Source organism: Ornithinimicrobium carbonis, assembly GCF_977012275.1.
This window is the reverse complement of sequence record NZ_OZ348993.1, coordinates 3119497-3175572: the sequence shown is the minus strand read 5'-3', so window position 1 is coordinate 3175572 and position 56076 is coordinate 3119497. Positions and strand designations below refer to the sequence as shown.

Here is a 56076-nt window from a genome sequence, read left to right as displayed (position 1 = left end):
CCGTCGGCAGACGCAGGACGCCCACGTCGAGCCGGTCGTCCAGCAGGGCCTGCTCCTGCTCGGGGGTGAGCATCTCGGTGCGCACCTGCAGGCTCACGTCGGGCATCGCCGTCGCGGCGGCGCGGGCCAGTGCCGGCAGGAACCCGTAGGTGGCCGAGCCGGTGACCCCCAGCCGCAGGGTGCCCGATCGTCCGTCGGCGGTGGCCCGCGCGGCCACGGCGGCCTCCACGAGCCGGTCGGTCACGGCCCGGGCGCGCTGCGCGTAGACCTCGCCCGCCGGGGTGAGCGAGACGGAGCGGGTCGTGCGCCGCAGCAGGTCGACGCCGAGCTCGCGCTCCAGCTGCCGGACGGACCTGGACACCGCCGGCTGGGCCAGGTGCAGCTGCTCGGCGGCCCGGCCGAAGTGGAGGGTGTCGGCGACCGCGAGGAAGCAGCGCAGGTGCCGGGTCTCGACCTCCACGTCGCACCACCTTCCCTCTCGCGGCCCCGGGGGGATTGCGCTCCCGACGCTACGGCCCTCCGGGGTCGATGGCAAGAACAAGTAAGCCCTGAATCATGCCTGAGACGAATCAATCGATCAGGGCACGCGGGCGCTGCCGGGAGGGCAGGCGGGGTGCTGCCGGATGCGCGGAGGGGGCTGCCGGCGTGGGGAGAGGGGGTGCTGCCGGGTGGGCACCGTGCCAGACTCCCCGCATGACCGTGGACGGGGAGGGGCAGCGGCTGTCCGGCAGGGTCGCCTGGACGGTCGTGCCTGCCGGGCCCGGGACACGGGTCGGACGGTGGGCCGGTCACCTGGCCGCCGTGCTGCTGCAGACCCTGGGCGCGGCCGGGCAGACGGGGTCCGGGGGCACGGGCATCACCGCGGTGGGCGACCTGGACCGGCTGGATCCCAGGGTCGGCACCGATCCCCTGGGTCGGGTCCTGCTGCGGGGGACCGGGCCGGGCCTTCCGGACGGTCGCGGACCGTGGCGGGCCAGCGTACGGACCGGTGGCCTCACCCTCGACGCCCATCCGAGCGACACGGACCCGGTCGACCTGGACCTGCCGCTGCGCCGGTGGAGGCTCGTCGAGGCCCGTCCGCTGGGGCGCGCGGGGAGGTGGCCCAAGGACCCCCACGCGCGGTGGCGGCTCCACCTGGCCGGTGCGGGTTATGACGTGACCGTCGAGGGGACGTGGGTGCTGCTCGCCCACCTCGGCACGGTGGCCAGCTGGCCGCAGCCCTGAGCGCCACGGTCGGCTCCGCTCAGGCCTGCGGAGAGGCGGGGGACGCGGGCGAGGAGGTCGGCTCCGCTCAGGCCTCCGGAGAGGCGGGGGACGCGGCAGAGGCGGGGGACCCGGGAGAGGAGGTCGGCTCCGGGGATGCCGCCGGCCCGGCGAACCTGAAGCGGGTGCAGTCCGTGGGGAAGTCGAACCAGGCCAGCACGAGGTGCGGGGTGATCACCCGCAGACCTCCGCCGTCGTCTCCGGACCAGGAGTCCGCGTCGGGGGAGTAGCCGGCACCGGCATACTTCCCGAACGCCTCCGCCAGCCGCGGCCCGAGCCCGTCCGGGTCGGCCCGGGTCGCCTGCGACTCCCCTTCGACGATGACGACCTCGGTGCCGCTCTCCAGGGTCAGGGTGACGGCTGGGTTGCGCTCCACGTTGCGCGTGTGCCGGGTGGTGGGTGCACCGTCGTACCAGAACCGGCCCTCCAGCCACACCCCCCAGCGCGGCACGGAGTGCGGGCGACCGTCCGGCCGGACGCTGCTGAGCCAGTAGTGCCTCGCCGCCCGCAGCCGCTCCTCGACCGTGGCCCAGTCCAGCAGCCCCTCGGTGGAGGCGGGGAGGCCGTACCCCTCGGGCAGTGCCGGTCGGTCGGCGGCGGGCGCGACGTCCATCCGTCGACCGTAGCCCCGTGCCGCCGACGGGGGAAGGGCCCGGCTCCGCGCCGTCCGCGTGCGAGGTCCGCGCCAGCGGTCCGCGACGTGCTTCCCGTCGCCGGGGGACACAGCGGGTCACGGCCCTCAACCAGCAGGATGCTCCTGCAGCTGCTCCTGCAGGGTGCGGGCGAGCACGTCCGCCCCCAGGACGTCGCCGTCGACGTGGACCGTGCAGCCCAGACGCCCGGCGTAGGACAGCGCGCTGACGCCCAGCCGCACGTTCCCCTGGAGGGGGGTGACCGGCCAGGCCCGCACCAGGGGGGCGCCGCCGAGGGACAGTTCCTCCTGGGGACCGCGGACGTTGGTCACGAAGAGCGCGACGAAGTGCTGGCGGCGGGCCAGCCGGGCGAACAGCCGGGCGCCCCACCGCGTCCGCGTGAGCTCGAAGGTCCCCTGCGCGCGGGCGTCGGCCTTGGCCGCGGACGTCCTGGCGGCGACGGCGGCCAGGCGACGGCCGGGGTCCTGCTCGCCCGTCGGCAGGTCGACGAGCATGACGCCGACCGCGTTGCCCGATCCGCGGTGGTCCGGCAGCACGACCGGCACGCTCGCGGGCAGCACCGGAGGCACCGGCTGACCAGCGACGGCGAGGGCGTGCTCGGTGGCGACGCAGACCGCCGCGAGCAGCGCGTCGTTGACCGTGGCCCCGGCCCCGCGGGCGGCGCGGGCCAGAGGGGCGAGGTCCACCTCCGCGAACGCGACCCCGCGGTGCGGGCCGATCGGCCCGAGCAGGACCGTCGCAGGAACGGTCGCGCGCAGGACGGCGGTGACCCGTCTCAGACCGGTGAGCCAGACGTCCGGCCGGAGCCGGATCCGGCGGCGGGTGGGCACGGCGGGGACCGGCGGTGCCTGCGACGCGTGCACCGGCGGTGCCTGCGCCGCGTGCACTGGCGGTGCCTGCGCCGCGTGCACCGGCCGCCCCGGGTCGAGGAGCGCCCCGAGCATCTGCACGCCGACGGCCCCGTCGGCGACCGCGTGGTGGACCCGCAGGACCAGGCCCGGGGCGTCGGTGGCGGCACCCGGCACGACCAGCAGCTCCCACAACGGCCGGTCCGGGTCGACCTGCTGCGTCATCAGCGCGGCGCAGAGCTGCGCCATCCCGACCGACCCGTCCACCGGAGCGACCGCCCGGACGTGCCACCGCAGGTCGGGCTCGCACGGCTCCCACACGAGCTGGCGACGCCTCCGGACCACCCGCTGGGAGAATCTGCGCAACGGCCCGGTCGACCCGGTCGACCCGGGCTGCGTGGACGTGCTGGGTGGGTCGGTCGCGCCGTCCTGGCTCGGTGGGCCGGTCGGTCCGGACGGGTGGTCACCGATGCGCTCGGCGACCACGGCCCGGAGCTGGTCGAGATCCGGCACACCTCCCGGCGGCACCCAGCCACCGGGTGCCAGCAGACCCGCCAGCAGGAATGCGTTGACCTGGTCCGGGGCGTCGAGGACGACGTTGGAGGCGTCCGCGGCGCTCAGGCGCTCGAGGGTGGCGGGCCCGCGGACGCGGACCCGCCAGGGGGCCGGTCCCCGGTGTCCTCCCACAGCACCAGTGTGCTCCCGCTAGCGGGACGAGGCCTGCCGGAAGCGGGAGACCGCGAGCGGGACGAAGACGGCCAGCATCACGGCCGACCCCACGAGGACGGTCAGCACCGGGTGCTGCATCGGGAAGGTGTCGGCGACCGGCGCGGTGCCGGTGTTGCCGAAGAGCTGCCGGGCGGCCTGGACGAGGGCCGAGACCGGGTTCCAGTTGGCGAACACCTCGAGGGGGCGCGGCAGGTTGGACGCCTGGACGAACGCGTTGGAGATGAACGTCAGGGGGAAGAGGATCATGAAGGAGGCGTTGTTGATGACCTCCGGGGTGCGGACGACGATCCCGATGAGGGTCATGACCCAGCTGAAGGCGTAGCTGAACAGCAGCAGGATGCCCACGCCGGCCAGGAAGGAGGGCCACCCGTCGTGGAAGCGCCACCCCACCAGGGCGCCGGTGGCGATCATGATGACCATCGAGATGGCGTTGAGGACCAGGTCGGCGTTGGTCCGGCCGAAGAGCACCGCCGACGGGTGCATCGGCAACGTCCGGAACCGGTCGATCAGCCCCTCCTTGAGGTCCTGCGCCATCTGGTAGCCGCTGAAGGTGGAGCCGAAGAGCACGGTCTGGCCGAAGATGCCCGCCATGAGGTACTCGGTGTAGTTGCCGCCGTCGATCTGGATGGACCCGCCGTAGACCTGGCTGAAGAGCAGGACGAACATGATCGGCTGGAGCACCGCGAAGACGAGCATCTCGGGGTTGCGGCGCAGCTTGAGCAGGTTGCGCCAGGTGACCGTCCACCCGTCGGACGCCCAGGTGGCGATGAGGCCCTGCGGTGCGTCACCGGGACCGGTGGAGGTCGGGGAGGCGGGGTGCGTGGCCCGGTCGGGGCCGGCGGCCCCGTCGGCTCCGGTGGTGGTGACGGTCGTGCTCATGCGCTCTGCTCGCTCTCGGTCTCGTCGGCGTGCTCCCGGCCGGTGAGGGTGAGGAAGACGTCGTCCAGGGTGGGGCGGCGCATGCCCGCGTCGTGCAGCCGCACGTCCGCCTCGGACAGGTCGGCCAGGACCCGCTGCAGCGCGGCCGGACCGGTGTCCACCGGGACGTCCAGGGTGCGCCCGGCCGCGTCCCGCCGCACCTCGCCGGAGCCGTGCCGGGCCAAAATGCTCTCGGCGGCGTGCGCGTCGGAGGCGTCCACCAGGGTGACGACCAGACGGTGCCCGCCCAGCTCCGCCTTGAGCTCGTCGGCGGTGCCCTCGGCGATGACGCGGCCGTGGTCGACGACGCTGATGTGGTCGGCCAGGTGGCGGCCTCCTCGAGGTACTGGGTGGTCAGCAGCACGGTGGTGCCGCCACCGACGAGGTCCTTGATCACCTGCCACAGACCCAGCCGGCTGCGGGGGTCCAGGCCCGTGGTGGGCTCGTCGAGGAAGAGGACCCGGGGGGTGTTCACCAGCGCGCACGCCAGGTCGATGCGGCGCCGCATCCCTCCGGAGAACCCCTTGACCGGACGGTCGCCGGCGTCGGTGAGGTCGAACGCGTCGACCAGCTCGCGGGCCCGCGCCCGCGCCCGCCGGGTGCCCAGGTGGTAGAGCCGCCCGACCATCTCCAGGTTCTCCAGGCCGGTGAGGTTCTCGTCGACCGCGGCGTACTGCCCGCTGGCACCGATGACCTCGCGCACCCGGCCGGGGTGTGCCAGCACGTCGATCCCGTCGACCTCGGCCTGGCCGGAGTCGGGCCGGATCAGCGTGTTGAGCACCTTGACGGTCGTCGTCTTGCCCGCGCCGTTGGGTCCGAGCAGACCTTTGACCGTCCCCTCGGGGACGCTGAGCGTCAGCCCGTCCAGGGCGTGCACGTCGCCGCTGCGGGAGCGGTAGGTCTTGCGCAGGTCGCGCGCCTCGATGATGGCCACCGGCCAAGGATAGGGACCGCCACCGACAGACCCCGGTCACCAGGACCGACGGGTCCCCGGGACGGCCTCCGTCCCGGGGACCCGGCCGTGGTCGATCACCCGTCGCGCATGTCCGACACGGTGGTCATCGTGTACCCGTTGGCCCGCAGGACCCGGATAATCTCCGGCAGGGCGTCCGGGGTGCGGAAGCCGCCGAGGTGGGCCAGCACGATCGACCCGGAGGTCGGCAGCGGGCTGGTGGTGCGGGCCACGATCTGGGCCGTGGTCGTCGCCGGGTCCCAGTCGATGGTGTCGCGGGCCCACATGACGGTCTTGGGGTAGCCGACCGCCGTGGCCTGGTCCTGCACGAACTGGTTGGTCGAGCCGTAGGGCGGGCGCCAGTAGGGCTTGGTCGACATGCCGGTCTGCCTCAGCAGCACCGACTCCGCCGTGGTCAGCTCGGACCTGATGAAGGTGGACGTCATCGGCACCTGGCAGGGGGTGCTGCTGGGCGAGCCGCCCCCGCCGTTGACGAGGTCGCAGTGGTGCACGGTGTGGTTGCCGAGCTCGAACAGGTGGGGGTTGGCGGCGATCCTGGCCATGATCGCCCTGCCCTCCGTGGTCTGGGCCATGATGCTCGTCGGGAAGAAGGTGGTGCACACCTGGTTGGCCAGCAGGATGTCGACGATCTCCTGGGCGCCGTCCAGCCGGCCGCCCATGTCGAGGGTGAAGGCGATCTTGCGGGTGGTGGTCCCGCCCACGGTGCGCAGCACCTCGGCGGTGCCGCCCGTGTAGTCCGGACCGGCCCAGCAGACGCCGCGCTCGCGCTGCGCCGCCTTGGCGACCTCCATGCTCATCGCCACCGGTCCGCCGACCAGGTGCGCGGTCCGAGGAGTGGTCCGGTCCAGGTCGCCGGCGTAGGGCAGGCTCGTCGTCCGGGCCAGCATGATCGGACCACGGGTGTATGCCGTGAGCGGCCCGGCCGAGAGGGCGTCGGGGAAGTCCAGCCCGCTGGCGAGGACGACCCCCGGGCGGGCGACGCCGAAGGCCCGTCGGGAGACGGCCAGCGCGGTGGCAAAGCGGTCGGTGCCGTAGACCCGCTCGACCGGGGCCAGCTCGCGCAGCTGGGCCGCCACGGTCTCGGGCACCGCGACCGGACCCCCGGCGAGCAGGATGCGGGTCGGGGCGAGGCGCTGGATCTCGGTGCGGACGGCCGAGGGCAGGCCGTCGGTGTCCGTGAGCAGGACCGGACCGTCCATGACGATCGCCGCCGGCCCCGCGGTGAGCGCGTCCGGGAACGACCTGCCCGAGGCGACCCACACGGTGTCGGCACCGGTCGGCCGGCTGGCGCGGCTGATCGCGGCCGAGACCGCCCAGCGGTCGGTCCCGCCGATGCGGCTGACCGGCGCCGTGGTCAGGGACCGCAGCTCGGTCAGGACGGCGTCGGAGACCGCGGCGGTCCCGCCCACGACGACGATGCGGCCCGGGCGCAGCCGGGTGATCTCGCTGCGGGTGGCCGAGGGGACGCCGTCGGGGCGCACGAAGAGCACCGGTCCGCCGGTGAGGGCGGCGGCGGGGCCTGCGGACAGGGCGTCGGGGAAGTTGACGCCGCTCGCGACGTAGGCGACCGGGGTCCCGGCCGCCACGAACCGGCGGCTCGCGGCGGCGGCCGTGGCGTAGCGGTCGGTCCCGCTGTGCCGCTCCACGCGGAAGGCCAGGTCGCCGTCCTGGATCGTGGGGGCCTGGACCGTGGCCTCGGCGGACGAGGACGCGATGACGGGGGAGGACGGGGCGGACGGGGTCATGACCCCCGTCTCCGCGGCGACCCCCGGCCCCACCACCAGGGCGATCGCGGCGGTGACGGCGACGGCGAGGCGGCGGTGGCGTGCCATGGCGAGCTCCTGTGCTCCCGGCGGGGCGCGCCGGACGCGTGCCCCGTACACCAGTGTCGCGCCGCCCGGACGGAAGGTGCAGCCGGCGCCGGTGTGATCCAGGTCACTCTCTGTGCTGTGGTTGGCTGGCCACCATGCAGGTCTTCGACGCCGCCCGGGTCCGTGACCACCTCCCTCCGGACCTTCTGCTCGAAGCGCTGCGGAACGCCTTCCGGGACGTGGACGGGGTCGAGGCTCCCGCCCGCACCCACCACACCGTCGATCCCGACCTCGCTGCCACGCTCCTGCTCATGCCGGCGTGGCGACGGGGCGGCTACCTCGGGGTCAAGGTCGTGGGTCACTACCCGCAGAACGGGCGGGCGGGGCTGCCGGGCATCTACGGGTCCTACCTGCTGGCCGACGCCGGCACCGGGCGACCCCTGGCCGTCCTCGACGGCACCGAGCTGACCCGGTGGCGCACCGCCGCGGCCAGCGCCCTCGCGGCCGACCACCTCGCCCCCCGACAGGTGGACGAGCACCTGCTCGTGGGGGCCGGCAACGTGATGGCCGCGGTCCCCGCCTGCTACGCCCGGGTGAGGCAGGTCGGGCTGACCCGGGTCTGGGCGCGCCGCCGCGACCGGGCGGAGGACCTCGTCGCCCGGTTGCGCGCCGAGGGGGTGCGGACCGAGGTCGTGGACGACCTCGACGGCGCGGTGCGGACGGCGGACGTGGTCACGGTGGCGACGTCGGCGACGAGCCCGCTCGTCCACGGCCGGGACGTGCGCCCCGGCGCCCACGTCGACCTCATCGGGGCGTTCACGCCCGAGATGGTCGAGGCCGACGAGGAGCTGATCACCTCCGCGGAGCTCTACGTCGACGTCATGGAGGCCTTCGAGGAGGCGGGGGACCTCGTCGGGCCCGCCCGCCGCGGACGGCTCGCGCCGGACGACGCCGTGGCGACGCTGGCCGACCTGGTCCGCGGCCGACGTCCCGGTCGTCGGAGCGAGGAGGTGACGACGGTCTTCAAGTCGGTCGGCACGGCCCTGGAGGACCTGGCCGCCGCCACGCTGGTCTGGGAGCAGGCCGCGCCGGGGGAGGGTCGCGCCCCGGCGGGCTGACGCCGGGACGAGGCTCCCTCGCCCCTACAGTCGTCCCATGTCCACCGACCGCTCCGCCGAGCGCTACCTGGCGCTGCTCGCCGAGGACCGTCCGAGGGCGGACTTCGAGTCCGTGCTGGCCCGGGCCGCGGAGGACGGGGTGGACCCCGCGCACGCCCGGCGGGTGCACGAGCTGGCGTCGCGCGCCCGGGGGCTGCGCGACCTGGGCCGACGCCGGGAGTCCGAGCTGTCGGCGCTGTTCGAGACGGTGGCGGACCTCGCGGCGCTCAAGGACCTGGACGACGTGCTCGACGCGATCGTGCGACGGGCCCGCACCCTCCTGGCCTGCGACGTGTCCTACCTCTCCCTCAACGACGACGAGGCGGGGGAGACCTACATGCGGATCACCCAGGGGATCCACACCGAGCAGTTCCGCAACGTGCGGCTGCCCTTCGGGGAGGGCCTGGGGGGCCTGGTCGCCCAGACGGCCCGCCCGTACTCCACCGACGACTACTTCGCCGACGAGCGGTTCGCGCACACGCGCACGATCGACGGCGCCGTCGCCGCCGAGGAGATCACGGCGATCCTCGGGGTCCCGCTGATCCTGGGCAGGACGGTCATCGGCGTCCTCTACGCCGCCAACCACGACGCCCGTCCCTTCGGCCGCGAGGACGTGGACCTGCTCTCCAGCTTCGCCGGCCACGCGGCGGTCGCGATCGACAACGCCCGGCGCAACGAGGAGACCCACCAGGCGCTGGCCGACCTGCGGCGCACCTCCGACCTGCTGCGCGCCAACGTCGAGGGGGTCCAGCTCGCGACCGCGGCCCACGACCGGCTCACCGGGGTGGTCCTGCAGGGAGGTTCGCTCCAGGACGTCGCCGGCGAGCTGCAGGCGGTGCTCGGCCAGACCGTCGCGGTGGTCGACGCCCGCGGCGCGGTGCTGGCCGCCAGCGATCCGGGGACCACCCCGGACGAGGCCCTCCTGGACCTCGCCCGACGGTCGCTGCAGGACAACCGCACGGTGGTCGGGGAGGGTGCCAGCGTGGCTCCCGTGTGGGCGGGCGGGGCCCCGCTCGCCGCGGTCGTGGTGGCCGAGGAGCTCGACGACGTCGCCCGCCGCATCCTGGAGCGGGCCGCCACCACCGCAGCGCTGATCATGGTGGTCCACCGCAGCGTGGCCGAGAGCCAGAGCAGGCTGCGGGGAGACCTGCTGCTCGACCTCCTCGTCGGCCGGGCCGGCGACGGTGCGCTCACCGCCCGCGCCACCCAGCTGGGGACCGACCTCAACCGCGAGCACGCCGTCCTGGTCGTCGACGGCGCCGACCCCCAGCTCGTGCAGCTGGCCGGCGACCTCGCGGGCGCCCGCTCCGGCCTGGCCGTCGAGGTCGGCGACCGGCTGGTCGTCGCGCTGCCCGAGCTCACCCCGGTCGAGGCCGGCCGCGAGCTCCTGGACCGGGCCTCGGCGCGTGGTCCGGTCGGACGTGGGTCCGACGGCGCCCCGGGGTCACCCGCCGGGCGGGGACGCCGCGGTGCTCGACCGGGCGTGCCCCGCACCCTGGGCCGCAGCCTGCCCACCGTCGGGGCGGCCGGTCCGGCCGGGGGCCCGGCGGGCCTGCGGACCGCCTACCACGAGGCCACCCGGTGCCTGGAGGCCCTGCTCGCGCTGGGCCGCAGGGGCGAGGTGGCAGACCCGGAGGCCCTGGGCTTCGTGGGGTTGCTCCTGGGTCGCGGGGACCCGGCGCAGCACGTCCGTGCCCGCCTCGGCCCCGTCCTGGACTACGACGAGCTGCGGGGCACCGACCTGGCCGGGACGCTCGAGGCCTGGCTGGCCGAGGACCGGCACCTGGGACGGACCGCCGAGCGGCTGCACATCCACCCCAACACCGTGTCCCAGCGGCTGGACCGGGTCGGCCGCCTGCTCGGGGCCGGGTGGCAGGCTCCCGACCGGCTGCTGGAGATGGGGCTGGCGCTGCGCCTGCTGCACGTGCTCCCGGTGCTGCCGACCGGGCGCTGAGCCTGGCCGTCGAGGACCCGAGGGCTCAGCCGTCCCGTCCGTGGTCGCCGGGGGCGACGGCCCGGTGGTCGGCCGTCCCGTCGGCCGTTCCGTCCGCCGCGGTCGGCGGCTCCTCGCCGTACGGGCGCGAGCGTCGCCGGGCCAGGGCGTCGGTGACGGTGCCCCAGACGCCGCGGCGGAAGAGGAGCACCACGACGATGAACACCGACCCGGTGATGATGCCGATCCCGTCGAAGCCGGAGCTGGCGAGCCGGTCCTCCAGGATGACGATGATGAAGGCGCCGATCACGGCGCCCCAGAGGGTGCCGATGCCGCCCAGGACCGTGATGAGCACCACCTTGCCCGACGTCTGCCAGGACACCTCCTGCAGCGAGACGAAGCCGTGGCTGATGGCGAAGAGCCCGCCGGCCAGGCCGGCCAGGCCGGCGGAGATGACGAACACCATCACCCGGTAGCGCTCCACGTCATACCCCAGGGCGCGGGCACGGGCGGGGTTGTCCCGCGTGGCCACGAGGACCCGGCCGAAGGGGGAGTGCACCACGCGCCAGGCGAACCACATGCCGGCCAGGACCATCGGCAGGGCGGCGTAGTAGAACCAGAACGCGTCGCTCTCGACCGCCTCGATGCCGAAGAAGGAGGCCGGGACGCCCTGCAGGCCGTTCTCGCCCCCCGTGACCCCGCGCCACTGGTTGACGATGAAGAAGAGCATCTGCGCGAAGGCCAGGGTGACCATCGCGAAGTAGATCCCGCTGCGGCGCACCGAGAGCAGCCCGATGGGCAGCGCGAGCAGCATCGCGAACAGCGCTCCGGCCAGGACCGCGACGGGGAAGGGCGCCCCCGTCTCCACGGCGACGAGGCCCGCGACATAGGCCGAGCCTCCCCAGAACGCCGCGTGCCCGAAGGACAGCAGCCCGGCGTAGCCCAGCAGCAGGTCCAGGGCCACCGCGAACAGTGCCCAGGCGGCGATGTCCATCGCGATCGGCGGGTAGATGAACCAGGGCAGAGCCACGGCGACGACCAGGCCGGCCGCCAGCAGCGCCCAGCGGGTCGTGGAGCGCCCCAGGAGGCGTCCGGAGGCGCCGGTGGTCTGCGGCGTCTCGGGCCCCTCCGCGGTCGCGGGGCGGCCTGCCCCGGTGGTGTCGGTGGTGCTCATGCGTTCTCCTCCCGTCCGAACAGGCCGGCCGGTCGCAGCAGGATGACCAGGGCCATGAGGACGAAGATGACGATCTGGGACAGGGAGGCGGCGTAGGCCTGCCCATAGGCCTCGACCAGGCCGACGAGGAAGCCGGCCACGACGGCTCCCACGATGGAGCCCAGGCCGCCGATGACGACGACGGCGAAGAGGATGATGATGAAGCTGGAGCCCATGTCGGCCGTGATCGCCCTGAAGGGGGCGGCCAGCACCCCCGCCAGGCCGGCGAGCGCGATCCCGAACCCGAACACCGGGGTGACCCACCGGTTGACGTCGACGCCCAGGGCGCGGGTGAGCTCGGCCTTCTCGGTGGAGGCGCGCACGATCATCCCGATCCGGGTGCGGGTCATCAGCAGCCACACCGCCAGGCAGACGAGGATGGAGAAGGCGAGCACGAACACCTGGTAGGTCGGCAGCCGTACGTCGCCGAGGGTCAGCTGCCCGGTGAGGATCTCCGGCCGCGTGTAGGGCAGGCCCGAGACGCCGTACTGCCGCTTGACCAGGTCCACCAGGACCAGGGACAGGCCGAAGGTGAGCAGGAAGTTGTAGAGGGGGTCCAGCGCGATCAGCCGACTGATGAGCAGGCGCTCCAGGACGATCCCGAAGAGGAACATCAGGACCGGCACGACCAGCAGGGCCATCCAGAAGTTGAGTCCGATCAGGTCGAGCAGGACCGCCGCGACGACCGCCCCGAGCATGTAGCTGGCCCCGTGGGCGAAGTTCACCACGCCGAGCACGCCGAAGATGATGGCCAGGCCGAGGGCGGCGAGGGCGTAGAAGCTGCCGGCGGCCAGCCCCTGGATCGTGTACTGCAGGAACTCGTTCATGGCTCTCCTTGGAGCAAGGACGGGCCGGGCGCCCCGCACCCGCGTGGTGCGGGGCGCCCGGCCGCGGTGGTCTGCCTCAGTCGCCCATCGAGCAGGTGGACTGCTCCAGGGGCATGAAGGCCTCCTCGGCGGGGATCGTGCTGACGATCTCCTCGTAGTCCCACTCCTCCTCGACGGCGTCGGGGGACTTGACCTGGGCGAGGTAGACGTCGTGGATCACGCGGTGGTCCTCGGCCCGGATCTGGCCGTTGCGCAGGAAGACGTCCTCGATCTCCTTGCCCTCGAAGTTGGCCACGACCGCGTCCGCGTCGTCGGTGCCCTCCTCCTGCACGGCCTTGAGGTACTGCAGCGCCGCCGAGTAGTTGGCCGCGTGCGCGAAGCTCGGACGGGTGCCGGTCTCCTCCATGAACCGGTCGGCCCAGGCGCGGTTCTCCTCGTCGAAGTTCCAGTACCAGGCCTCGGCGAAGTTGACGCCCTCGAAGGCCTCGACCCCCAGGGAGTGGATGTCCGTGATGAACATCAGGCCCACGGCCAGGTCGATCCCCTGGGCGGCGTAGCCGCCCTCGTTGTACTGCTTGACCAGGTTGATCAGGTCGCCACCCGCCTGCATGGTGCCGATGACGTCCGGCTCGGCGGAGGCGGCCCGGGTGAGGAAGGTGGTGAAGTTGTCGTTCGGGAACGGCGTGGCGACGTGGTCGCCGACGGTGCCGCCGGCCTCCTCGACGGCTGCGGTGAAGGACTTGTCCATGTCCTGGCCGAAGGCGTAGTCGGGGTAGATGATCTGCCAGTCGGTCCCACCGTTCTCGGTGACCGTCTTGCCGGTGGTGTTCGCGAGCTGGTAGGTGTCGTAGGCCCAGTGGAAGGTGTACTTGTTGCACTGGTCGTTGGTCAGCGCGGTGGTGCCGGCACCGATGTCGATGAAGAGCTTCTTCTTCTCCGCGGCCTGGGTGGCCACGGCCAGGGCGGCCGAGGAGGTGGGCACGTCGAGGATGACGTCGGCGCCCTCCCGGTCGTAGAGCTCCTGGGCCTTGGTGTTGGCCACGTCGGGCTTGTTCTGGTGGTCGGCCGAGGTGACCTCGATCTCCTCGACGACCGCGTCCTCGCCGTACTCCTCCTTGAAGTCGGCCACGGCCATCTCCACGGCCACCACGCTGTTGGGGCCGGAGAGGTCCTTGTAGACGCCGCTGGCGTCGTTGAGCACGGCGAGGACGATCTTGTCGTCGGTGAACTCACCGTCGGCGCCGCCAGGGCCGCCGCTGCCGCAGGCCGACAGCACGAGGGCTCCGGCGGTGACGGTGGCGGTCGCCACGAGTCGTGAGATGTTCATGGGTGTTCTCTCCTTCGAGTTCCCGGGTGTTCGGGGGATGGGTGGGACGGGGACGTGGGACGGACGGGGACGTGGGTGGGACGGGGACGTGGAGGGGGTATGGGGTGCGCGTGCGGCCGGGTGGCTCACATGCCGAGGTACTCGAGCAGCTCGCCCTGGCGGGCGGTGAACTCCGCGTTGTCCAGGTCGGCGGCCACCTGCCCCTCGGCCAGCACGTAGTGCCGGTCGGCGACGGTGGAGGCGAACTTCACGTTCTGCTCCACGAGGAGCACGGTCGTGCCCTCCTGCTTGACCCGCAGGAGGATGTCGCGGATCTGCTGGACGATGACCGGGGCCAGGCCCTCGCTCGGCTCGTCGAGCAGGAGCATGGTGGCTCCGGTGCGCAGCACGCGGGCGATGGCCAGCATCTGCTGCTCGCCGCCGGAGAGGGTGGTGCCGGGGGCCCGCCTGCGGTCCGCCAGGACCGGGAAGGCCTCATAGACCTGCTCCAGCGACCAGGCGGTCTCACGGTTCGTGACCGGTGGCAGGGTGAGGTTCTCCTCGACGTTGAGCGAGGCGTAGACGCCCCGGTCGTCCTGCACCCAGCCCAGGCCGCGCCTGGCCCGCTGGTGGGCCGGTACCGCCGTGACGTCCTGTCCGTCGAGGTGGATGCTGCCCCGGACGTCGCGGTGCAGACCCATGATGCAGCGCAGGAGGGTGGACTTGCCCGCGCCGTTGCGACCCACGAGGGTGACCACCTCGCCCGGCGCCACGCGCACGTCGACGCCGTGCAGCGCCTGGGCGTCCCCGTAGAAGGCCGACAGGCCCCTGACCTCAAGCATGGCTGTCCTCCCCGAGGTAGGCGGTGACGACCCGGTCGTCGGTGCGCACCTCGTCGTAGGTGCCTCGGGCCAGGACCTCGCCGGCCATGAGCACCGTCACGTGGTCGGCCAGGCTGCCCACCACGTGCATGTTGTGGTCCACGAAGACGACCGAGCGTCCGGAGGCGATGCGCCGGACCAGCTCGATGGTGCGCTCCACGTCCTCGCGGCCCATCCCGGCCGTGGGCTCGTCCAGCAGCAGGACCGAGGGGTCCAGCGCGAGCACGAGCGCCATCTCCAGCGCGCGCTTCTGCCCGTAGGCGAGCTCGCCGGCGGGCCGGTGGGCCAGCGGAGCCAGGCCCACCTGCTCGACGAGCTCGTCGGCCCGGTCCCGGAACCGGGCCATGGTCCGGTCCGAGCGCCAGAACTGCATCCCGCCGCCGGCCATGCCCTGGAGCGCCAGCTCGACGTGCTCGAGGGGGGTGAGGTTGTCGAAGAGGGAGGTGATCTGGAAGGAACGGGCCACCCCCTCGTGGGCGATCTGCTCGGGCTCCTTGCCGGTGATGTCCCGGCCGTGCACCGTGATCGTGCCGGCGGTCGGCTTGAGGAAGCCGGTGAGGAGGTTGAACAACGTCGTCTTGCCGGCGCCGTTGGGGCCCACCAGGGCGTGCACCTCTCCCTCGACGACGTCGAGGTCGACCTCCTTGACGGCCCGGAAGCCGCGGAAGTCCTTGGTGAGTCCGCGGGCGGACAGGGCCACCGCCCGGGTGGACCGCCCGTCGGCGTCGTCGTGGTCTGCGCTCATGTCGCCCCACCGTAGGGAGCGACCGACGGCGAACCTATGTCGTGGCGGCACATACTTCCTCGTCCAGCATGTGCGGTTCGGGCATCGACATGAACACTGGTTCAGGTCACGATGCTTCGAGACGACGCCCTACGACGACGGGCGTCCGGCCAGGACCACCGCCCGTGGGGCGGCCGGCGGCGCAGGGGACCCGGCAGGGTCGGAGGAGGAGCGAGCAGGGATGACGACACGGACCGTGCTGGTCACCGGTGGAGGCAGCGGCATCGGGGAGGCCATCGCCCGTCGCAGCGCGGAGGACGGGATGCGCGTGATCGTGGCCGACCGCGACGGCGCGGCGGCCGATCGGGTCGCCGACGCGCTCGGCGGTGAGTCCTGGGTCGTCGACCTCTCCGACACCGGCGCCCTGGAGGAGCTGCGGCTGGAGTGCGACGTCCTGGTCAACAACGCCGGGATCCAGCGGGTGGCGCCGATCCACGAGTACGACCCGGCGGACTTCCGGCTCATCCACCGGCTGATGCTGGAGTCGCCGTTCCTGCTGGTCAGGGCCGCCCTCCCGCACATGTACGCCCGCGGCTGGGGACGCATCATCAACATCTCCTCGGCGCACGGGCTGAGGGCCTCGGCCTTCAAGTCCGCCTACGTCTCGGCCAAGCACGGGCTCGAGGGGCTCTCCAAGGTGACCGCCCTGGAGGGGGCGCCCCACGGCGTCACGTCCAACTGCCTCAACCCCGGCTACGTGCGCACCCCGCTGGTGGAGAAGCAGATCGCCGACCAGGCCGCGACCCACGGGATCCCGGAGGCCGAGGTCGTGGAGAAGGTCATGCTCACCCGTTCCCCGGTCAAGCGGCTCGTAGAGCCGACCGAGGTGGCCGCGCTGGCCTCCTTCCTCATGAGCGACGACGCGGGGATGGTCACCGGCACCTCCTACACGATGGACGGGGGATGGACGGCCCAGTGACCTCCGGGGTGCGGGCGCTCCCTCAGCGCCCCAGCCAGGCCATGGTCGCGGCCACCATCGCGCGCACACCGGTGTCGAGGGTGGGCTGCAGCACCGGGGCGAACTGGGGAGCGTGGTTGTCCGGGAAGTCCTCGGCCTGCGTCCCGGCGGCCTCCGAGGACGCCCACCGCGCGGCGTCGAATGCGCCGAAGCCCCAGTAGCAGTAGGGCGCGCCCCAGGCGTTCGGCAGCTCGGAGAAGTCCTCCGACCCCATCTCCGGTTCGAAGTCGCGGACCTGGTCCGTGCCGAGCTCGTCGGCCAGGGCCGCCCGGACCCGGTCCGTCGTCGCCGGGTCGTTGTCGGTGACCGGGAGGTGGTCGAAGGTCTCCACGAGCGGCTCCGGCGCCCCCCAGGCGTGGGCCTCGGCCCGCGCCGTGCGGGCCAGGATCTCCAGGCACCGCCGGGCCACCTCGTCGTCGTAGGTGCGCACCGTGCCCTCGACGACGGCGGTCTCGGGGATGATGTTGGTCTTCGTGCCGGCCACGACCCGACCCACCGTGACCACGGCCGTCGCCCGCGGGGCCACCTGACGGGAGACGATCGTCTGCAGCCGCACGACGAGGGAGGCCGCCATGACGACGGGGTCGATGGCCGTGTGCGGCGCCGAGCCGTGGCCTCCCCTGCCGCGCAGGGTGATCCGGAAGTCGTCGCAGCTGGCCATGATCGGCCCGGGCGCCACCTGCACCGACCCCGCCGGGCCCGGCAGCACGTGCTGCCCCAAGGCGACGTCCGGCCTGGGGAGCCGCTCGACGAGCCCGTCGGCGACCATCGCCTCGGCCCCGTTGAACTGCTCCTCCGCCGGCTGGAAGATGGCGACCAGCGTCCCGGCCCAGGAGTCCGGGGCGGCCAGGAGCAGGCGCAGCGCCGCCAGCAGGGTGGCCACGTGGGTGTCGTGCCCGCAGGCGTGCATGACGGGCACGGTGCCCCCCTCCCCGGTGGTGGCCGTCGCGGTGGAGGCGTAGCTCAGGCCGGTGTCCTCGCGGACCGGCAACCCGTCCATGTCGGCGCGCACCAGCACGGTCGGTCCCTCCCCGTGGTGGGCCACGACGGCCACCCCGGTCCCGCCGACCCCGGCAAGGATCTCCAGGTCCTGCGCGCCGGGCATCGCGCGCACCTCCTCGAGCACCCGTGCGGCGGTCCCGTGCTCCTGCGTCGACAGCTCGGGGTGCGCGTGCAGCCAGCGGTAGGTCTCCTCCAGCCAGGGCCGGATCCCCGGCAGCCCGGACAGGACCTCGGCGACGGCGGACGTCGGGGGTGCGGTGCTCACAGGATCCTCCTGGGGAACGGGGGGTGGTCGGGGACGGCGGGTGGTCGGGGACGCCGTGGTGCGGGTGTGGTCCCGACGCTAGCCCGTGGCAGGCTGTCCGGGTGACATCACGGGTGATCCACACCGGGCAGGCGCTCGTCGACGTCGTCCTGGAGGTCGGCGGGCTGCCGGTCCGCGGAGGCAACGTCAACGCGCACTCCGCGGAGCGCTACGCCGGGGGAGCGGTGAGCATCCTGCTCGCCGCCGCCCGGACGGGTGCCCGGGCCGTCCACGCCGGGGCCCACGGCACCGGACCCAACGGGGACCTCGTCCGGGAGGCCCTCACCTCCGAGGGGGTGCACCTGACGGACGCGCCCGTGGCGGAGGAGGACACCGGGATCTGCGTGGTGCTGGTCGAGCCGACGGCGGAACGGACCTTCATCACCACCTACGGCGCGGAGCGGAGGGTCAGCGGGCGATCGCTGTCCCGCAGCGCGCCGGTCGCCGGCGACCTCGTCTGCGTCACCGGCTACAGCCTCTACCCGCCGACGCGCGACCCGCTGCTGGCGTGGCTCGAGCAGCTGCCGCACGGCGTGCAGGTGGTGCTCGACCCGGGGGCGGCGCTGGCGGAGATGCCGGGCGAGCACCGCAGCCGGGTGCTCGCCAGGACGCACGTGTGGACCTCCAACGCCCTGGAGGCCGAGGAGCTCACCGGGGTCGGCGACGTCGCCCGCGCCGCGGCTGCCGTCGCCGGGCACCTGCCCGACGGGGCCGTGGTGGTGGTCCGGGACGGCGCCGAGGGCTGCGTGGTGCACGTCGACGGGGAGACGACGACCGTGCCGGGGTTCCCGCAGGTCCCGGTGGACACCAACGGCGCCGGGGACGCCCACACCGGCGTGCTCTGCGCGGAGCGGGCCCTCGGCACCGACTGGGTGACGGCCGCCCGCCGGGCCAACGCCGCCGGGGCCATCAAGGTGACGCGCCGGGGACCGGCCACCGCCCCGACCCGCGCCGAGGTGGACGCCTTCCTGGGCGCGCACGACGGCAGCACGCACCCCGGCACCCACCCAGGCACCCAGCCAGGGACGCACGCCGGCCCGCAGCCCGACCCTCGCCGGAGCGGGACCGGGGTGGCGGACCGGGCGGGCAGCCCGGGCTAGCACGTCGGCGGGCCGGACCACGGCACGCCGAACCGTCCGTCGTGGACGACCTCCCCGACCTGCCGTCTGCCGCGCCGGGCCGACCCCGAGGGGGGACGCGGCACGGCATACCCCAGGGCCACCACGCCGACCAGGCGCCGGTCCGCCGGGATCCCGAACGCCTCGCGCACCTCGTCCGTGCGGTCAGGGGGCACGCCGAAGAGGAGCGCGCCCAGGCCCTCGTCGACGGCGGTGAGCAGCGCGAGCAGGGCGGCCATCCCGGTGTCCACGTCCCACCACGGCACCGGCCAGGCGGCGGGGTCGCGGTCGGCCCGGCCCTTGTCCGGCTCGGCGTAGCGGTCCAGGTAGGCCCCGGGGTCGGAGAGCAGGACCACCAGGCACGGGGCCGTCGAGACGCCCCGCAGCCACCGGTCGGGGGCCGGTCCCGGTCCCGGGTCCGGCCACCCCGGGACGGTCGTGCGCCACCAGCGGTCCACGTCCTGGGGCCGGGAGAGGACGAGCAGGTCGGTGCCCTGGCTGAAGCCGGCGCTCGGGCCCCGTCGGGCGTGGTCGAGCACCCGTCCCAGCACCTCGGGCGGTACCGGTCGGTCCGGGTCGAACCGCCGCACCATGCGGCGCCGTCGCACCACCTCGCGCAGCTCCATACCCGGCATCGTGGCACGGCGCGTCCCGTGCGCCCCCGCCCGGGCCGTGGCAGAGTGCGTGCCCATCAGGTGCGGTCGGGGCGGGCCCGGCGGGCCGGACGGACCCGGCTCCGAGGTCCGGCCCGGGGACGGGAGGGGTGGTGATGCAGGTCACACCCAACCGTCGCGGCCCCCGCGGCGTCCCGAAGGACGTGAGCATCATCACGCGCGAGCTGCGGCCGCCGCCGGTCAGCCGCGTCGAGGACGGCGGCGACGGGAGTGCCGAGGCGGACGTCCGGGCGGTCTACCTGGCGCACTTCGGCCGGCTGGCGGGCTGGGCCTCCTACCTCGTCGGCGACCCCGACCTGGGCCACGACATGGCCACCGACGCCTTCGTCCGCCTCCTGCGCAGCTGGGACGACGTCGACCAGCCGCGCCCGTGGCTCTACACCACGGTGGGCAACCTCGTGAAGGACCACTGGCGCAAGCGGGGCCGCGAGCGGGTCGCCTACCTGCGGCTGCACGGGGGCACCGACCCGGAGACCGCGGTCGCCCACGGTCCCGACCCCGCGCTCACGCTGTCCGTACGGGCCGCGGTCGGGTCCCTGCCCGACCGGCTGCGGCTGGCGGTCCTGCTGCACTACTTCGGCGACCTCACCGTGAGCGAGGTCGCGCGTCAGCTCGGCAAGGCCGAGGGGACGGTCAAGCGAGACCTGCACGACGCGCGGGCCCGGCTCGCGCAGACCCTGGAGAGTGCCCGATGACCGAGCGCGACGACCGCCAGGTCGAGGACTTCTTCGCCGCCCACCGGCGCCGGGTCCTCGACCACCCCGCCGACGAGGAGAGCTGGGAGCAGATCACCGTGCGGGCGGCACGGAGCCGTCCCGGATCCCGCGGCGCGTGGTTCCTCGCCGGGGCCGTGGCGGCCTCCGCGGTGGCGATGGCCGTGCTCGTGGGTCAGGGGACGGGCGGCGGGGACGTCCAGCCCGCCCTGCCGGCGGGACCCGGCGACGACGGCGCGGTGGTCTCCACCGGCCCCCCGGGGGACGTCGCCCGGGGCACGGACACCGCGGACGCGACGGACGGGGGCGAGGGTGAAGGAGGTGCCGACGGTGGTGCCGGCCAGGACGGCGAGGTGGGGGACGGTCCGACGGCCGACGACCCCGGCGACGGCACGGACGCGGGGGCCGGCGAGGACGGCGGCACCGGGGAGGCGGGCCCGGTCACGCTGCCGCCCGCCGACCTGTCCGGGGGGATCTGGCGGGTCGAGGAGCCGAGCAGCGACGAGGGCGGCGTGACGAGCGCCGTCTACCAGACCTGCGCGGCGGACGCCGAAGGCTCGTCGTGCCCCGGACTGGCCGTCAGCGAGGAAGAGGGCCGGTCCTGGACGGCCCGCGCGGACCTGGCCGCCGCCGGTTTCGAGGACGCGGTCTCGGGTGCGGGCAGCGTGTGGGTGTGGAGCCCGGCCGGTCCGGGGACCGACGCCGCGGGGGAGACCTCCGCCGCGCTGCTGCGCTCCGACGACGCGGGGCTGACCTGGACCCCGGTGCCGACCCGCGGCGAGGGGGTCATGAGGGTGGAGGTCTTCCGCAGCACGCTCGTGGTCGTGACGCAGGGGTGCGAGGAGGACACCGAGAGCTGCCTGGAGGTCGTGGTCACCGACGTCGAGGACGACGACGCCACCGAGGGCCGGCGGCACATCGTCCTCGACGACCTGCCGGCGACCTGGTGGGGAGCTCCCGGGCCGTTGCCCCAGCTGTCGCTGCAGGCCACCTACGACGCGGTCTACCTGGTGCTGACCCACGAGGGGGTGGCCTACCGGATCGAGGACGGCGAGGAGGTGGCCACGCGGGTGGAGCGTCCCGGCTGCGGCCTGGCCACCGCCCCGGAGAGCCAGGACGGCCTGGTCTCCTGGTGCCTGGGGTCCGGGACCGTCGGGCGGTCCCCGGACGGTGGGGACACCTGGGAGGAGATCCCCGCACCGTCGGACGGCGAGGTCCTGGCCGTGGCCAGCAACGACGGCCGGCGCCTGGTCGTGGCGACCGGGACCTCGGTCTGGACCTCGGCGGGGGAGGACGGCTGGGACCGGACGCTGGGGCTGCCGACCCGGGTCGACACCCTGCTGCGTGCGGACGGCGGGACGTCGCTGCGGGTGGGGACCGTCCCGGTCTTCGTGCAGACGCCGGACGGCGAGGACGGGGCGGGCCGGTGGACGAGCGAGGACGACGGCCTGACCTGGACCGAGCAGCCCCCGTTCCCGCTGCCCGACGGCCTGCCATGATGGGGGCATGACCGAGCCGGCAGAGCTGCCCCCGGGCTATCCGCAGGAGTGGGAGGCCGACGTCGTCCTCGCCGACGGCATGGTCGCGCACGTGCGCCCCATCCGCCCGGACGACACCGAGGCCATCCACGAGTTCCACGCGGGACAGTCGGACGAGTCGATCTACCTGCGCTTCTTCGCCCCGATCAAGCGCCTGTCCGACAAGGACGTGCACCGGTTCACGCACGTCGACTACCACGACCGGGTCGCCCTGGTCATGACCGTGCGGGACCGGCTCGTGGGGATCGGCCGGTACGACCGGCTCCAGCCCGACGGCCCCGTGGCCGAGGTCGCCTTCAACGTCTCCGACCACCACCAGGGCAGGGGCATCGGCTCGGTGCTCCTGGAGCACCTGGCCGACATCGGCCGCGAGGACGACGTGCGCCGGTTCGTCGCCGACGTGCTGCCCCAGAACCGCAAGATGATCGGCGTCTTCCGGGACGCCGGGTACGAGGTCTCCCACGAGTTCGACGACGGGGTCATCGCCGTGGCCTTCGACATCGAGCCGACCGACGCCTCCCGCGCGGTGCGGATGAGCCGCGAGCACCGGTCCGAGGCCCGGTCCATGCGCCAGGTCCTCCACCCCGCCTCGGTCGCGGTCATCGGGGCCAGCCGCCGGCCGGACACCGTGGGGCGGGTCTTCCTGGAGGACATCGTCGCCGGCGGCTACCAGGGACGCCTCGTCGCGGTCAACAACCGGGCGGAGCCAGGAACCCTCATCGCGGGACAGCCCACGGTCGCCTCCGTGCGCGACGTGGAGGGGGGCGTCGACCTGGCCGTGATCGCGGTGCCGGCCGTCGACGTGCTGGAGGCCGTCGAGGAGTGCGCGGACGCCTCGGTCAGGGCGCTGGTCGTGGCCTCCGAGGGCTTCGCCGAGGCCGGTCCCGAGGGGGAGGAGCGCCAGCGGGAGCTGCTCGAACGGGCGCGCCGCTACGGGATGCGGGTCCTGGGCCCCAACAGCTTCGGCCTGATCAACAACGACCCCGAGGTGCGCCTCAACGCCACCCTCGCCTCCGTCGAGCACGTCCCGCCGCACGGTCGGCTGGGCCTGTTCGCGCAGTCCGGCGCCCTGGGGGTGGCGGTCCTGTCCTCGGCCCAGCGCCGCGGACTGGGCATCTCCACCTTCGCCTCGGCGGGCAACCGGGTGGACATCTCCGGCAACGACCTCATGCAGTACTGGCTCGACGACGACGCCACCGCCGCGGTGGGCCTCTACCTGGAGTCGATGGGCAACCCGCGCAAGTTCTCCCGGATCGCCCGCAAGCTGTCCTCCATCAAGCCGGTCATCGTGGTCAAGTCCGGGGTGGGTGGCGGCAAGTACGGCACGCCGCGCGGACACCGGGTGCGGGCCACCCAGGAGCGTCCGGAGGCCTTCGCGCAGATGCTCAAGCAGGCCGGCGTCGTCCGGGTCGAGAACCTGCACCAGCTCTTCGACGTCGCCCAGCTGCTCATCAACCAGCCCCTGCCCGGCGGGGTGCGGGTCGCCGTGGTGACCAACAGCGACGCGCTCGGGTCGCTGGCTGCGGACGCGGCGGTCTCCTGGGGGCTGGAGGTGACCCACGGGCCGGTGGCCGTGCCGGTCGAGGCCGGCACCGAGTCCTTCCACGAGGTGGTCGAGCGGGCCCTGGCGGACCCGGCGGTCGACTCGCTCATCGCCTGCTTCATCCCGCCCGTGGCCCAGATCGACCCCGAGGTGGTCGGGGCCGTCGAGGAGGCGGTGGAGCGCTCCGACAAGCCGTGCGTGGCGACCTTCCTGGGCATGCGGGGGGTGGGTGGCACGCGCCGGCTCCCGGTCTACCCCACCCCCGAGGACGGGGTCCGTGCGCTCGCCTCGGCGACGAGGTATGCCGAGTGGGTGCGCGCCGAGCGCGGGGAGAAGGTGCGTCCCGAGGGGATCAACCGCCGGGCGGCCCACGACGTGCTCGAGACCGCCCTGGCCGCGGACCCTGCGGGGCGCGACCTGACCGCCGAGGAGACCCGCCAGCTGCTCGCCGCCTACGGCATCGACGTGTGGCCGGTCGTGGAGGTGGGGTCCGACGAGGAGGCGGTCGAGGCCTACAAGCAGATGCGCGGCACCATCGTCATGAAGGCCACCTCGCCGCTGCTCCAGCACCAGCCGGGCCAGGGCTGGATCCGGACCGGGCTGCGCCACCCCAAGGCGGTGGGAGCGGCATACCGGGACCTCGACGCGCTGCTGCGCCCCCTGGGTGCGGAGGGGATCGCCCTGCAGCATATGGCCCCCTCCGGCGTCGCGGTGGAGATCAGCACCACCGAGGACGCGCTCTTCGGGCCGGTCGTCGGCTTCGGCGTGGCCGGGCTGCCCGTGGACCTGCTCGGCGACGTGGCCCACCGCTTCCCGCCGCTGACCGACGTCGACGTGGCCGAGATGGTGGGCTCGATCAAGGCCGCCCCGATGCTGGACGGGTACCGCGGGGCGATGCCGGTCGACCACGGCGCGCTGCACGACCTCATCGCCCGCGTGTCCGTCCTCTCCGACGACCACCCGGAGCTGGCGCACGTGCGGCTCAACCCGGTGATGGCCCACCAGGAGGGCATCGACGTCCTGGGCGCGTCGGTGCACGTGGCTCCGGCCCCCACCCGCACGGACGCCGAGCGCCGGGCCATGCTCTCCTGAGCCGCGGCAGCACCCGCGGCACCGGCAGCACCGACGGAGGAGACTGACGTGGCAGCACGGTTCGAGGAGCTGGCCTGGGCGGCGACCCCGATCGGCGAGGTGAGCCTGCGGCGACGCCGCGAGCCGGTCACCGGGACGGACGTCCACGAGGTCAAGCTCGGCGAGGAGTTCCTCATGTCGAGCCTGTTCACGGTCGCCGAGGAGGAGCTCGCCCGGCTCGCGCTGGCCCGGCTCGCCGGGAACGGGCTGCGGGTGGTGGTGGGCGGTCTGGGCCTGGGCTACACCGCCCGCGCCGTCCTGGAGGACGCGCGCGTGAGCGAGCTCGTGGTGGTCGACGCCCTGGAGCCGGTCATCGCCTGGCACCGGAAGGGCCTGGTCCCGCTCGGTCCGGGGCTCACCGCCGACCCCCGCTGCCGGCTCGTCCACGGCGACTTCTTCGCGATGGCCGCCGGGGACGGGTTCGACCCCGACGGCGGGGCGGACGGCTGGGACGCGGTCCTCGTCGACATCGACCACTCGCCCCGCCACCTGCTGGCCGAGGGGAGCACCGGCTTCTACGGAGCTGCCGGCACGAGGAAGCTGGCGGCGCACCTGCGGCCCGGCGGCGTCTACGCCCTGTGGTCCAACGACCCGCCGGAGGAGGACTACCTCTCCGTCCTGCGGGCGGTCCTCACCGACGTGTCCGCCGAGGGGGTGGAGTTCCCCAACCCGCTGCAGGAGCGCACCGCCACCAACACGGTGTACCTCGCGACGCGGCCCCGGTAGACGCCGGCAGGGGCTCGGGGCGACCTGGCTGCCCTTGCGGGGGCCGCCCCCGCGGGTGGACGCTGTGAGGGTGAACCTGCGCCGGCTGTGGTGCCGCGTGATCGGCCACCACTGGCAGCGGTACGCCGAGCACGCGGAGCCCGGCGCGCCGCCCCTCGTCCGCTGCCGCCGGTGCGGCTACGTCTCCTCGGCCGCCGCCGAGCGCGCCAGGATGAACGACCTCCTGGGGGGCGGGGCGCACGTCGACCCCTAGCCCCGGCCGTGGTCCGGGAGCCGGCCTCACCCCACCGTCGATCCGCACGGCGGTGCCCTGCGACCTGCCGGCCCTGCAGCGGGTCTTCAGGGCGGCCGCGCTGTCCAACGCGGGCGACCTGCCCCTCCTGCGGGCGCACCCGGAGCTCCTCGCGTTCGCCGGGGCGGGCGTGGCCGGAGGTCGGACCCGCGTGGCCATGCCCGCCGCCGGCGACGGGCGGATCGTCGGCTTCGCCACGGTGGTTGCCGACCCGCTCGACGGGCTGGAGCTGGAGGACCTCTTCGTGGACCCCGCCTGGCACCGCCGGGGCATCGCCCGGGCGCTGGTGCTGGACGCCGTCGCCACCGCCCGGAAGGCCGGCCACCGGCGGCTCGGGGTCGACGGCAACCCCCATGCTCTCGGCTTCTACCGCGCCGTGGGCTTCATCGAGGTCGAGCAGCTCGCCGACGGTGCTGGGGCAGGCATGCGCCTGATGCTCGATCTGGACGGAACCGGCTGAGCAGGCAGCTGGGCGGGGAGGACGACCGGCGGGGAGACGGTGCGCCGCGCAGGAGCGGGCGGCGTCTCACGGCGCCAGCTCCTCCCGGCTGCCGTCCGCGGCCGGCGGGTGGTCCAGGTCCTGGGAGAGCCGACCGGCGCCCGCCGGGGCCTGCGCGGCCCGGGCCGTCCGGGCGGCCTGCGCCGTCCGGGCCGTCCTGGCCGCCCGTCGCCGACGGCGCCCGTCGAGCCGCCGGGTGGAGCGTGGGCCGGCGGCCGGAGGTCGTCCGCGCAGGTTGTCGAGCAGACGCGCCAGCACCGCCACGACAGGGACCGCGAGGAAGGCGCCGAGGATGCCCATGAGGATCGTGCCGGCAGCCACGGCCAGGATGATCACGAGCGGGTGCAACGAGATGATCTGACCCTGGATGAAGGGCTCGAGGACGTTGCCCTCGAGCTGCTGGACCAGCAGGACGACGCCCAGCACGAGGAGGGCCACGAGCGGCCCCCGGTCGGCCAGCGCCACGACCACGGCGACCGAGCCGGAGACGACACCTCCGACGATCGGGACCAGCCCGCCGACGAAGACCAGCACGCTCAGGGGCAGGACGAGAGGAACCCCCAGCGCCCACAGCCCCAGACCGATGAAGACGGCGTCCACGAGGGCCACGAGCAGCTGCGCCCGGAAGAACGCGCCGATCGTCCAGAAGGACTCTGCGGCCATCCCGTCGACCCGCGCCTGGTGACGCTGCGGAACCAGGTCCAGGACGGCAGCCCACAGGCCGCGGCCGTCCTTGAAGAAGAAGAACAGCACCACGAGCATGAGGACCAGTCCGGTCGCGAAGCCCCCGACGGCCTCGGCGGCACCCAGTCCCGTGGTCAGCGCCTCGCCGCTGGCCAGGGCGGTGCCGGCCCGGGCCACCAGGTCGGCGACGCTGTCGACGTCGCCGGGCAGGGCCGCCCAGTCGACGTCGCGCTCCAGCTGGTCCACACCCTCGACCACCGAGTCCACGATCGCGGGCAGCTGGGCGACCAGGGCCAGCGTGATGAAGGCCGCAGCGCCGGCCGCCCCCGCGAGGAGCAGCAGGAGGATGAGCAGCGCGACCACCGCGTTCGGCACGCGCGTCCTGCGCAGCCGCCCGGCCAGCGGGTCGAGCAGGGCGGCGGGGAAGAGCGCGAGCACGACCGGCGTGAGGACCAGGCTCACCTGGCTGGCGACGTAGACCAGGGCGACGAGGACGACGCCGACCCCGATCGCCGTCCACACGCGGACCCCGCACACGACGGCGCGGGACCCTTCCTGGGGCATGGGACCAGTATCCTCCTGGCCGGGTCCGGTGCGCAGGAACGACCCTGGAGATCCCTCACACACCCAGGTGTCGGGGGTCGTGGACCGGCGCCGGTCGGTGCCCTCTGCCGGCAGGTGGCACGATGGGCCCCATGGTTCGTCGACTGAGGTCCCCGCTGCCCGACCAGCTCGTCGCCGACATCGACCGCGCCGGCTACCTGCCCGCGGTGGTCCACGACGTCGTGCTCACGGCGGTCGGCCGGGACCAGGTCGTCAGCCACCTGGTCCACGCCGAGACGACCTTCGACGAGCAGGCCGTGCGCAACCACCTCACGGTCCTCGTCCTCACGGACCGGCGGCTGGTCATCGCCCACGCCGACGACCACGAGGGGCCCGAGCGGCAGCGGATGGCGACCGCCACCAGCGAGACGGTGCCGCTGCGCGCCGTGCGCGGGGTGATGCTCACCCACGTGGTCGCCGACCCGGAGGCCTACGACGGGTCCCTCGACGGCCGGGCGCTCACCCTGACGCTCGGCTGGGGGGCCGTCTCCCGGCTGGACCTGCTGCCGGCCCTGTGCGAGGACCCCCAGTGCGAGGGCGACCACGGGTACGAGGGCACCGTCTCCTCCGACGACATCTCCCTGCGGGTCGCGGCCGACGCCGACGGCGTCGAGCAGCTCGAGCACGCCCTGGCCTTCGCCCAGGAGCTGTCGGCCCGCCTCGGCCGGTGAGCACGCCCGGCACCGCGCCGGCACCGCGCCCGGCCGCCGTCGACGCGGCCCGGGCGCTCTACCGGCCGCCCGCGCCCGGCGAGGGCCTGGCCTCGGTCCTGCCCGCCGCCCTGGTGGCGCTGGGGGTGGACCTTCCCTCCGGCACACCCGTCCCGACGTGGTCGTTGCCGGCCGCCCGCCACGTCGTCGTCGTCCTCGTGGACGGTCTCGGGAGCCGGCAGCTGGCGCGGCGCAGCGGCCACGCGCCATTCCTGCGGTCGATGACGCCTGCCGACCGGGACGCCCGGTGCGGCTTCCCGTCGACGACCGCCACCAGCCTCACCAGCCTGGGGACGGGGCTGCCGCCCGGGGGCCACGGCATCGTGGGCTGGCAGACCGTGCTGCCGGACGGCCGGCTGTTCAACCACCTGGGCTGGCGCGACGGCCCGGACCCGCTGGAGCACCAGCCCGCCCCGACCCTCCTGCAGCACGCCGAGGACGCCGGGGTGTCGGTGACGACGGTCTCGCGCCCGCTCTTCGAGAACTCCGGCTTCACCCGGGTGGCGCTGCGCGGCGGCGGGTACGTCGGGACCGAGGACCCGGGCGAGCGGGCCGCCGGCGTCCTGGGCGCCCTCGCCGGCGCAGGCCGCTCCGGACGGAGCCTGGTCTACGCCTACTGGGACGAGGTCGACAAGGCCGGGCACGTGCACGGACCCGGGTCGATGGAGTGGGGCGAGGCGCTCGAGGGCGTGGACGCCTTCGTCCGCGAGCTCGCCGCGGGGGCACCACGGGGCACCGTGGTGGTCCTCACATCCGACCACGGCATGGTGGACGCCCCGCACGAGCACCGTCGCGACCTGGCCGACGACGCGGTCCTGGCCGCCGGGGTCCGGGTGCTGGCCGGGGAGCCCCGCGCGCCCCAGGCCTGGTGCGAACCGGGCGCGGTGGGACAGGTGGTGGCCACGTGGACGCGGGAGCTGGGCGACTCGGCCCTGGTCCTGACCCGGCAGGAGGCCGTGGAGGCGGGCTGGTTCGGTCCCGTGCGGCCGGGCTACGAGGAGCGGGTCGGCGAGGTGGTGGCGGCGATGCTGGACGCCACCACGGTCCTCGACTCCCGCCTGCTGCGCCCCCAGGTGCTGGCGCTGCGCGGGCACCACGGGTCGGTGACGGACGCCGAGACGGCCGTCCCGCTGCTCGTGCACGAGGTATGACGTCGCGCAGCGCGGCGGACGGCACCGGCGGGGGACCGGTCTCACGCACCCGGCCGGCCGCGCGCCCTGCCCCTCGTAGACTGCCCCGGTGGCCGAACTCGTCTTCTTCACCGGGACCATGGACTGCGGGAAGTCGACCCTCGCGCTGCAGATGGACCACACGCACGCCTCGCGGGGGCGGGCCGGGCTGCTCTTCACCCAGCACGACCGGTCGGGGGAGGCGGTGCTGTCCTCACGCCTGGGCCTGACCAAGCCGGCCCTGGAGGTCGAGGACGACCTGGACCTGTGGGAGCTGGTCGTCGACCAGGTCACGGCCGGGCGCCGGGTGGACTACCTCGTCTGCGACGAGGCCCAGTTCTACACGCCGGCCCAGGTCGAGCAGCTGGCCCGGCTCGTGGACGAGATGGGCATCGACGTCTTCGCCTTCGGGATCACCTCCGACTTTCGCACCGAGCTGTTCCCGGGGTCCCGACGCCTCATCGAGCTGGCCGACCGCACCGAGCAGCTGCAGGTGCGGGCGCTGTGCTGGTGCGGCAAGGCGGCCACGGTGAACGCCCGGGTCGTCGACGGCGTCATGGTGGTGGAGGGTGAGCAGGTCGTCGTCGGCGACGTCACCGGCGGCGAGGCCCAGGTGCCGACGGTGGAGTACGAGATGCTGTGCCGACGGCACTACATGCGGCGGATGAACTCCTCGGCCGCGCGCGCCCAGGCGCTGTCGCCGGACGTGCTGCCCTTCGACCTCGACCTGTGCGCGCTGCCGGGGGTGCCCGACGAGCGGCCGGACGCGGATCGAGGTTGAGGGGCAGCCCCACCGTCCGACTTGGAGGGTGTGGGCGTGGGCCGGTCAGCGCTTGCGGTCGGCCGCGCCGAACATGATGTCGTCCCAGCTGGGGACGCTGGGGCGTCCCTTGGCCCGGCGCCGGGTCGCCTCGCCCGCGGACCCGGCGTCCTTCCCCTCCCCGGCGGGCGCCTCCTCGGCCGTTCCGCGCGGCACCACGACGGGGCCGTCGGCGACGTCGTCGGGAACGTCCGGGACGTCGGCCGCGGGTCCGTCGTCGGCGACGGGTCCGTTCCCGGCGTCCGCCTCCCGCAGGCCCTCGCCGTGCTCGTCGCTCCCGTCGGCCACGTCCTGCGCCGGGCCGTCGGGTTGCTGCTCCACCTCGACGTCCTCGACGTCCTCGACGTCCACCCTGTCGTCCCCGACGTCCACCCTGTCGTCCCCGACGTCCACCCTGTCGTCCTCGACGTCCACCATGTCGTCCCCGACGTCCGTCCCGTCGTCCTCCACGAGGTCCACGACGTCGTCGTCGACGGGGTCACCCTCGTCGTCGGTGCCGAAGAACTCCTCGAAGCTGACCTCCTGGGGGTCCCCGCGGCGGGCGTAGGCGAGGTCGGGCTGGTCCTCGACCACGTCCTCCTCCGGCTCGCCGACCGGGGTGGGCAGCTTGGGGATGCGCAGCCGACGGCGCTCCTTGCGCGGGCCGGACCGGCCCGCGGGAGGCCGGCCAGCGGGCGCCCGGTCCTGCGCTCCCTCGTCCGGCACCGCGCCGGCCCCCTCGTCCGTCGGCCTCTCGCCCTCCGGTGCGGCGGCCGGCTCCCCGGCCGCCGCCTCCTCGGGCGGGTGCACCGGCGACGGCGCCTCCGGGGCCGAGCCGCGCGGGTGGGCCGCCGGAGGGTCCCCCATGGTCTCGGGGTCGAAGCGCAGGTCCTCCAGCGGCAGCACCTCCTCCGGCATGGTCTGCTGGCCCGGGACGTGCGCGGCGTCGCCCTCGGCCGTCTCCGGCCGGCGGGTGCGCCGGCCGCGCCGCTGCCGACGCTCGCGCATCGTGGCCATGAGGTCGGCCGTCTCGTCCTCGGCGTGGCTGGACCCCAGCAGCGGGTTGCCGGCCAGACCGCCGGGCAGGGCCTGCTCGTCCTCGCTGAGCCAGCGCGCCTCGTCGTCCAGGGCCTCGATCGAGCGGTCGGGCACCGCGTAGTGCCACACGGCCCGTCGCTCGCGCCCGCCCGCCAGGAAGGTCACCCGGACCGTCCACGGCCCCTGCGTCCCGGTGCGCGCGGCGTCCCAGCCCACGTCCTGCGGCTGCACGCCGCGTGCCTGGAGCCGCTCACGCACCCGGCGCTCGAGGGTGTGCGACCCGTCGGTCCGGCCCGCGGCTCGCACGTGGGCGGCCTTGGCGAGGCCGACGACGTGCTCGCGCTCGGCCAGCACCGGTCCCTCGAAGCGGCGCACGCGCTCCAGCTCCCACCCGGTCCCGGAGGCGACCTCCTCGGCCGTCTGGCCCGCCCGGATCATCGCCTGCACCTCGCGAGGCGTGGCCGACGCCGACCGACCGTGGTCGGGCGAGGGGGCGTGCGGGCGGGCGCGGAGGGCGGCCCGGAGCCGGTCGTCGACGGTCACGACGTAGTGGGTCTGGTCCTCGCCCACGAGGACCAGACGTCCCCCCTCGTCGAGGTCCTTGAACTGCAGCTGCTGCATGGTTCACCACTGTGCCATCCCGCGGCCACCCCGACCGGCAGGGCACGCCGCCGGGCCGCGGCGGGAGGGGCCCCGGCGGATACGCTGTGGGCGTCATGCTGACCGCTCCCGCCGACCTCCGGCTCGCCCTCGACCTCGTCGGGATCTTCGCGTTCGCGATCTCCGGCGGGCTCGTGGGCGTGCGGGCACGGCTGGACCTGTTCGGCGTGGCCGTGCTGGCCTGGGCCACCGGGCTGGGTGGCGGCATCCTGCGCGACCTGCTGCTGGGGGACGTCCCTCCGGCCGGGATCAGCGAGCCGCGCTACATCATCACCGTCCTGCTGGCCGGGCTCGCCGTCGTCGCCGCCTACCCGGTCGTGGTGGACCTGGGGCGCCGCCGCCCCCGGCTGCGCCTCGGCGTCATCGGCGAGGCGGTCAAGTACCTCGACGCCGTCGGCCTGGCGGTCTTCTCCGTCGCCGGCGCGCTCAAGGCGCTCATCCTGGGTGCTCCGCCGCTGGCCTGCATCGTCGTCGGCGTGCTGACCGCCGTCGGCGGCGGGGCGATCCGCGACGTGCTCGTCGGGCAGGTCCCCGAGGTCCTGCGCCGCGAGGTGTATGCCGTGCCCGCCCTGCTCGGCGCGACCACGGTGGTCGCCGCCAACCAGCTGGAGGTGCTGACCGTGCCCGTCGTCTGGGCCGCGGTCGCGCTCGTCCTGGGCATCCGCATCGCGGCGATCATCTACGACCTGCAGGTGCCGACCAGACTGGCCCTGCCGACGGTGCGCCGGGGCCGGGACGAGCGGCCCCCGCGTCCGCACGGACCCGGGGACGGCTCCCGCCCCGACACCCGCCCCGACCGCTCCGACCGCTCCGAACGCCGGGCCCGGGCCGCGCCCGCGGACGACTCCGCCCGGTCCGCCCCCGAAGACCCCGCCCCACCCACCGAGGAGAGCCACCGATGAGCCAGCCCACCGCCGACCCGTCCGACCCCGGCCGGACCACCCCCGACGGCCCGCAACCGGTCACCCCCGGTGGCGGGCCGGTCGGCCCCACCGCCGGGGACCCTGCGGCCGACGCGCCCTCGGGCGGGACCACGCAGGCCGAGGACGAGGTCGTGGCCGAGCTCGAGGAGAGCCTGGCCGAGGCCGAGGGGCACGACCTGTTCCCCTACCAGGCGGTCGTGCTGACCTCCTTCGGCGGGCCGGAGGCCCCCGAGGAGGTGATGCCCTTCCTGCGCCGGGTCACCGGTGGGCGGGGGATCCCCGACGAGCGGCTGGCCGAGGTCGCCGAGCACTACCTGCACTTCGGGGGGCGCAGCCCCATCAACGACCAGAACCGCGCCCTGGTCACGGCGCTCTCCGAGGAGCTGCAGCGACGCGGCCTGACGCTGCCGGTGCTCCTCGGCAACCGCAACTCCGAGCCCTTCCTCACCGACACGGTGCGCGAGGCGCACGAGGAGGGGATGACGCGGCTGCTCTCGATCACCACGAGCGCCTACTCCTGCTACTCCTCCTGCCGGCAGTACCGCGAGGACATCGCCGCCGCGGTCGACGAGCTGGCCGCCGAGGGACGCACGGTCGACGTCGACAAGATCCGCCAGTACTGGAACCACCCGGGCTTCTCGGGCGCCAACGCCCGCATCGTCACCGAGGGTGCCCGCCAGGTCCTAGAGCGCACGGGCACCGCACCGCACCTGGTGTTCGTCACCCACTCGCTGCCCATCGCGATGGACGAGACCTCCGGCCCGGGCGACGAGGAGGGGCACCTCTACTCGCGCCAGCACCTCGAGCTCGCCGCCGGCATCGCCCTGGAGGCCTCGGCCACGCTGGGCACCGAGCTGGAGCACGACCTCACCTACTGCTCCCGGTCGGGCCCGCCCACGCAGCCGTGGCTGGAGCCGGACGTCAACGACCACCTGCGCGAGCTGGCAGGACGCGGTGTGCGGCACGTCGTGCTCGCCCCGATCGGGTTCGTCTCCGACCACATGGAGGTCGTCTTCGACCTGGACACCGAGGCGGTCGAGACCGCCGAGGAGCTGGGTCTGGACCTGCTGCGCGTGCCGACGGTGGGCACCGACGCCGAGTTCGTCTCGGGGCTGGTCGACCTTGCCCTGGAGCGCGCGGCCGAGGCGCGGGGCGCACAACCGGTCCGGCCGACCTGGCCGGGGGAGCGGCCCCGGCCCTCGACCTGCCTGCCGGGGTGCTGCCCGAACCTGCGGGTCGACCGGCGCGCCGCCTGTGGGTCGGACTGACGTGCCGGGACGCCGCGACGCCGGGTCGAGGCCGTGGCCGCTCGACCCGCTGGACCCGCTGTCGGTCGACGAGGAGCTCCGGGCCTCCCTGGAGGACCTCGCGGTGCAGGTCGCGGTCGAGGCCGGGCGGCTGGTCCGGGACGGGCGCCCCGCTGCCGTGGACGTGCACCGGACCAAGTCGACCGACCTGGACGTGGTCACCCTCATGGACACCCGCAGCGAGACGCTCGTGCGCGAGAGGCTGGACGCCGCCCGCCCGGACGACGGCGTGCTCGGCGAGGAGGAGGGCGTCACCGGGGGCAGCTCGGGGCTGACCTGGGTGGTCGACCCCATCGACGGCACCGTCAACTACCTCTACGACCTGCCCGCGTATGCCGTCTCGCTCGCCGTGGTGCTCGGCGACCCGACCCGGCCGGGGGCGTGGAGCCCGGTCGCCGGGGCGGTCGTGGCGCCGCGCACCGGCGAGGTCTTCTCCGCCCGGGCGGGCGGAGGGGCCCGGGTGCGCGGGGCCGACGGCGAGGGGGAGCCGGTGCGGCTGCGGGTCGGCGACGCGCAGGACCTCGCCGGGGTCCTGCTGGCCACCGGCTTCGCCTACGACCGCGAGGTGCGGGTGGGACAGGCACGGGTCGTGGCGGACCTGCTGCCGCGCGTGCGGGACGTGCGCCGGATGGGTGCCGCCGCGCTGGACCTGTGCCACGTCGCGGCCGGGCGGGTGGATGCCTACTACGAGGTCGGCACGCACGCCTGGGACGTCGCGGCCGGGATGCTGCTCGTCACCGAGGCCGGCGGCGTGGTCTCCGGCCTGGGTGCGCAGGACCCCCCGTCGGAGGCCATGGTGGTGGCCGGCGGCCCGGCCGCGCACGCCACCGTGCGGGCCGAGGTGGAACGGCTCCTCGCCGGCCGCTGACCGGTGGCGCGGGGACGTGTTGGCGAGGACGCCTCCGATGAGGCACAATCCGCCCGACACACGCACGTGACGGTCCAGCGCCGTCGTCGGGCACAAATCCGGCGGCCAGTGCGTTCTGCACCGCTGACGACGCATTTCCGCAGGACCCGAGGAGGACGAGGATGGCGACCGACTACGACGCCCCCCGCAAGAACGACGACGAGCTGAACGAGGACTCGCTCGAGGAGCTCAAGGCTCGCCGCAACGACAAGTCCTCGGGCAGCGTCGACGTCGACGAGACCGAGCAGGCCGAGGGCTTCGAGCTCCCGGGCGCCGACCTGTCCAACGAGGAGCTGTCGGTGCACGTGCTGCCCCGGCAGCAGGACGAGTTCACGTGCTCCAAGTGCTTCCTGGTGCACCACCGCAGCCAGCTGGCCAAGGAGGTCGGCGGACTTCCGGTCTGCACCGAGTGCGCGGCCTGATCCCGGCCGGCCCCGCCGGCTCCCGGTCGGGCGCCCGCCCGCGTCCCGAGCACCTCGACGCCTCGGCCACCCCGGTGGCCGGGGCGTACCCTCGAGGACGATGATCACCTCGTCAGACACCCCCGCCGTCCGGGTGCTCCTGCGTCGACTCGACGAGGGGCTGCCCGTGCCCGCCGCGGCCCGTGCCGACGACGCCGGGGTCGACCTGCACGCCCGGCAGGAGCTGACGCTGGCCCCGGGGGAGCGGGCGCTGGTCCCCACCGGGGTGGCACTGGCCATCCCGGCCGGCTACGCGGGCTTCGTCCACCCCCGGTCCGGCCTGGCGGCCAGGCACGGGATCACCGTGGTCAACGCCCCCGGCACCGTGGACGCCGGCTACCGGGGCGAGATCCTCGTCAACCTGCTCAACACGGACGTGACGACGGCCTTCACGGTCGAGCGGGGCGACCGGATCGCCCAGCTGGTCGTCCAGCCCGTCGTCCGCCCGGACTTCGAGCTCGTCGACGAGCTGCCCGCGTCCCAGCGGGGCGAGGGTGGGCACGGGCACACCGGGACGCGGGACGCGCCCCGGAGCGCGCCCACCTCATACCCCGTCCCTCCCACCGACCCGAAGGACTGACCCGCCCGTGGCACTGTTTGGCAAGAAGCGCGAACGCCTCTCCGACGAGGACCTCCTCGCCGAGGACGAGGTCGTGGAGAGCTCGGTGCGCCCAGAGCCGGCCGACGGTGAGCCGGGCGTGGACCGCGACTGGGACCGGCCCTCCGACGGTCCCTACGACATCACCGAGTGGACCGCCCTGGACGGTCGCCTCGACCTGGGTGCCCTGCGCCTGCCCGCCCAGGCGGGGATGCAGATGCGCCTGGACCTGGAGCAGGGCTCCGGTCGGGTGGTGGGCGCCACGCTGACGTTCGGCGCCTCCCAGGTGCAGCTGCAGGTCTTCGCCGCCCCGCGCACGAGCGGCCTGTGGGACGAGCTGCGGCCCGACATCGCGCGGGGGATCGTCGAGGCCGGCGGGGCCGCCGAGACCGCCGACGGGGTGCTGGGCAAGGAGCTGCGGGCCCGGATGCCCGGTCGTGCCCCCGACGGCCGGGTGGCCTTCCAGCCCGCGCGCTTTCTCGGCGTGGACGGACCGCGGTGGTTCCTGCGCGTGGTGGTCAACGGGCCGGCTGCCGCCGACGACGCCCAGCTGCAGCCGATCCTGGCGTTCGTGCGCAAGGTCGTCGTGCGCCGCGGCGAGGAGCCGCGCCCTCCGCGCGAGGTGCTGGAGCTGACCGCCCCGGCGGGGCTGCTGGAGGCCGCGGCCAAGCAGGCGCAGGCCCGCAAGGAGGCCGCCCAGAAGGTCGCCGCCGCCCGGGCCGCCTCCCAGACCCAGGTGCTGCGCACCGCCGACGCCACCCGGGTCACCGGCATCAGCGCCGGGCCCGGTGCCCCCGGTGCCGGCAGTGCCCCGGCCACGCCGTCGCCGGGCGTCGCGCCCGGTCGGGCGGCCCCCGCGGCGGCCCCGGCCACCGCACCCTCGACCACGCCCCCGACCACGCCCCCCACCGGCCAGGGCGGTCGGCACCGGTCGCCCTCCCCGTCCGGCGACCAGGAGCAGACCGAGGCGCCCAAGGCCCCGAGCAACCCCGACTTCCGATGACCTCGCCGGACGTCGAGGCCACCGTCGAGCAGGTGATCCGGCAGCGGATCGGCGACGCCCTCGGCGGCTGGTACGGGTCGCTGGAGACGGCGCTGCCCACGGTGGCCTTCGTCGTCACCTGGCTGGTCGTGGACCAGGTGCGGACCGCGGTGTGGGCCGCGGCGGCGGTGCTGCTGCTCCTGGGCGGCATCCGGCTCATGGTCGGCGGCTCGTGGCGGTTCCTGGCCTCGGCGGTCCTGGCCACGGCACTGGCCGCGTTCTTCGCGCTGCGCTCCGGCCAGGCCGAGGACGCCTTCCTGCCGGGGATCGTGCTCAGCGGCGTCTACCTCGTGGCCGCGGTGGCCTCGATCCTGCTGCGCTGGCCCCTGGTCGGTTTCATCGTGGGCATCGGCGACCCCGACTACGCCCAGGACCCGACGGCCTGGCGGCGCGACCGCGGGCTGGTACGGGTGGCCTCGCGGCTGACCTGGGTCCTGGTGGCGCTCTTCGCGGTCCGGGTGGCCGTCATGCTGCCCCTGTACCTGGCAGGGGAGGTCGCCCTCCTCGGCGTGGCCAAGATCGCCCTGGGATGGCCCGCCTACCTGCTGGCGATCGTGCTCATGGGGTGGCTGCTGGCCACCGGCCGCACCCCGCAGGCCGACGACGGCGCCGGAGCTCCCGCGACCCCGGGCGCGCTCCCGTGACGGGGGACCACCCCCCGGGCGTGGCGGTGGGGGACGTCGTCGTCGTCGACGTGGGCGCCGTCGCGCACGGGGGCCACTGCGTGGCCCGCCACGAGGGACAGGTCCTCTTCGTGCGGCACACGCTGCCGGGGGAGCGGGTCCGGGCGCGGGTGACCGGCCTGGGCCCGAAGGGCCGGTTCGCCCACGCCGAGGCCGTGGAGGTCCTGCAGGCCTCCCCGCACCGCGTGCAACCCCCGTGCCCGTACGCCGGGCCGGGCCGCTGCGGCGGCTGCGACCTGCAGCACGTCGACCTCGCCGAGCAGCGCCGCCTCAAGGCCACGGTCGTGCGCGAGCAGCTGGCCCGGCTCGGCGGCATCGAGGACGTCGACGTCGTGTGCCACCCGCTCCCCGGTGACGAGGACGGTCTGCGCTGGCGCACCCGGGTCGAGTTCGCCGTCGGCACGGACGGGGTCGGCCTGCGGCGGCACCGCTCCCACGAGGTGCTCCCGCTGCAGGACTGCCTGATCGCCTCCGCCGACGTCGTCGGGACCGGGGTGCTCGCCGGGGACGCGCCCCGCGGCGTCAGCGCGCTGGACGTGGTCGCCCCGTCCCTCGGCGACCCGGTCGTGGTGCCCCTGACCGGCGGGACCGTCGGCGTCGACGGGCAGGCCGCGGGACGGTCGGGGGGACGCCCGGGCCGGGGGAGGGGCGGACGGGGGCGACGCGCACCCCATACCCCCGCACGACCCGCGGGACCGGTGCCCACGGTGCAGGAGCAGGTGGGACCGGACCGGTACTCCCTGTCGGCCCGCGGCTTCTGGCAGGTGCATCCCGGCGCCGCTCCCACGTTCGTGGCGCAGGTGCTGACCTGGCTGAACCCGCAGGAGGGGGAGAGCGCGCTGGACCTGTACGCCGGCGTCGGGCTGTTCGCCCGGCCGCTGGCCGCCCGGGTCGGTCCGCGCGGGTGGGTGCTCGCGGTCGAGGCCGACCGCGGGGCGGCGGAGTCGGCGACCGGCAACCTGGGCGACCGTCCCTGGGCGAGCGTGCTGGCCTCCCCGGCCGAGCGGGCGGTCACCGACCTGGTCGCCGCGGAGGAGCGGGCCGACCTCGTCGTGCTGGACCCGCCCCGGACCGGGGCGGGCGCGCCGGTGGTCCGCGGCATCGCCGCGCTGCGCCCGCGCGCCGTGGTCTACGTGGCCTGCGACCCGGCGGCCCTGGCCCGCGACCTGCGCACCGCGGCCGAGGAGGGTCTGGAGCTCGTCGACCTGGTGGCCTACGACGCCTTCCCGATGACCCACCACGTCGAGACCCTGGCGCTGCTGCGGCCACGGCCCGCCGAGGGGGTCCGCCCCCTCTGAGGGGTGCGGCCCGCCTGACGGGCGTCGACGGCATGCGGCAGGATGGGGGGCGGACGGTGGGCGTGTCGAGGGTTGCCCGCGCCACGGCCCGTGAGATATCTTGACGTCAAGATAAATAGCCGCCGAGCGAAGGAGCGAGACGTTGAGCACGAACCCGAACAGCTTCGGTGCCAAGGGCACCCTCGAGGTCGGTGACCAGAGCTACGAGATCTTCCGCATCGGCGGGCTCGAGGGCGCCGAGTCGCTGCCCTACTCCCTGAAGGTGCTGCTGGAGAACCTCCTGCGTACCGAGGACGGCAAGAACATCACCGCCGACCACGTCGACGCCCTCGCCGGCTGGGACCAGGACGCCGAGCCCGACACCGAGATCCAGTACACCCCGGCCCGCGTCATCATGCAGGACTTCACCGGCGTGCCCTGCATCGTCGACCTGGCGACCATGCGCGAGGCGATGGGCGACCTGGGTGGCGACCCGACCAAGATCAACCCGCTGGCGCCGGCCGAGCTGGTCATCGACCACTCCGTCATCATCGACGTCTTCGGACGCTCGGACGCCTTCGAGCGCAACGTCGAGATCGAGTACGAGCGCAACGGCGAGCGCTACCAGTTCCTGCGGTGGGGCCAGACGGCGTTCGAGGACTTCAAGGTCGTGCCCCCGGGCACCGGCATCGTGCACCAGGTCAACATCGAGCACCTGGCCAGCGTCACCATGACCCGTGAGGTCGACGGCGTCCTGCAGGCCTACCCCGACACCTGCGTGGGCACGGACTCCCACACCACGATGGTCAACGGCCTGGGCGTGCTGGGCTGGGGCGTCGGCGGCATCGAGGCCGAGGCCGCCATGCTCGGTCAGCCGGTTTCCATGCTCATCCCGCGCGTGGTGGGCTTCAAGCTGTCCGGCTCGATCCCCGCCGGCGCGACCGCGACCGACGTCGTGCTGACGATCACCGAGATGCTGCGCGAGCACGGCGTCGTGGGCAAGTTCGTCGAGTTCTACGGCGACGGTGTCGCGGCCGTGCCGCTGGCCAACCGCGCCACCATCGGCAACATGAGCCCCGAGTTCGGCTCCACCTGCGCGATCTTCCCGATCGACGAGGTCACCCTGGAGTACCTGCGCCTGACCGGTCGACCGGACGAGCAGGTCGCCCTCGTGGAGGCCTACGCCAAGGAGCAGGGGATGTGGCACGACCCCAGCGGCAACGTCGAGGCGCGCTACAGCGAGTACCTCGAGCTGGACCTGTCGACGGTGGTCCCCTCCATCGCCGGCCCCAAGCGTCCCCAGGACCGGATCGCGCTGTCGGAGTCCAAGAAGCAGTTCCGCGCGGACCTGAAGAACTACGTGGTCAACGGCAACGGGATCGACAAGAGCTCGGTCGACGAGGAGCTCGCCGACAGCTTCCCTGCCTCCGACGCCCCCTCGCACGACGCGCACGAGCAGTCCGAGGCGGCCGGCCGTCCGGAGCACTCCGCCCTGCTCAACGGCGACCGGGCGAGCAGCCCGATGTCGGTGAGTATCGACGGCGAGCAGGTGACGGTCGACCACGGTCACGTGGCCATCGCCTCGATCACCTCCTGCACCAACACCTCCAACCCCTCGGTGATGATGGCCTCGGCCATGCTCGCCAAGAACGCCGTCGAGAAGGGGCTCACGGTGCCGCCGTGGGTCAAGACCTCGATGGCGCCGGGGTCCAAGGTGGTCACCGGCTACTTCGACAAGGCCGGCATGTGGCCCTACCTGGAGGCGCTGGGCTTCCACCTGGTCGGTTACGGCTGCACGACCTGCATCGGCAACTCCGGCCCGATCATCGACGAGGTGTCCGAGGCGGTCAACGAGAACGACCTGGCGGTCGTCTCGGTGCTTTCCGGCAACCGCAACTTCGAGGGCCGGATCAACCCGGACGTGAAGATGAACTACCTGGCCTCCCCGCCGCTGGTCGTCGCCTACGCCCTGGCCGGGACGATGGACTTCGACTTCGAGAACGAGCCCCTCGGCCAGGACGAGGAGGGCGAGGACGTCTTCCTGCGCGACATCTGGCCGGCCCCGGAGGACGTCGAGCGGACGATCGCCTCCTCGATCAGCCGGGACATGTTCACCGAGGACTACGCCGACGTCTTCGCCGGCGACGAGCGGTGGCGGTCCCTGTCCACGCCCGAGGGCGACACGTTCGCCTGGGACGACGGGTCCACCTACGTGCGCAAGCCCCCGTACTTCGAGGGGATGCAGGCGGAGCCGGCACCGGTGGAGGACATCTCCGGGGCCCGGGTCCTGGCCAAGCTGGGCGACTCGGTCACCACCGACCACATCAGCCCGGCCGGCGCGATCAAGGCCGACAGCCCCGCGGGCAAGTACCTCGCCGAGCACGGCATCGAGCGCAAGGACTTCAACTCCTACGGCTCGCGCCGCGGCAACCACGAGGTGATGATCCGCGGCACCTTCGCCAACATCCGGCTGCGCAACGAGCTGCTGGACGGCGTGGAGGGTGGCTTCACCCGGGACTTCACCGCCGGTGGTGAGCAGACGACCATCTACGACGCGGCCCAGAACTACGCCGCCGACGGGACGCCGCTGGTCATCCTCGCGGGCAAGGAGTACGGCTCCGGCTCCAGCCGCGACTGGGCCGCCAAGGGCACCCGCCTGCTGGGCGTCAAGGCCGTCGTCGCCGAGTCCTACGAGCGGATCCACCGGTCCAACCTCATCGGCATGGGCGTCCTCCCGCTGCAGTTCCCGGCCGGTCAGAACGCCGACTCGCTCGGCCTGGACGGGACGGAGACGTTCGCGATCAGCGGGGTCACCGCGCTCAACGAGGGCACCGTGCCGCGGACGGTCAACGTCTCCGCCGAGAAGGAGAGCGGCGAGACGGTGGAGTTCGAGGCCGTCCTGCGCATCGACACCCCCGGCGAGGCGGACTACTACCGCAACGACGGGATCCTGCAGTACGTGCTGCGCTCCCTGGTGGGCAGCAGCGCCTGAGGTTCGCGGCCGACGGTCCCGGAGGGGTCGTCCGCACGAACGCCCGACGCCCCCGTCGACCATCCGGTCGGCGGGGGCGTCGGGCGTGCGCGGTGGACAGAGGCACGGCCATGGCCTAGACTAGGTGACACGTCACGCATTGAGGAGCAGTCATGACCGACGCCACCAGCACGCACGCCCGCCCCGACCGTCTCGCCGCCGACACCGCCATGGGTCCGGTGACCCTGGACGTGGCCGACCTGGAAGGGATGACCGCGTTCTACCGCGACGCCGTCACCCTGCAGGTGGTCGCCGAGGACGGCCCCGTGGTCACGATGGGCCGCGGCACCACCCCGGTCGTCGTGCTCCGGCACCGGCCCGGGCTCAAGCACGCCGCCCCCGGGTCGGCCGGACTGTTCCACACCGCCATCCTGTTCCCGACCCAGGCCGGCCTGGCCGCGGCGGTCGCCTCGATGGCCGCGGCGCGCGCGCCCTACACCGGCAGCGCCGACCATCTCGTCAGCAAGGCCTTCTACTTCGACGACCCTGAGGGCAACGGCATCGAGCTGTACTGGGACCGCGACCGCACGCAGTGGAGCTGGGTGCACGGTCGCGTCGAGATGGACAACCGCTTCCTGGACGCCGACAGCTTCCTCCGCGAGCACCTGACCCCCGAGGGGCTGGAGCGCCCGGACGCGGGCGAGGCCGTCGTGGGCCACGTGCACCTGTCCGTCGGCGACGTGCGCACCGCCCGGGACTTCTACGTCGACACGCTCGGTTTCGACACCACCCTGGAGTGGGGCGGAGCCGCCCTGTTCGTCAGCGCCGGGGGGTACCACCACCACATGGCGATGAACGTGTGGAACAGCCGGGGCGCCGGACGTCGCTTCCCCACCCTGGGGCTGGGCCAGGTGGACATCGAGCTGCCCACCGCCGACGACGTCGGCGCGCTCACCGAGCGGATGCGCCACCACGGCGTCCAGACCGCCGACGACGGGCGCACGGTGAGCTTCGAGGACCCGTGGGCCAACCGCCTGCACGTGCGGGTCGCCGGAGCCTGAGCGCGCCCGGCCATGCCTGACCACGGCCACGAGATCCGGCTGGGGATCTTTCCGACCCCGGCCGCCGCCGAGCCCTACCGTGCCGTCGAGCTGGGCGTCCTGGCCGACACGGCGGGCATCGACCTGGTCACCGTCCAGGACCACCCCTACCAGGCGGCGCACCTGGACAGCTGGACGCTGCTGTCCTGGATCGCCGCGCGGACCACCCGGGTCCGCCTGGGGCTGAACGTCGCCAACCTGCCGCTGCGGCCGCCCGTCGTGCTGGCCCGATCGGTGGCCACGCTGGACCTGCTCTCGGGAGGTCGTGCCGACCTCGGCCTGGGTGCCGGCGCGTTCTGGGACGCGATCGTGGCCGCCGGCGGTCCCCGCCGGAGTGCGGGGGAGTCCGTGGACGCGCTCGTGGAGGCGGTCGACGTGGTCCGGCAGGTCTGGAGCGGGCAGGGTCCGGTGCGCGTGGACGGCCAGCACTACCGGGTCGAGGGCCTGCACGCCGGCCCCGTCCCGGGCGGCGACCCGGCCCTGTGGATCGGCGCCTACGGGCCGCGGATGCTGAGGGTGACCGGCCGGCTCGCCGACGGATGGCTGCCGAGCATGGGCTACCTGCCGCCGGAGAAGCTGGGGGAGGCCGGCGCCAGGATCGACCGGGCGGCCACGGACGCCGGCCGGGCGCCGCAGGACGTCGTCCGCCTCTACAACGTCCACGGCCGCTTCGGCCGCGGGTCGGGGATGCTGCAGGGAGGTCCCGGGGACTGGGCCGAGCAGCTGGCCGGGCTGGCGCTGGAGCACGGCATGTCCACCTTCGTGCTGGCCACCGACGACCCCGTCGCCGTCCAGACCTTCGGCCAGGAGGTGGGTCCCGCCCTGCGCGAGCTGGTCCTGGCCGGACGGTCCAGCCACGTCCCTGCGGGTCGTGCCGGCCCCGGCGGCTCCTCGGGCGAGGTGGTCGGCGGCGGCGCGGGCACCCCGGCCTCCGGGGTGACGACAGCACCGGCGGGCATCGTCCCCACCCCGGACGACGGGACCCGGCTCACCGGCGAGCTTGCCTGGGACGAGGACGCCCGCCCCAGCGCGCCCGCACCCGAGGGGGCGCCGACGTCATACCCCTCCGGGAGGCTGGCCCTGCCCCAGCACCTCATCGACATCCACGACCACCTGCGGACCGAGCTGTCCTCGGTGCGGGACGTCGTCGACCAGGTCCGGCGCGGCCACCTGCAGGTGGGGCAGGCCCGGTCGGTCATCAACACGATGGCGATGCGGCAGAACAACTGGACCCTGGGGGCGTTCTGCGAGTCCTACTGCCGGATCGTCACGGGTCACCACACCCTGGAGGACCGGTCGGTCTTCCCGCACCTGCGTCGCCGCGAACCGACCCTGGCACCGGTGCTGGACCGGTTGGAGGAGGAGCACGAGGTGATCGCCGACGTGCTGGACCGGCTCGACCGCGCCCTGGTGGCGCTGGTGGAGGAGGAGGGGTACGGGCAGGCCGCGCGGAGCGCGCTGGACGAGCTGGGTCGCAGCGTCGACCTGCTCACCGACACCCTGCTGTCGCACCTGTCCTACGAGGAGCGCGAGCTGGTCGGGCCGTTGGCCCGGCACGGCTTCGGCTGAGGGGCGGGACACCTGGGACGGTCCGCCCGCCGGGGCGCAGCCCTGCGCGCGGACGCCACGGACGTCGGGGAGAGTCGTACACTTGTTCGTATGACGAGCGGACCTCCTGGCTGGCCCGACCGGGTGCCCCCGGCCGGGGTGCCCGGCTGGGAGGAGGCGGCGGTGTCCTGGCTGCTCGACCAGTGCCCGGCCGACTACCGCGCCTACCAGGCCTGGCGGCGCCATCCGACGGCGCTGGCCTGGGTGGCCACCCGGCACCTGGACGCCCAGCTGGCGGCGATGCGCGGCGCCTGGCGGGACGTGCGCCCCGAGCTGGGACCCGTCCTGCCACCGGGGACGCTCGGTGACGTGCTGGAGTCGCTGGCCCGGGAGGGCCTGCGGCTGCGGGCGGCACACCGGGCGGCGGGACTGCTGCTGGAGGCGCTGCGGCTGCGCGCCCCGATGCGCTGAGCCGCGGGCGCCGCCGCCGTGCCACGATGGACCATGGCCAAGGACCGCACCCCCCGACTGGACCGCAAGATCTACGAGGCCGAGCTGCTTCGCCTGCAGGGCGAGCTTGTCCAGATGCAGGAGTGGGTCCGCGAGACCGGGCAGCGGGTGGTCGTCGTCTTCGAGGGGCGGGACGCGGCCGGCAAGGGCGGGGCGATCAAGCGGGTCACCGAGTACCTCTCACCGCGCCAGGCGCAGATCGTGGCACTGCCGACCCCCACCGAGCGGCAGACGACGCAGTGGTACTTCCAGCGCTACGTCGAGCACCTTCCGGCCGCGGGGGAGATCCGCCTCTTCGACCGGTCCTGGTACAACCGGGCGGGCGTGGAGCGGGTGATGGGCTACTGCACCCCGGAGGAGCACCGCCGCTTCCTGCAGCAGTGCCCGATCTTCGAACGGATGCTCGTCGACGACGGCGTCCTGCTGCGCAAGTACTGGTTCTCGGTCAGCGACGCCGAGCAGGAGCGGCGCTTCCAGTCCCGCCTCGCGGACCCGATGCGCCGGTGGAAGCTGTCGGGCACCGACCTGGAGAGCCTGACCCGGTGGGAGGACTACAGCCGGGCCAAGGACGAGATGTTCGTGCACACCGACATCCCCGAGGCCCGCTGGAACGTCGTCGAGAGCGACGACAAGCGCTCCGCCCGGATCAACATGATCGCCCACCTGCTCTCCTCGCTCCCGTGGCACCCCGTCGACCTGCCCACGCTGACGATGCCCGACCGGCCGGCCTCCACCGGCTACCAGCGCACCGAGCGGTCGCTGCAGCAGCAGGTCCCCGACCACGCGGCCGAGGTCGCCCACGCCCAGGGTCAGAAGCTCGTGCGGCGCTCCCGGGAGGACATGGACTGAGGGTCTCGGCGGACGGGACGCCGGGCGTCCAGCGCGCTCGCAGGCGCGGGACCGTACACTGGGGCGGCCCATCGCCGCCGACGCCGACCCACCGGAGGAGCACGCCCCGTGGCACTCATGCGGACCATCACCGGCCCCACCGCCCTGAAGCGACTGACCCCCCGGCAGGTGGAGGCCCTGGCCGCGGAGATCCGGCACTACCTGATCAGCTCGGTCTCGCGCACCGGCGGCCACCTGGGCCCCAACCTCGGGGTCGTGGAGCTGACGATCGCGCTGCACCGGGTCTTCGACTCGCCCCGCGACACCATCCTGTTCGACACGGGGCACATCTCCTACGTGCACAAGCTGCTCACCGGCCGGCACGACTTCTCCACGCTGCGCAAGCAGGGCGGGCTCTCGGGCTACCCCAGCCGGGCCGAGTCCGACCACGACGTCGTGGAGAACTCCCACGCCTCCACCTCGCTCTCGTGGGCCATCGGCATCGCCGCCGGGCGCAAGCTGCGGGGGGAGACCGACCGCCACACGGTCGCGGTGATCGGCGACGGCGCGCTGACCGGGGGCATGGTGTGGGAGGCGCTGAACAACATCGCCGAGCACCGCGACCTGCCGCTGATCATCGTCATCAACGACAACGAGCGCTCCTACGCCCAGACCCGCGGCGGCATGGCCGACTACCTGGCCTCGCTGCGCGCCACCCAGGAGTACGAGCACGTGCTGTCCTGGGGCAAGCGCCAGCTCAACCGGACGCCGCTGGTGGGCAAGCAGGTCTACGAGACCCTGCACGGGATGAAGAAGGGCCTCAAGGACATCGTCAGCCCCCAGGGCATGTTCGAGGACCTGGGGCTGAAGTACCTCGGCCCGGTCGACGGCCACGACGTGGAGGCGATGGAGACCGCGCTGCGGCGCGCCCACGACTTCGGCGGGGTGGTCCTGGTCCACGCGATCACCGAGAAGGGCCACGGCTACGACCCGGCCACCGCCGACGAGGCCGACCGGTTCCACGCCGTCGGGGTGATCAATCCCGAGACCGGCCTGCCGCTGGAGCTGTCCGGGCGCAGCTGGACCGACGAGTTCAGCGACGAGATGGTGCGCCTGGGCAGGGAGCGCGACGACATCGTCGCCCTCACCGCCTCGATGCTCATCCCGGTGGGTCTGCAGCCGTTCGCCGAGCGCTACCCCGACCGGGTCTTCGACGTCGGCATCGCCGAGCAGCACGCCGTGACGATGGCGGCCGGTCTCTCCTTCGCCGGGCTGCACCCGGTCGTCAGCGTCTACGCGACCTTCCTCAACCGGGCCTTCGACCAGCTCCTCATGGACTGCGCCCTGCACCGGCAGGGGGTCACCTTCGTGCTGGACCGGGCGGGCATCACCGGGACCGACGGGGCGAGCCACAACGGCATGTGGGACCTGACGCTGCTGGGCATGGTGCCCGGCGTCCGGGTGGCCGCGCCCCGGGACGGCCAGCAGGTGGGCCGGATGCTGCGCGAGGCGGTGGACGTCGAGGACGCCCCCACGGTGGTGCGCTTCCCCAAGGGGACGGTGGGGGCGCCGGTGGAGGCGGTGCGCCGCCACGGCCAGGTGGACGTGCTGCGCGACGTCGAGGTGGACGAGGGTGCCGAGGAGGTCCAGGAGGTCGACCTGCTGCTCGTGGGCGTGGGGGCGATGGCCACGACCGCGCTGGAGGTGGCCGACAAGCTGTTCGCCGAGGGCCGGTCGGTGCGCGTGGTCGATCCGCGGTGGGTGATCCCGGTGAGCGAGGACGTGCTCGACCTGGCCAGGCACGCCCGCTCGGTGGGTGTCATCGAGGACTCGCTGGTCGGTGGCGTCGCGGGACGGATCACCCAGGCGCTGGCCGCCGCCGGGGTGGACGTGCCGGTGCACTCCTACGGCATACCCCAGGAGTTCCTCGACCACGGGTCCCGGGGACAGGTGCTCGAGCGGGTGGGTCTGACGCCCGACGCGGTGGCCACGTCGTTGACGGCACGGCTGGCCTGAGCGTGCCCGCGCCGGGCCACGGCCGGGTGGCGGTCGTGGTCAACCCGGTCTCGCGCGGTGCGGGGCGGGCCGTGGCCGCGCTGCACCGGGCCTGCGCCGGAGCGGGGGCCGGCACGCCGCAGGTGCTGTCCACGACGGTGGCCGACCCAGGGGGGGCGCAGGCGCTGGAGGCCCGGCGACGGGGGGCGGGCAGGATCGTGGTCGTGGGCGGCGACGGGACCGTCCGCCACGTGGCCGGTGCCCTCGCGGAACTCACCGGCCCGGCGGACGACGCGCCCGGGACCGCTCCGGTGGAGCTGGGCGTCGTGCCGGTGGGCACCGCCAACCTGTTCGCCCGCAGCGCCCTGCTGCCCCTGCGCGACGTGGACGCCGCGGCGCGCCGCGCGGTCGAGGCGGCGGCCCGCCCGACGGACCTGGGCCGGGCGGTGCTCACCGCCGCCGACGGTCGGGCGCGGACCGAGCCCTTCCTCGTGGTGGCGGGGGTGGGGCACGACGCCGCGACGCTGGCTGCGGTGCGACCGGCGCACAAGCAGCGGCTGCGCTGGCTGGCCTACTTCGCCCCCGGTCTGGGGCGGCTGGGCCGGCCCGGCCACGCGCTGGGGCTCACCCTGGACGACGCGCCGGTGGCGGCCGAGGAGCTGTGGAGCCTGCTCGCGGTCAACGCGGCCCGGCTCCCGGCCGGCGCACGCGTGGTGCCCGGGGCGCACCTGGACGACGGGCGGCTGCACGTGGTCCTCGTCTCGCCCCGGCATCTCGGGGACTGGGTCCGGATCGCGGCGACCGGCCTGGGCCGGGTCGGCGCGGACGACCACCCGGCGCTGCGCTACCGCAGCGGCTGCACGCTGCGGGTCGTCTCGCCCGAGCCGGTGCTGGCCCAGGTCGACGGGGACGTCGTGCCCGATATCGTGGGCGCCGAGCTCACCGTGCGGCCGGCCGCCCTCCGGGTCGCCCGCTGAGCGCACCCGCCCGACGACGGAACGAGGACCCATGGACCCCCGCGCGCTGCAGATCGTCAGCCTCACCGGTGGCTGGCGGACCGGTTCCGACGCCGAGGCCCAGGTGCTGCAGATCCTGCGGGACGTGCCGGAGGGGGAGCTGGACGCGGTGCTGTCCCCGCTGGACCTGGACCAGGTGGTCGGCGACATCGACGACCACGTCTGGGGGCCGGACCACCGCACCGAGCTGCTCGAGCTCGTCCTGGGCCGCCGTCGTTCCGAGCTGTCCCTGCAGACGGTCGCCGAGCTGGTCGCTGCGCTGCACCGCGGCCCCACGCCCCGGCTGCACCAGGAGACGATCGTGGAGGTCCTCACCTCCTACGCGGGCGCCGACTTCCACGACCTGAAGTACCGGCTCAACGCCCAGGGCGACCACCACGACCTGGAGCACCTCGTCTTCGACGACGTCGAGGAGGACCTGCGCAAGCGGCTGCTGGCGCACGTCGCCGCGCAGGCGGGCGTGGACGCGACGTCGGACCTGCGGGTCCTGTGCGACATCGACGACACGGTGACGTGCGCGATCCACGACGACCGCTACCCGCGCGGGACGATCTACCCCGGGGTGGTGGCCCTGCTGCACGCGCTGGACGACGGGGCCGCCGAGGAGCCCAACCGGGCGGGTGACCTCACCTTCGTCACCGCCCGGCCCGGAGGGCCGCGCGGCCTGGTCGAGCAGTACACGCGCGACCACCTCTCGCACCTGGGCCTGCCGCCGCACACCGTGCTGGGAGGCTCCTTCCTCAACCTGCACACCAAGGCCGCGATCGCCGAGCGCAAGATCCAGAACATGGAGCGCGACCGGCTCCTCTTCCCCGAGTGCCGCATGGTGTTCATCGGCGACAGCGGCCAGGCCGACGGCGACGTCGGGGCGCAGATGCACGAGCGCGACCCGGGACACATCGTGGGCACGCTGCTGCACAACGTCACCGACCTTGACGAGGCCGACCGCCGGTCGTGGGCCGACCGGGGCGTGCACGTCTTCGACACCTACGCCGGTGCCGCGGCGCACGCGGTGCGGCTGGGGCTCATCCGGGCGGACCAGGCGCAGGACGTCGTCGAGGCCGTCCGCACGGGGCTGTCCGCGGTCGACCTGACGGAGCAGCAGCGGGCGCGCCTGGAGAGCGACCTCGCCGCCGACGTGGCCGAGCTCGCGGACCTGACCACGGCGTAGACCGCCTGGCCGGGTGGACTCCGGCCTCGGTGCGGGGCACAGTGGGGCACGGCATCCCCGGACCGTCCGGGGGCCGAAGGAGGACACCGCATGGCACTCACCAGCACGGCATCGACCACCTGGACCGGCACCCTCACGGAGGGGTCGGGGAGCACCAGCCTGGACAGCTCCGGCCAGGGCACCTTCGACGTCAGCTGGCGCGCCCGGGCGGAGGAGCACGGGGGCACCACCAACCCCGAGGAGCTCATCGCCGCCGCCCACGCGTCCTGCTACTCGATGGCCTTCTCCAACGCCCTGGACAAGAACGGCACGCCCCCCACCCGGATCGAGACCACCGCCGAGGTCACCTTCGACCCGACGGGCCCGGCCATCTCCAGGGTCCACCTGCGGGTCACGGCCCAGGTCGAGGGCCTGGAGGACGCCGACTTCCAGGAGATCGCCGAGGCCGCCAAGACCGGGTGCCCGGTGTCCAAGGCCCTGACCGGCACCGACATCACGCTCACCGCCCAGCTGTCCTGACGCGGCCCCCGGAGGTGGATCAGGCCCTGACGATCTCGGCCTGGTCCGCCTCGGGGATCTCGTCCTCCAGGCGCGTGGAGACGACCTTGGCCAGCACCGCGACGACGACCAGGCCGAGGGCCACCGCGAGCAGCCCCAGCCAGGTGCTGAGGGTGATGGCGAAGACCACGTAGCCCAGCAGGGCCACGAGCGCACCGACGATCGCGTAGGGCAGCTGCGTGGTGACGTGGGTGATGACGTTGCACCCGGCCCCCGTGCTCGACAGGATCGTGGTGTCGCTGATGGGGGAGCAGTGGTCGCCCCACACCGCGCCGGCGAGCACGGCGCCGAAGGCCGGCAGCAGCAGCTCGGGCCCGCCCTCGACCGTGTTCATGATCTGGCCGGCGATGGGCAGCAGGATCCCGAACGAGCCCCAGGAGGTGCCGGTCGAGAAGGCCATGGCCCCGGCCAGGACGAACATCACCGGGATCAGCCAGGACGGCGGCAGCGCGGTCTGCTCGACGAGGTTGCCCAGGTACTCCCCGGTGCCCAGCTCGGAGATCAGCGAGCCGAGCATCCACGCCAGCAGCAGGATGTAGACGGCCGGCAGCATCGACTTCACGCCCTCCCACAGCCCCTTGCCCAGCGTCGCCGTGGAGAAGCGCGGGTTGGAGGTGGTGTAGCGCAGGTAGTAGTACAGCGCCGTGGCCAGCCCCAGGATCCCGCCGTAGAGCAGCGCGTCGGTCACCGCGGTGTTGGCCAGCACGTCCAGCACGGCCCAGCTGCCACCGGCCCGGTAGCCCGTCCACACGATGCCGCCGAGGACGCCGGCGACCAGGACGAGGAAGGGGATGACCAGCGCCCTCTTGGCACCCGGCTCGTGCACCGGCAGGTCCTCGGCCAGCTCCCCGGGCACCTCCTCGGAGGCGTCGAAGGTGCGCCCCTCGGCGATGGCCCGCCGCTCCTCGCGCCGCATCGGCCCCAGGTCCAGCTGCAGGACCACGACGACCCACACGAGCAGGACGGCGGCGATGGCGTAGTAGTTCATCGCCGCGGCACCGAGGAAGGCCTCGACGTCGCTGACCGCCAGCGCCGAGCCGGCCACGATCGGGGCCATGATCCCGATGATGCTGGCCCCCCAGCTCGAGAACGGCGCCAGCACCGCCACCGGCGCCGACGTGGAGTCGATGATGTAGGCCAGCTTGGCGCGGGCCACGTGCATCCGGTCGGTCACCGGACGGGCGACCTGCCCCACCGCCAGCGCGTTGAAGTAGTCGTCGATGAAGATGACGATGCCCAGGACCGCCGGCAGGACGGTCGCGCCCCGGCGGGTGCCGATCCGCTCCAGCGCCCAGTCGGCGAAGGCGGTGCTGCCGCCGGCCATCATGATGAGGGCCGCGATCATCCCCAGGAGCAGGGTGAACACGAGGATGTAGACGTAGTAGGTGTTCACCGCCCCCTCCGCCCAGAAGATCCCGGCGAAGGCCTCCCACACCAGGCGCAGGGTCGGCAGGGGGGAGAGGTCGGCGACCAGCAGGGCGCTGGCCAGCACGCCCGCCCCGAGGCTGAGGAGCACCTTCTTGGTGGTGATGACGAGGACGATCGCCAGCAGGGGCGGCAGGATCGTCAGGACGGGCAGGTTCTCGGTCATGGCCGGCGCCTTCCAGGTCGTCGGGGCGTGCGGGTCACAGTAGCGGCCCGGGACCTTCCTGGACAGGGTCCGCGCGGGACCGTGGCAGGGTGGTCCCGTGCCGATGGACACCCAGACCGTGCTGACCCTCCTCCAGGACGTCGCCGCGGAGGTGATCGACCCCCGCTTCCGGGCCCTGGCCGACGGCGACGTCACGAGCAAGACCCACCCCGGTGACCTGGTGACGGTCGCCGACCGGGAGGCCGAGGTGATCCTCGCCCGCGAGCTGCGGGCGGCATACCCGGACGCGATGGTGCTGGGGGAGGAGGCCTACGCCGAGGACGCCACCCTGCTGGAGCAGTTCCGCGCCGCCGGGCACGCCTTCACCGTCGACCCGGTGGACGGCACCCGCAACTTCGTCCACGGCTCGCCCGACCACGCGGTCATGGTCGCCGAGGTCCGCTCCGGCACCGCGGTGCGCGCCTGGATCTGGCAGCCCCAGCACCGCCGGGCCTACGTCGCCGAGCGCGGCCAGGGACTGTGGTGCGACGGCCGCCGCGTGCAGCGTGCCGCCCCCGCGACGGAGCCGGCGGCCTGGCGGGTGCGCGCCTCCTCGCCCCGGCTCGTGGGCACGCACGTGGGGCCGTCCGGCCCGCTGGAGCTGACCTGGATCAGCTGCGGGATCGACTACCCGCACCTGGCCGAGGGCGACTGCGACGCGCTGGTCTACCGGGGCACGATGCCCTGGGACCACGTGCCGGGCTCGCTGATGCTCGAGGAGGTCGGCGGCGCGGTGCTCACCACCGACGGGGAGCGCTACTCACCGGCCGGGCGGCCCCGCGGGCTCGTCGCCGCCGCCACCCCGCAGGTGGCTGCCGGACTGGTCGCCTCCCTCTGAGCCCGGGGCCGGGTCCGTCCCGCGACGGGCCCCCGGCACGTGCCGGGTGGTGTCGTGCACCGCGGCCCGCAGCGCCAGCTCGCGGGCGAGCGTGGTGACCTGCTGCTCCATCTGCCGCATCCGCCGGTAGGAGGAGGCCACGTAGCCCAGGAAGACCACGGTCAGCCCGTAGAGCAGCAGGTCGGCGCCCCGGCCCACGCCGAGGAACTGGGCGACCTGGGTGAGCAGCCGCGGGAAGAGCACCGCGGCCGCGGCCAGCAGGACGAAGCCGACGAGCAGGAGCCGGCGCACCGCCTGGTGGCGTGAGTCGGCGGTCGAGGCGTTGAGCATGAGGGTGATCACGACGACGGCCACGAGCAGGACCGCCTTGATGAGCGGCTGGTCCAACGGTTGGTCAAGCACGGGGCGACCTCACTTCAGCAGGGTGTCGACGAGGATGTTCACCGAGTTGATCAGCGACTGGCCCTTGCGGCGGCTGTAGTCGGTGTAGAGCACGTGCACCGGGTGCTCGGCCCACGGCAGCCCGGTCCGGCCCAGCTGCAGGACGATCTCGGTCGCGTGGGCCATCCGGTTCTGCCGCAGGTCCAGGGCGGTCGCGGCGTCCCGGCGCAGCACCCGCAGCCCGTTGTGCGCGTCCGTCAGCCGCATCCCGGTCTGCTGGTTGGTCAGCCACACCGCCCCCTTGAGGACGAGCTTCTTCAGCAGCCCGGGCCGGGTGCGGCCGTCGAGGAAGCGGGAGCCGAAGACGATCCCCAGGTCCTCCTCCTTGGCGCGCCCGACCATGTCGGCGGCGTCCTCCACCCGGTGCTGGCCGTCGGCGTCGAAGGTGACGAGGTATGCCGCGTCCGTCGCCTCGAGCACGTACCGCATCCCCGTCTGCAGGGCCGCGCCCTGCCCCAGGTTGACCGGGTGGCGGACCACGACCGCCCCCGCCTCGCGGGCCCGCTCCGCCGAGGCGTCGCCGGAGGCGTCGTCCACGCAGACGACGTGCGGAAAGACCTCTCGGGCCTCGCTGACGACCTGCCCGACGACGCTCGCCTCGTTGAACAGGGGGATCACCAGCCAGGCGTCCTCGTGCCGGGGCGATAGGGTCATACCCGTCATTGTCCCGCACGCCGGTGCGGGACGCCCGAGGACGTCCAGTGGCAAGGAGAGCAGTGGGGACGCGCATCGTGGACAGCGCCGACGTCTCGCCCGAGGCGACGATCGGCGACGGCAGCTCGGTCTGGCACCTCGCGCAGGTGCGCGAGGGCGCGGTCCTGGGCCGGGGCTGCGTGATCGGTCGGGGCGCCTACGTCGGGACGGGGGTGCGCCTGGGGGACCACTGCAAGGTGCAGAACTACGCCCTCGTCTACGAGCCGGCCGAGCTGGCCGAGGGCGTCTTCGTGGGGCCGGCGGCGGTGCTGACCAACGACACCTTCCCCCGGGCCATCAACCCGGACGGTTCGCTCAAGAGCGCGGACGACTGGGAGGCGGTGGGCGTGACGATCGGGCGCGGTGCCTCGATCGGGGCCCGCGCCGTGTGCGTGGCCCCGGTGACCGTCGGGGAGTGGGCCACCGTGGCGGCCGGTGCGGTGGTGACCCGCGACGTCCCCGCGCACGCGCTCGTCGTGGGCGTCCCGGCCCGGCAGGTCGGCTGGGTGGGCACCGCCGGCCACCCCCTGCAGGAGAGCGGCACGCCCGGCCTGTGGCGCTGCCCCGCCACCGACGACACCTACCGCGAGCAGGACGGACGGCTCGTCCGCGAGGCGGCTGCCGAGCCCGACTCCGGTCCCCGGGCGGCCCCGGCCGCGCCCCCGTCCACCCCGAGCACCCCGTCCCCCACCGAGGAGAACGACGATGTCTGACCTGCCCATGATCCCTGCGGCGAAGCCGTTGATCGGTGAGGAGGAGCGGGCTGCGGTGGACCGGGTGATGCGCTCGGGGATGGTGGCACAGGGGCCGGAGGTGGCCGCGTTCGAGGCCGAGTTCGCGGACGTGCTGGTGGGTGGGCGCACCTGCGTGGCGGTGAACTCGGGGACCTCAGGGTTGCACCTGGGGCTGCTGGCGGCGGGGATCGGGGCCGGGGACGAGGTGATCGTGCCCTCGTTCACGTTCGCCGCGACGGCCAACGCGGTCGCGCTGACGGGGGCCAGGCCGGTGTTCGCCGACATCAGTGCGGACACGTTCAACCTGGACCCGGCCAGCGTCGCGGACGCGGTCAGCGAGGCGACGGCGGCGGTGATGCCGGTGCACCTGTACGGGCACCCGGCGGAGATGGACGGCCTGGCACAGGTGGCGGCCGAGCACGGGCTGCAGCTGTTCGAGGACGCCGCGCAGGCGCACGGGGCGACCTACCACGGTTCGCCGGTGGGGTCCTTCGGGGTGTTCGGGATGTTCTCGTTGTACCCGACGAAGAACATGACCTCCGGGGAGGGCGGGATGGTCTCCTGCGCGGACGAGGAGATCGCCCGGGGGGTGCGGCTGCTGCGCAACCAGGGGATGGAGAAGCAGTACGCCAACGAGGTGGTGGGGCTGAACAACCGGATGACCGACATCCACGCGGCGATCGGGCGGGTGCAGCTGACGAAGGTGGCGGGGTGGACGGCGCAGCGGCAGGCGAACGCGGCCTGGCTGGACCAGGCATTGTCGGGGGTGGTGGTGGTGCCGCCGGTGCGCGAGGGGTGCACGCACGTGTACCACCAGTACACGGTGCGCATCGCCGGTGCCACGGGGCCGGAGCGGGACCGGGTGGTGCAGGCGCTGCGGGAGGAGCACCGGGTGGGGTGCGGGGTGTACTACCCCACGCCGAACCACGAGCTGGTCTCCTTGTCGCGGTTCGCGCCGCCGTGGGAGCTGCCGGTCACGGCGCGGGCGGCGGCGGAGGTCATCTCCTTGCCGGTGCACCCGTCGTTGTCGACCGGTGACCTGGAGCGGATCGCCGCGGCGGTGCACGCTGTCGTGGGGGCGGGTTCGTGATGGCCGCCGTGCAGGAGGGTCGCACGGTCCGGATGGGGCTGATCGGGCTGGGGTCGATGGGCCGGCACCACGCGCGGGTGATCCGTGAGGTGGAGGGGATGGACCTGGTCGCGGTGGCCGACCCGCAGGGGGACAGGCACGGGGTGGCCGGGCCGCTGGAGGTGCTGGCCGACGTGGAGGCGCTGATCGCTGCGGGGATCGACGCGGCGATGGTGGCGGTGCCGACCTACCTGCACGAGGAGGTCGCGCTGGCGCTGTGCGAGGCCGGGGTGCACACGATGGTGGAGAAGCCGATCGC

53 protein-coding genes and 1 pseudogene (2 of these 54 cut by a window edge) are annotated in these 56076 nt (G+C 74.1%); 35 read left to right on the top strand and 19 right to left on the bottom strand.

All coding sequences use genetic code 11. The features are described 5' to 3' along the window. Nucleotides 1-460: the beginning of a LysR family transcriptional regulator gene (locus ACWHYA_RS14580; protein ID WP_425942782.1), read on the bottom strand. 482 nt of this gene lie to the left of the window's left edge; only the first 460 of its 942 coding nucleotides appear in the window; its start codon is at nucleotides 458-460; the stop codon falls past the left edge of the window. Between the two features lie 233 nt (nucleotides 461-693). Here ACWHYA_RS14580 and ACWHYA_RS14575 point away from each other — a divergent pair, with 233 nt between their 5' ends. Continuing rightward, nucleotides 694-1224 (top strand): hypothetical protein, encoded by a 531-nt coding sequence (locus ACWHYA_RS14575; protein WP_425942781.1) that lies wholly within the window; start codon nucleotides 694-696, stop codon nucleotides 1222-1224. A 67-nt stretch (nucleotides 1225-1291) separates the two neighbouring features. Here the strand turns inward: ACWHYA_RS14575 and ACWHYA_RS14570 are convergent, their stop codons facing one another. From ACWHYA_RS14570 to ACWHYA_RS14545, 6 genes and pseudogenes are all read right to left on the bottom strand, one after another. Next, nucleotides 1292-1876 (bottom strand): pyridoxamine 5'-phosphate oxidase family protein, encoded by a 585-nt coding sequence (locus ACWHYA_RS14570; protein WP_425942780.1) that lies wholly within the window; start codon nucleotides 1874-1876, stop codon nucleotides 1292-1294. Nucleotides 1877-2002: 126 nt separating this feature from the next. Beyond that, nucleotides 2003-3451, bottom strand: coding sequence for a WS/DGAT domain-containing protein (locus ACWHYA_RS14565; protein WP_425942779.1), 1449 nt, complete (start codon nucleotides 3449-3451; stop codon nucleotides 2003-2005). Between the two features lie 18 nt (nucleotides 3452-3469). Continuing rightward, nucleotides 3470-4372: an ABC transporter permease gene (locus tag ACWHYA_RS14560; RefSeq protein ID WP_425942778.1), complete on the bottom strand. Its 903-nt coding sequence runs from the start codon at nucleotides 4370-4372 to the stop codon at nucleotides 3470-3472. Next, complete coding sequence (locus ACWHYA_RS14555; RefSeq protein WP_425942777.1) at nucleotides 4369-4815, bottom strand: ATP-binding protein DrrA1-3 family domain-containing protein; 447 nt, start codon at nucleotides 4813-4815, stop codon at nucleotides 4369-4371. The genes ACWHYA_RS14560 and ACWHYA_RS14555 overlap by 4 nt, the downstream gene beginning before the upstream one ends. 2 nt (nucleotides 4816-4817) lie before the next feature. After that, a pseudogene (locus ACWHYA_RS14550) lies at nucleotides 4818-5288 on the bottom strand (ATP-binding cassette domain-containing protein); the annotation flags it as partial. 152 nt (nucleotides 5289-5440) lie between these two features. Beyond that, nucleotides 5441-7216: a cell wall-binding repeat-containing protein gene (locus ACWHYA_RS14545; RefSeq protein ID WP_425942776.1), complete on the bottom strand. Its 1776-nt coding sequence runs from the start codon at nucleotides 7214-7216 to the stop codon at nucleotides 5441-5443. Between the two features lie 134 nt (nucleotides 7217-7350). Here ACWHYA_RS14545 and ACWHYA_RS14540 point away from each other — a divergent pair, with 134 nt between their 5' ends. Together ACWHYA_RS14540 and ACWHYA_RS14535 are read left to right on the top strand one after the other, a co-directional pair. Continuing rightward, complete coding sequence (locus tag ACWHYA_RS14540) at nucleotides 7351-8313, top strand: ornithine cyclodeaminase family protein (RefSeq protein WP_425942775.1); 963 nt, start codon at nucleotides 7351-7353, stop codon at nucleotides 8311-8313. A gap of 37 nt (nucleotides 8314-8350) precedes the next feature. Beyond that, complete coding sequence (locus ACWHYA_RS14535) at nucleotides 8351-10306, top strand: helix-turn-helix domain-containing protein (RefSeq protein WP_425942774.1); 1956 nt, start codon at nucleotides 8351-8353, stop codon at nucleotides 10304-10306. Nucleotides 10307-10331: 25 nt separating this feature from the next. Here ACWHYA_RS14535 and ACWHYA_RS14530 read toward each other — a convergent pair whose 3' ends face one another. The 5 genes from ACWHYA_RS14530 to ACWHYA_RS14510 all read right to left on the bottom strand — a co-directional run bounded on the left by ACWHYA_RS14530 (nucleotide 10332) and on the right by ACWHYA_RS14510 (nucleotide 15257). Next, nucleotides 10332-11459, bottom strand: a complete 1128-nt coding sequence (locus ACWHYA_RS14530; protein WP_425942773.1) for a branched-chain amino acid ABC transporter permease — start codon at nucleotides 11457-11459, stop codon at nucleotides 10332-10334. After that, nucleotides 11456-12325: a branched-chain amino acid ABC transporter permease gene (locus ACWHYA_RS14525; protein WP_425942772.1), complete on the bottom strand. Its 870-nt coding sequence runs from the start codon at nucleotides 12323-12325 to the stop codon at nucleotides 11456-11458. The genes ACWHYA_RS14530 and ACWHYA_RS14525 overlap by 4 nt, the downstream gene beginning before the upstream one ends. Nucleotides 12326-12401: 76 nt before the next feature. Next, a complete protein-coding gene (locus tag ACWHYA_RS14520) occupies nucleotides 12402-13652 on the bottom strand; it encodes an ABC transporter substrate-binding protein (RefSeq protein WP_425942771.1) in 1251 nt (416 codons plus the stop codon). A 125-nt stretch (nucleotides 13653-13777) separates the two neighbouring features. Continuing rightward, the gene (locus ACWHYA_RS14515; protein ID WP_425942770.1) at nucleotides 13778-14473 is read right to left on the bottom strand and encodes an ABC transporter ATP-binding protein; all 696 of its coding nucleotides are present in this window, start codon (nucleotides 14471-14473) and stop codon (nucleotides 13778-13780) included. Continuing rightward, entirely contained in the window at nucleotides 14466-15257 is a 792-nt protein-coding gene (locus ACWHYA_RS14510; RefSeq protein ID WP_425942769.1) for an ABC transporter ATP-binding protein, read from the bottom strand. Before ACWHYA_RS14510 ends, ACWHYA_RS14515 begins: the two co-directional genes overlap by 8 nt. Before the next feature lie 220 nt (nucleotides 15258-15477). Here ACWHYA_RS14510 and ACWHYA_RS14505 point away from each other — a divergent pair, with 220 nt between their 5' ends. Next, nucleotides 15478-16215 (top strand): 3-hydroxybutyrate dehydrogenase, encoded by a 738-nt coding sequence (locus ACWHYA_RS14505; RefSeq protein WP_425942768.1) that lies wholly within the window; start codon nucleotides 15478-15480, stop codon nucleotides 16213-16215. A 22-nt stretch (nucleotides 16216-16237) separates the two neighbouring features. On the opposite strand, the gene ACWHYA_RS14500 is transcribed toward ACWHYA_RS14505, so the two are convergent. After that, nucleotides 16238-17521, bottom strand: coding sequence for an amidohydrolase (locus tag ACWHYA_RS14500; protein ID WP_425942767.1), 1284 nt, complete (start codon nucleotides 17519-17521; stop codon nucleotides 16238-16240). A 101-nt stretch (nucleotides 17522-17622) separates the two neighbouring features. Between ACWHYA_RS14500 and ACWHYA_RS14495 the strand changes: the two genes are divergently transcribed. Then, the gene (locus ACWHYA_RS14495; RefSeq protein ID WP_425942766.1) at nucleotides 17623-18660 is read left to right on the top strand and encodes a PfkB family carbohydrate kinase; all 1038 of its coding nucleotides are present in this window, start codon (nucleotides 17623-17625) and stop codon (nucleotides 18658-18660) included. On the opposite strand, the gene ACWHYA_RS14490 is transcribed toward ACWHYA_RS14495, so the two are convergent. Continuing rightward, nucleotides 18657-19304, bottom strand: a complete 648-nt coding sequence (locus ACWHYA_RS14490) for a nitroreductase family protein (RefSeq protein ID WP_425942765.1) — start codon at nucleotides 19302-19304, stop codon at nucleotides 18657-18659. The two genes, ACWHYA_RS14495 and ACWHYA_RS14490, sit on opposite strands and share 4 nt — an antisense overlap. A gap of 191 nt (nucleotides 19305-19495) precedes the next feature. On the opposite strand from ACWHYA_RS14490, the gene ACWHYA_RS14485 reads away from it, so the two are divergent. The 6 genes from ACWHYA_RS14485 to ACWHYA_RS14460 all read left to right on the top strand — a co-directional run bounded on the left by ACWHYA_RS14485 (nucleotide 19496) and on the right by ACWHYA_RS14460 (nucleotide 25755). Continuing rightward, nucleotides 19496-20047: an RNA polymerase sigma factor gene (locus tag ACWHYA_RS14485; protein ID WP_426948832.1), complete on the top strand. Its 552-nt coding sequence runs from the start codon at nucleotides 19496-19498 to the stop codon at nucleotides 20045-20047. Next, nucleotides 20044-21564, top strand: coding sequence for a WD40/YVTN/BNR-like repeat-containing protein (locus tag ACWHYA_RS14480; protein WP_425942763.1), 1521 nt, complete (start codon nucleotides 20044-20046; stop codon nucleotides 21562-21564). The genes ACWHYA_RS14485 and ACWHYA_RS14480 overlap by 4 nt, the downstream gene beginning before the upstream one ends. A 7-nt stretch (nucleotides 21565-21571) precedes the next feature. Beyond that, a complete protein-coding gene (locus ACWHYA_RS14475; RefSeq protein ID WP_425942762.1) occupies nucleotides 21572-24238 on the top strand; it encodes a bifunctional acetate--CoA ligase family protein/GNAT family N-acetyltransferase in 2667 nt (888 codons plus the stop codon). Between the two features lie 48 nt (nucleotides 24239-24286). Then, complete coding sequence (locus tag ACWHYA_RS14470) at nucleotides 24287-25003, top strand: spermidine synthase (RefSeq protein ID WP_425942761.1); 717 nt, start codon at nucleotides 24287-24289, stop codon at nucleotides 25001-25003. Between the two features lie 70 nt (nucleotides 25004-25073). Beyond that, nucleotides 25074-25256, top strand: a complete 183-nt coding sequence (locus ACWHYA_RS14465) for a hypothetical protein (protein ID WP_425942760.1) — start codon at nucleotides 25074-25076, stop codon at nucleotides 25254-25256. A 52-nt stretch (nucleotides 25257-25308) separates the two neighbouring features. Further along, entirely contained in the window at nucleotides 25309-25755 is a 447-nt protein-coding gene (locus ACWHYA_RS14460; protein WP_425942759.1) for a GNAT family N-acetyltransferase, read from the top strand. A gap of 66 nt (nucleotides 25756-25821) precedes the next feature. On the opposite strand, the gene ACWHYA_RS14455 is transcribed toward ACWHYA_RS14460, so the two are convergent. Next, a complete protein-coding gene (locus tag ACWHYA_RS14455; protein ID WP_425942758.1) occupies nucleotides 25822-27042 on the bottom strand; it encodes an AI-2E family transporter in 1221 nt (406 codons plus the stop codon). Between the two features lie 131 nt (nucleotides 27043-27173). On the opposite strand from ACWHYA_RS14455, the gene ACWHYA_RS14450 reads away from it, so the two are divergent. The 3 genes from ACWHYA_RS14450 (at nucleotide 27174) to ACWHYA_RS14440 (ending at nucleotide 29741) form a co-directional block, all read left to right on the top strand. Then, nucleotides 27174-27752, top strand: a complete 579-nt coding sequence (locus ACWHYA_RS14450) for a DUF5998 family protein (protein ID WP_425942757.1) — start codon at nucleotides 27174-27176, stop codon at nucleotides 27750-27752. Beyond that, nucleotides 27749-28942, top strand: coding sequence for an alkaline phosphatase family protein (locus ACWHYA_RS14445; RefSeq protein ID WP_425942756.1), 1194 nt, complete (start codon nucleotides 27749-27751; stop codon nucleotides 28940-28942). The genes ACWHYA_RS14450 and ACWHYA_RS14445 overlap by 4 nt, the downstream gene beginning before the upstream one ends. A gap of 88 nt (nucleotides 28943-29030) precedes the next feature. After that, nucleotides 29031-29741 carry a thymidine kinase gene (locus ACWHYA_RS14440; RefSeq protein ID WP_425942755.1) on the top strand — a complete coding sequence of 237 codons (711 nt, stop codon included), beginning with the start codon at nucleotides 29031-29033 and terminating at the stop codon, nucleotides 29739-29741. A gap of 45 nt (nucleotides 29742-29786) precedes the next feature. Here the strand turns inward: ACWHYA_RS14440 and sepH are convergent, their stop codons facing one another. Further along, nucleotides 29787-31418 carry a septation protein SepH gene (gene sepH / locus ACWHYA_RS14435; RefSeq protein ID WP_425942754.1) on the bottom strand — a complete coding sequence of 544 codons (1632 nt, stop codon included), beginning with the start codon at nucleotides 31416-31418 and terminating at the stop codon, nucleotides 29787-29789. A 95-nt stretch (nucleotides 31419-31513) separates the two neighbouring features. On the opposite strand from sepH, the gene ACWHYA_RS14430 reads away from it, so the two are divergent. From ACWHYA_RS14430 to ACWHYA_RS14350, 17 genes are all read left to right on the top strand, one after another. After that, complete coding sequence (locus ACWHYA_RS14430; protein WP_425942753.1) at nucleotides 31514-32359, top strand: trimeric intracellular cation channel family protein; 846 nt, start codon at nucleotides 31514-31516, stop codon at nucleotides 32357-32359. Then, nucleotides 32356-33648: a ferrochelatase gene (locus ACWHYA_RS14425; protein ID WP_425942752.1), complete on the top strand. Its 1293-nt coding sequence runs from the start codon at nucleotides 32356-32358 to the stop codon at nucleotides 33646-33648. Before ACWHYA_RS14430 ends, ACWHYA_RS14425 begins: the two co-directional genes overlap by 4 nt. A 1-nt stretch (nucleotide 33649) precedes the next feature. After that, a complete protein-coding gene (locus ACWHYA_RS14420) occupies nucleotides 33650-34555 on the top strand; it encodes an inositol monophosphatase family protein (protein WP_425942751.1) in 906 nt (301 codons plus the stop codon). Between the two features lie 161 nt (nucleotides 34556-34716). Continuing rightward, entirely contained in the window at nucleotides 34717-35016 is a 300-nt protein-coding gene (locus ACWHYA_RS14415) for a DUF4193 domain-containing protein (RefSeq protein ID WP_425942750.1), read from the top strand. Between the two features lie 100 nt (nucleotides 35017-35116). Further along, the gene (dut, locus tag ACWHYA_RS14410) at nucleotides 35117-35635 is read left to right on the top strand and encodes a dUTP diphosphatase (protein WP_425942749.1); all 519 of its coding nucleotides are present in this window, start codon (nucleotides 35117-35119) and stop codon (nucleotides 35633-35635) included. 7 nt (nucleotides 35636-35642) lie between these two features. Continuing rightward, entirely contained in the window at nucleotides 35643-36656 is a 1014-nt protein-coding gene (locus ACWHYA_RS14405; RefSeq protein ID WP_425942748.1) for a DUF3710 domain-containing protein, read from the top strand. Next, entirely contained in the window at nucleotides 36653-37339 is a 687-nt protein-coding gene (locus tag ACWHYA_RS14400) for a DUF3159 domain-containing protein (protein ID WP_425942747.1), read from the top strand. Before ACWHYA_RS14405 ends, ACWHYA_RS14400 begins: the two co-directional genes overlap by 4 nt. 20 nt (nucleotides 37340-37359) lie before the next feature. Continuing rightward, nucleotides 37360-38676, top strand: a complete 1317-nt coding sequence (locus ACWHYA_RS14395) for a class I SAM-dependent RNA methyltransferase (protein ID WP_431473768.1) — start codon at nucleotides 37360-37362, stop codon at nucleotides 38674-38676. Nucleotides 38677-38818: 142 nt separating this feature from the next. Next, entirely contained in the window at nucleotides 38819-41647 is a 2829-nt protein-coding gene (locus tag ACWHYA_RS14390; protein ID WP_425942745.1) for an aconitate hydratase, read from the top strand. A gap of 152 nt (nucleotides 41648-41799) precedes the next feature. Next, nucleotides 41800-42687 (top strand): VOC family protein, encoded by an 888-nt coding sequence (locus tag ACWHYA_RS14385; RefSeq protein WP_425942744.1) that lies wholly within the window; start codon nucleotides 41800-41802, stop codon nucleotides 42685-42687. Nucleotides 42688-42699: 12 nt separating this feature from the next. Further along, nucleotides 42700-44295 (top strand): LLM class flavin-dependent oxidoreductase, encoded by a 1596-nt coding sequence (locus ACWHYA_RS14380; RefSeq protein WP_425942743.1) that lies wholly within the window; start codon nucleotides 42700-42702, stop codon nucleotides 44293-44295. A 90-nt stretch (nucleotides 44296-44385) separates the two neighbouring features. After that, on the top strand, nucleotides 44386-44745 hold the full coding sequence (locus tag ACWHYA_RS14375) for a hypothetical protein (protein WP_425942742.1): 360 nt from the start codon (nucleotides 44386-44388) through the stop codon (nucleotides 44743-44745). Nucleotides 44746-44778: 33 nt separating this feature from the next. Continuing rightward, nucleotides 44779-45633, top strand: a complete 855-nt coding sequence (gene ppk2, locus ACWHYA_RS14370) for a polyphosphate kinase 2 (protein ID WP_425942741.1) — start codon at nucleotides 44779-44781, stop codon at nucleotides 45631-45633. 108 nt (nucleotides 45634-45741) lie between these two features. Continuing rightward, on the top strand, nucleotides 45742-47628 hold the full coding sequence (dxs, locus tag ACWHYA_RS14365) for a 1-deoxy-D-xylulose-5-phosphate synthase (protein ID WP_425942740.1): 1887 nt from the start codon (nucleotides 45742-45744) through the stop codon (nucleotides 47626-47628). Nucleotides 47629-47630: 2 nt separating this feature from the next. After that, entirely contained in the window at nucleotides 47631-48584 is a 954-nt protein-coding gene (locus tag ACWHYA_RS14360; RefSeq protein WP_425942739.1) for a diacylglycerol/lipid kinase family protein, read from the top strand. A gap of 31 nt (nucleotides 48585-48615) precedes the next feature. Beyond that, nucleotides 48616-49794, top strand: coding sequence for a phosphatase domain-containing protein (locus ACWHYA_RS14355; RefSeq protein WP_425942738.1), 1179 nt, complete (start codon nucleotides 48616-48618; stop codon nucleotides 49792-49794). 90 nt (nucleotides 49795-49884) lie between these two features. After that, on the top strand, nucleotides 49885-50313 hold the full coding sequence (locus ACWHYA_RS14350; RefSeq protein ID WP_425942737.1) for an OsmC family protein: 429 nt from the start codon (nucleotides 49885-49887) through the stop codon (nucleotides 50311-50313). A gap of 19 nt (nucleotides 50314-50332) precedes the next feature. Here ACWHYA_RS14350 and ACWHYA_RS14345 read toward each other — a convergent pair whose 3' ends face one another. Then, a complete protein-coding gene (locus ACWHYA_RS14345; protein ID WP_425942736.1) occupies nucleotides 50333-51943 on the bottom strand; it encodes a Na+/H+ antiporter NhaC family protein in 1611 nt (536 codons plus the stop codon). A gap of 103 nt (nucleotides 51944-52046) precedes the next feature. Between ACWHYA_RS14345 and ACWHYA_RS14340 the strand changes: the two genes are divergently transcribed. Then, a complete protein-coding gene (locus ACWHYA_RS14340; RefSeq protein WP_425942853.1) occupies nucleotides 52047-52820 on the top strand; it encodes an inositol monophosphatase family protein in 774 nt (257 codons plus the stop codon). Here ACWHYA_RS14340 and ACWHYA_RS14335 read toward each other — a convergent pair. Together ACWHYA_RS14335 and ACWHYA_RS14330 are read right to left on the bottom strand one after the other, a co-directional pair. Beyond that, the gene (locus ACWHYA_RS14335) at nucleotides 52743-53222 is read right to left on the bottom strand and encodes a DUF2304 domain-containing protein (protein ID WP_425942735.1); all 480 of its coding nucleotides are present in this window, start codon (nucleotides 53220-53222) and stop codon (nucleotides 52743-52745) included. The genes ACWHYA_RS14340 and ACWHYA_RS14335 overlap by 78 nt on opposite strands. A gap of 9 nt (nucleotides 53223-53231) precedes the next feature. Then, nucleotides 53232-53915: a glycosyltransferase family 2 protein gene (locus ACWHYA_RS14330; RefSeq protein ID WP_425942734.1), complete on the bottom strand. Its 684-nt coding sequence runs from the start codon at nucleotides 53913-53915 to the stop codon at nucleotides 53232-53234. Between the two features lie 62 nt (nucleotides 53916-53977). Between ACWHYA_RS14330 and ACWHYA_RS14325 the strand changes: the two genes are divergently transcribed. The 3 genes in view from ACWHYA_RS14325 to ACWHYA_RS14315 are tightly spaced (each overlapping or abutting the next) and all read left to right on the top strand, a layout consistent with a single transcriptional unit that may run on beyond the window. Continuing rightward, nucleotides 53978-54667 (top strand): acyltransferase, encoded by a 690-nt coding sequence (locus ACWHYA_RS14325; protein WP_425942733.1) that lies wholly within the window; start codon nucleotides 53978-53980, stop codon nucleotides 54665-54667. Beyond that, entirely contained in the window at nucleotides 54660-55778 is a 1119-nt protein-coding gene (locus tag ACWHYA_RS14320; protein WP_425942732.1) for a DegT/DnrJ/EryC1/StrS family aminotransferase, read from the top strand. The genes ACWHYA_RS14325 and ACWHYA_RS14320 overlap by 8 nt, the downstream gene beginning before the upstream one ends. Continuing rightward, a protein-coding gene (locus ACWHYA_RS14315) for a Gfo/Idh/MocA family protein (protein WP_425942731.1) crosses the window boundary here: on the top strand, nucleotides 55778-56076 show its 5' portion. The gene runs 706 nt beyond the window's last position; the window shows 299 of its 1005 coding nt (coding positions 1-299); its start codon is at nucleotides 55778-55780; the stop codon falls past the right edge of the window. The genes ACWHYA_RS14320 and ACWHYA_RS14315 overlap by 1 nt, the downstream gene beginning before the upstream one ends.

Excerpts from the sequence above, each read along its gene's own strand:
- ACWHYA_RS14520 (WP_425942771.1), bottom strand. The coding sequence starts at position 13,652 with ATGAACATCTCACGACTCGTGGCGACCGCCACCGTCACCGCCGGAGCC.
- ACWHYA_RS14515 (WP_425942770.1), bottom strand. The coding sequence starts at position 14,473 with ATGCTTGAGGTCAGGGGCCTGTCGGCCTTCTACGGGGACGCCCAGGCG.
- ACWHYA_RS14535 (WP_425942774.1), top strand. The coding sequence starts at position 8,351 with ATGTCCACCGACCGCTCCGCCGAGCGCTACCTGGCGCTGCTCGCCGAG.
- ACWHYA_RS14505 (WP_425942768.1), top strand. The coding sequence starts at position 15,478 with ATGACGACACGGACCGTGCTGGTCACCGGTGGAGGCAGCGGCATCGGG.
- ACWHYA_RS14475 (WP_425942762.1), top strand. The coding sequence starts at position 21,572 with ATGACCGAGCCGGCAGAGCTGCCCCCGGGCTATCCGCAGGAGTGGGAG.
- ACWHYA_RS14425 (WP_425942752.1), top strand. The coding sequence starts at position 32,356 with ATGAGCCAGCCCACCGCCGACCCGTCCGACCCCGGCCGGACCACCCCC.
- ACWHYA_RS14385 (WP_425942744.1), top strand. The coding sequence starts at position 41,800 with ATGACCGACGCCACCAGCACGCACGCCCGCCCCGACCGTCTCGCCGCC.
- ACWHYA_RS14480 (WP_425942763.1), top strand. The coding sequence starts at position 20,044 with ATGACCGAGCGCGACGACCGCCAGGTCGAGGACTTCTTCGCCGCCCAC.
- ACWHYA_RS14400 (WP_425942747.1), top strand. The coding sequence starts at position 36,653 with ATGACCTCGCCGGACGTCGAGGCCACCGTCGAGCAGGTGATCCGGCAG.
- ACWHYA_RS14375 (WP_425942742.1), top strand. The coding sequence starts at position 44,386 with ATGACGAGCGGACCTCCTGGCTGGCCCGACCGGGTGCCCCCGGCCGGG.
- ppk2 (WP_425942741.1), top strand. The coding sequence starts at position 44,779 with ATGGCCAAGGACCGCACCCCCCGACTGGACCGCAAGATCTACGAGGCC.
- ACWHYA_RS14525 (WP_425942772.1), bottom strand. The coding sequence starts at position 12,325 with ATGAACGAGTTCCTGCAGTACACGATCCAGGGGCTGGCCGCCGGCAGC.
- ACWHYA_RS14545 (WP_425942776.1), bottom strand. The coding sequence starts at position 7,216 with ATGGCACGCCACCGCCGCCTCGCCGTCGCCGTCACCGCCGCGATCGCC.
- ACWHYA_RS14490 (WP_425942765.1), bottom strand. The coding sequence starts at position 19,304 with ATGGAGCTGCGCGAGGTGGTGCGACGGCGCCGCATGGTGCGGCGGTTC.
- ACWHYA_RS14455 (WP_425942758.1), bottom strand. The coding sequence starts at position 27,042 with ATGCCCCAGGAAGGGTCCCGCGCCGTCGTGTGCGGGGTCCGCGTGTGG.
- ACWHYA_RS14330 (WP_425942734.1), bottom strand. The coding sequence starts at position 53,915 with ATGACCCTATCGCCCCGGCACGAGGACGCCTGGCTGGTGATCCCCCTG.
- ACWHYA_RS14510 (WP_425942769.1), bottom strand. The coding sequence starts at position 15,257 with ATGAGCGCAGACCACGACGACGCCGACGGGCGGTCCACCCGGGCGGTG.
- ACWHYA_RS14355 (WP_425942738.1), top strand. The coding sequence starts at position 48,616 with ATGGACCCCCGCGCGCTGCAGATCGTCAGCCTCACCGGTGGCTGGCGG.
- ACWHYA_RS14540 (WP_425942775.1), top strand. The coding sequence starts at position 7,351 with ATGCAGGTCTTCGACGCCGCCCGGGTCCGTGACCACCTCCCTCCGGAC.
- ACWHYA_RS14320 (WP_425942732.1), top strand. The coding sequence starts at position 54,660 with ATGTCTGACCTGCCCATGATCCCTGCGGCGAAGCCGTTGATCGGTGAG.
- ACWHYA_RS14560 (WP_425942778.1), bottom strand. The coding sequence starts at position 4,372 with ATGAGCACGACCGTCACCACCACCGGAGCCGACGGGGCCGCCGGCCCC.
- ACWHYA_RS14415 (WP_425942750.1), top strand. The coding sequence starts at position 34,717 with ATGGCGACCGACTACGACGCCCCCCGCAAGAACGACGACGAGCTGAAC.
- ACWHYA_RS14340 (WP_425942853.1), top strand. The coding sequence starts at position 52,047 with ATGGACACCCAGACCGTGCTGACCCTCCTCCAGGACGTCGCCGCGGAG.
- ACWHYA_RS14345 (WP_425942736.1), bottom strand. The coding sequence starts at position 51,943 with ATGACCGAGAACCTGCCCGTCCTGACGATCCTGCCGCCCCTGCTGGCG.
- dut (WP_425942749.1), top strand. The coding sequence starts at position 35,117 with ATGATCACCTCGTCAGACACCCCCGCCGTCCGGGTGCTCCTGCGTCGA.
- sepH (WP_425942754.1), bottom strand. The coding sequence starts at position 31,418 with ATGCAGCAGCTGCAGTTCAAGGACCTCGACGAGGGGGGACGTCTGGTC.
- ACWHYA_RS14350 (WP_425942737.1), top strand. The coding sequence starts at position 49,885 with ATGGCACTCACCAGCACGGCATCGACCACCTGGACCGGCACCCTCACG.
- ACWHYA_RS14380 (WP_425942743.1), top strand. The coding sequence starts at position 42,700 with ATGCCTGACCACGGCCACGAGATCCGGCTGGGGATCTTTCCGACCCCG.
- ACWHYA_RS14575 (WP_425942781.1), top strand. The coding sequence starts at position 694 with ATGACCGTGGACGGGGAGGGGCAGCGGCTGTCCGGCAGGGTCGCCTGG.
- ACWHYA_RS14430 (WP_425942753.1), top strand. The coding sequence starts at position 31,514 with ATGCTGACCGCTCCCGCCGACCTCCGGCTCGCCCTCGACCTCGTCGGG.
- ACWHYA_RS14530 (WP_425942773.1), bottom strand. The coding sequence starts at position 11,459 with ATGAGCACCACCGACACCACCGGGGCAGGCCGCCCCGCGACCGCGGAG.
- ACWHYA_RS14570 (WP_425942780.1), bottom strand. The coding sequence starts at position 1,876 with ATGGACGTCGCGCCCGCCGCCGACCGACCGGCACTGCCCGAGGGGTAC.
- ACWHYA_RS14450 (WP_425942757.1), top strand. The coding sequence starts at position 27,174 with ATGGTTCGTCGACTGAGGTCCCCGCTGCCCGACCAGCTCGTCGCCGAC.